The following is a 57,671-nucleotide window of genomic DNA, read 5'->3' on the forward strand; positions in this document are numbered from 1 at the left end:
GAACAGCAGGCCGCCGACCTCGTCGCCCAGCACTGGAACAGCTGACAACCACACACGAGCTCGAACCGCCGGCCGGCACCCGAACGCGGGTGCCGGCCGGCGGCGTCTTCGCATACAAGCCGCGCCACGTGCGGCGGCGTACACACGGGGCGGGGCCCGAGTTGAGGCAGCAACGTCAGCGCCTCCGCTCACAACCCGCGCCGCTCTCGCCATACGTCCGTGGGTGGTGCGCCCTATGTGTTCTGTCCACGGACGTTGGTGACAGGACCTAGATCTTGAAATGGGTGAGGACCTCCGGGTGAGGTGGAGCTTGTCGAAGGTTCTGCACCACCCAGAAGGTCCTCGTGACCCACGCTGATGCATCCTTGACCGAACGCGGAAGACTGCGTCTGGCCCGCTGTGTCGTCGACGGCGGCTGGCCGCTGCGTTGGGCTGCGGTGCGGTTCCAGGTCAGCCCGACGACAGCGAAATGCTGGGCCGATCGCTACCGCGTCGAAGGCGCTGCGGGCATGAAAGACCGCTCCAGCCGGCCGCGACGCAGCCCGAACCGCACCCGCTCCCAAGCAGAACGCCAGGTGCTGCATCTGCGTACCAGCCGGCGTTGGGGACCCGCGCGGATCGGCGGTCGCCTGGATCTGCCCGCCTCCACGTGCCATGCGATCCTGCGCCGGGCTGGCGTTGCCCGCCTGGCCCACTCGTCGTCCTCTCGAAGTTGGACAACGGCAGGCGCGGCACCTCTCGTGCGCGCCTGTCGCATGGTGGCTGTTCAGTCCTTCGGTGCGACCCGGATACGGTTCCCGTCAGGATCGGCTGCGAGGAAGGTCAGCCCGAACCCCGCATCGCGAGGCTGGTGCAGGATCGTGACGCCCTTGGACTGCCACTGCTTGAAGATCGCGTTGATCTCGTCGGGTCCACCACCGCTGACGGCCAGGCACACCTCACTGGTACGCGGGACGTCCGGCGACAGGTCCTCGAACTGGCCGGACCACAGAGCGAGGTCAGCACCTGGTCCGAGGTCGAAGGTGATGTATCCCGGAGTCTCGAGCGAGGGGCTCACGCCGAGGAGGTCGCCGTAGAAACGGGCTGCGGCGGGAGCGTCGTTCACATAGACGATGGACACGACGGATGTGGTCATGGTTGTTCCTTCTCGCAGGTCGTAGGTACGCATCCACCAGCCTGGCCGGAATATGCGCCGCATCGTGTCGCAATTCCTGAAAAACTTGGTGGGTGACCCCGGACCGCTTCTTCGCCCTGATGCTGCTCCTGGAATCGAGGGATGGCGCGACCACACAGGAACTTGCCTCGGCGCTCGGGGTTTCCCTGCGAACCATCACCCGGGACCTGAACTGGCTCCGCGACGCCGGTCTGCCGGTGACCGCACACCGGGGCCGCCTCGGCGGCGTGACCATGCTGCCCGGGGCCGGGCTCGACCTCACGCGGCTCACGGCTGACGAGCGTGATCACCTCTCGCTCATTGGGCTGGATGAAAAGCAACGCGCGGAGCTCGACGCATCGGTCGAAAGCCGGCGCGCGCTCGCCAAGATCGCAGCGAAACAGTCACGTCGAGATCAGGAACTCCTGCCGCTCACCGACGTAGTGCACGTGGACAGCCGTCCCTGGCTCCAGACATCAGCGTCCGGCACGACTCCGGCTTCGCTGATCGGCTCGGTGCGGCGAGGTCGCCGGCTACGGATCGAGTACGACAGCTCACGCGAGTCATGTCCACGCGACCTGGTCGTGGATCCCTACGGGCTGTTCGCCAAGGCCGGCGTCTGGTATCTCATCGCCGACTGTGCCCGGGTGCCACGGATGTACCGACTCGAACGGATCACGACGTGGAAGGAAGTCGATCAGCCACGACGGATCCGCGAGAAGCAGACCCTGCCCACCGTCGCTGCCGCGCTCATTGATCAGTGGGCACACAACCACGCGACAGAGGTCAGCGCCACCATCGACCAGTCCCAGATCGAGCGGGCGGAACGGATTTTCGGCCCACGGCTCGTCCGGGACGACCGGGAAGAATCCGCCACCGGCCACAAGGTAACAATTCGCTTCCTGCATCTGGAGGACGTGCGAGCATTGCTGCCGTTCGGGGATGCCATTACTGTGCACGGCCCCACCGAAGCCCGGGCTCACCTCCGCGCCCTCGCCACCAACCTCGCCCACCACTATGCGCCGTCACCAACGTCCTGACCACCAACACCTAGTACTGCAACGGCACTTGGATTGACGTGACGTGTCGCCGGACGGGGTGCAGCGGCTGCTGCGCTGGGCCGATTGGGACGTCGAGGCGGTCCGCGACGACCTGCGCGACTACGTCATCGAGCATCTCGGCCGCCGGGACGGGGTGCTGATCGTCGACGACACCGGGTTCCACTACCAGGTCCGGGGCTGGCGGGCCTGGTACGCCCACATCGCCCTGTCCATGGCCGCCCACGCCTGGCTCCCGTCGCCCAAAGCCTTGCCGCAAAAGGGGACCCGAGCCCGGCGACGACATGATGATCGGCTACACCGTACCGGAGATCCGCCGGCTGCTGATCGCGTTCCTCCTCCGACACACCCATCGATCAGAGCGGATCTGGGCATGGTCACACTGGCGCCGCAGACGCCAGCACCAAGCCCGCCTCAGCCACTACCGACGACGCGGCCACCCACTCACCTAACTGCCGTTGCTGTACTAGGGCGCGTGTCAAAGTCCCTGGCCGGCCTGCGGCGGGCCCAGACGACGACAAGCGCCGCCTTGCCGGACCGTCGCCTGGACTCCGCCTCGGCTCGACCGAAGACTTTGACACACGCCCTAGTCCCGGTGGTCCTCGTCGGCCGGGATGATCGACTCGCGTTGCTCCAGTACGTCCGCCGGGTTGGCGTCCTCGGGTAGATAGGTGAGCGAATCCTGCTCGCCGGCCGGCGGCGCGCCCTGCTCGGCGACGTCCGCTTCGCTGACCTCCAGCGGCGTCGTGGTGGGGGTGACGTCCTGCTCCGAGTCGTCCACCACCGTCTGCCGCTGCTCCAAGGCGTCCGCCTCCGGTGCTGCGCTCAGCGGGTCCTCCGCGTTGACGGTCATCTGGTACCCCCTCCAGCCGGGCCTTCTTCCTCTTAGTTCCCCGATCCTGGACCGGAAACCCGGGCACCGGGGGTGAAACGGAACCGGCGTCGGGTACGCGCCGGCCATGCCCGAGGGTCATCTGATCCACCGGTACGCGCGGGAGCAGCATGCGGCCCTCGCCGGCACCGTGCCGTCCCTCAGCAGCCCACAGGGCCGGTTCGACCCGGGCCGGTACGTGGGGCGCACGCTCCAGGCGGTCGAGGCGTACGGCAAGCACCTGCTGTACCACTTCGACGACCGCCCGGCCCTGCACGTGCACCTCGGCATGCGTGGACTCTGGCTGCGCTACGACGACCCCGGCGTGCCGCCACGCAAGGGAGTGCGGCTGCGGCTCGCCACCGGCGTGGTCGCGTACGACCTGATCGCGCCGATCCGGTGCGAGCCGCTCCCGGGCGACGGCGAGCGGGCGCTGCGGGCGTCGCTGGGCCCGGATCCGCTGCGGGCCGACGCCGACCCGGACGAGGCCGTACGTCGGCTGGCCGCGGCCGGGGGCCCGGTCGGTGCGGCCGTGCTCGACCAGTCGGTCTGGGCGGGCATCGGCAACGCCTGGCGCGCCGAGCTGCTCTTCCTCGCCGGTCTCGACCCCGACACCCGTCGGATCGGCGCGCCGGCCGTCCGGCGGCTCTGGGAACTCGCGGCGGACTATCTGGCGCTCGGGCGGGACGCCGGTCAGGTGGTCAGTGACCCGACCGCGCCGGACGAGCGGTGGGTCTACAAGCGCGCGGCCTGCCGGCGGTGCGGCTCCCCGGTGCGTCGCTGGGAGCTGGGCGCTCGCACCGCCTACGCCTGCCCGGTCGACCAGCCGGCCGCGCCGCCGGGCTGACCTCGGCGGCCGCACCGGGTTCTCGTCGGCGACGGTCCCGCCTCGCACACCCGCGTCGCGTCGGCCTCAGCGAGCCGGAGCCGGCCGTTCCGCCGCGCCGAACACCTACCCGGCACCGGAAGCTAGCTGGTTGCGCAAGCTAGGTCGCGCCGCTATCGTCCGGCACATGATCTCAGGAGCGGCGTCCGCCGTCGTCCGCACGGCGCGGCGGTAACGGCCGGGATGGACCAGGAGAGACGGGCGCAGTGGTTGCGCGGGGTGCTCGACCTCTGTGTGCTCGCGCTGCTCAACCGGGGGGAGTCCTACGGCTACGAGCTGTCCCAGGCGTTGCGGGCCCACGGGCTCGGCACCGTGCAGGGCGGCACCCTCTACCCGGTGCTGCTGCGGTTGCAGCGGTCCGGCCTGCTCACCGCGCACTGGCGGGAGGGCCGGACCGGCCCTGCCCGCAAGTACTACCGGATCAGCCCGGCCGGCAGCGCTGCCCTGCGCGCGGCCACCACCGACTGGAGCGCCTTCGCCCTGAGCGTCGGCGCGATACTGAGCGAGGAGCCGAAGCGGTGAACCACGACGCCTGGCTCGCCGCCCTCACCGGCGAACTGCGCCGGCACGGGGTGGGGCCCGACCTGACCGGACACGTGGTCGCCGAGGCGGCCACCCACCTGACCGAGAGCGGGGAGCCGCCGCTGCGGGTGTTCGGCTCGCCGGAGGCGTACGCGCGGGCGGTCGCCGACAGCCTCGGCGGGCCCGACCAACGTCCGCCCCGGCGGCGGCCCGGCCCGGTGCGGCTCGCCGCGCGCGGCATCACCAAGCGCTACCGTGGGCGGACCGTCCTCGACCGGGTGGACCTCACCGTACGGGCGGGGGAGATCGCCGCGGTGGTCGGTGCCAACGGCGCCGGTAAGAGCACCTTCCTGCGGATCTGTGCCGGTCTGCTGAGCCCGGACTCGGGCACCGTGCGGATCGACGGGACGCTCGGCTTCTGCCCCCAGGACGGCGGCACCGCTGAATTCCTCGACCCCGACGAGCACTTCGTGCTGGTCGGCGCGGGGCGAGGGCAGAGCCGCCGGGCGGCCCGCCGGGACGGCCGGACGAAAGCCGCCGCCCTGGACTGGACGCCACCGGCGGGTACGCAGGCGCGGCACCTGTCCGGCGGCACCCGGCAGAAACTGAACCTGGTGCTGGCCGGACTGGGCGAGCCGGACGTGCTGCTGCTCGACGAGCCGTACCAGGGCTTCGACCGGGGCGCCTACCTCGACTTCTGGCACGAGGTGTGGCGCTGGCGCGACGCCGGCAAGGCGATAGTGGTCGTCACCCACCTGCTCAACCAGCTCGACCGGGTCGACATCGTGCTCGACCTGACCGCCTCCCGGGAGCGCGTCGCATGACCAGGATTCTGATGGTGGCCGAGTCCGCGTTGCGCGAGCTGCTGCGCCGCCGATCGGTGCTGGTCATCCTGCTGCTGTTGCCGCTGGCCTTCTACCTCAGCCGCCGGGGCGACCACCTCGGCCAGTCCATCCGCTTCGTCTGCCTCGGCCTCGGCTGGGCGCTGAGCACGGCGGCCCTGTTCGCCGGCAGCGCGGCGCGCGGCATCGAACCCCGGTTGCGGCTCTCCGGCTACCGCAGCGCCCACCTGGTGTTCGGGCGGCTGCTCGCGCTCTGGACGGTCGGGGTGCTGCTCTCCATGCCGTACTTCGTGCTCATCCTCGTCGACCAGCACGACGTCCGGTACGACGCGATCGCCTTGATCATGGCGCTGACCGTGGTGGTGGCGGCACCGTTCGGGCTGCTGCTGAGCGCTGTGCTGCCGCGCGAGCTGGAAGGCACGCTGGTGCTGCTCACGGTGGTCGGCCTGCAGATGGTGATGGACCCGGCGGACAGCGCCACCCGGGCGTTGCCGTTCTGGTTCAGCCGGGAGATCGGCACGTACGCCATCGACCACACCGACGGTGGTTACCTGACGCGCGGGCTGACCCAGGGGATCGCGTTCGCGGTCGTCCTCACGCTGCTGGTCACGGTCGCCGCCGCCGTCCGGCTGCGCCGGCGCCGGCACCTGCGCTTCGCGTAGCCGGTGTCACGGCCGGCCGAGTGCCAGCTCGTCGGCCCGGTCGGTGAGCGCCCGCTGCTCCGCCGGCCCCACGCTCATCGCGGCGGCCGCCCGGAAGAGGGCCACCGCCCGTGCTCGATCGCCCTGGCGGGCCGTCAGCTCCGCCTCGACGGCGAGCGCCGGCGGGTAGCCGTCCAGCGCGCCGCCGGCCTGTGCCTCAGACAGCAGGGCCAGGCCGGCCGTCGGCCCGTACGCGTAGCCGTGCGCCACGGCGCGGTTGAGCCGCACGACCGGTGTGGGTTGCCTCTCGGCGAGTCGGTCGTACCATCCGGCGATGGCCGTCCAGTCCGTCTCCGCGCTGCTGCGGACCGTGGCGTGGCAGGCCGCGATGTGCGCCTGGAGGGCGTACGGGCCGTCGTGTCCGGCCCGGGACAGCGCGTCGAGACCCTCGGCGACGGCCGCGTGATCCCAGCGGGAGCGATCCTGCCGGTCGAGGGTGAGCAGGTTGCCCTCGGCGTCGCGGCGGGCCGCGCGGCGGGAGTGCTGGAACAGGAACAGCGCGAGCAGGCCGGAGACCTCCGGCTGGCCGGGCAGCAGCCGCTCGACCAGCCGAGCCAGTCGGATCGCCTCGTCGGCGAACGCGGGCTCGCCGTCGGCGTCGTAGCCCCGGGTGAAGAGCAGGTAGAGCACGGCCAGCACACCGGGCAGCAGCCGCTCGACCAACGCCCGCCCGGCCGGTACCCGGTACGGGATGCCGGCCTGGGAGATCTTCGCCTTGGCCCGGGTCAGCCTGCGGGTCATCGCCGCCTCGGCGACCAGGAAGGCCCGCGCGATGTCGGCGGTGGCCACCCCGCAGACGGTCCGCAGGGTGAGTGCGACCCGCGACTCCATCGCCAGTGCCGGGTGGCAGCAGGTGAAGATGAGCCGCAGCCGGTCGTCCACCACGTCCTCCGCACCGTCGCCCGGCGGCGTGCTTTCCCGCTCGGCTAGCCGCGCCAGTTCGCTCAGCTTGCGGCGTTCGACGTCGGCGCGGCGCAGCACGTCGACGGCCCGGTTCCGGGCGACTGTCATGAGCCAGCCGCCCGGATTCGCGGGCACGCCGTCCCGGGGCCAGCGTTCGACCGCCAGCGCCAGCGCATCCTGTGCGCAGTCCTCGGCGAGCGTCCAGTCGCCGGTGACCCGGATCAGCGCAGCCACGATCCGCCCGAACGACTCCTGGCTCGCCGTGGCGACCGCCCGGGACGTGTCCGGCACGGATCAGGCGTTCGGGTCGAAGAACGGCCGCAGTTCGATCCGGCCCCCGTACGCCATCGGATGGCTACGGGCCACGTCGATCGCCTCGTCCAGGTCGGCGCACTCCAGCAGGTCGAACCCCACGATCACCTCCCTGGTCTCAGCGAACGGACCGTCGGTGAGCAGCAGCTCACCTCCCCGGACTCGGACCGTGGTGGCCGCGGTCGGCGGTGCGAGCCGGTCGCCCATCAGCCGTTGGCCGTTCGCGTCGCGCTCGGCCACCCACTTGTCGACGTCCGGGGCCGCGGTCGGGTCGGCGTCCGGCTCGGTGTCGGTGCAGACGAACATCAGATACTTCATCGTTCACTCCTCGGTGTGGTCTCTGCACCAGAGTGACGAACGGGCCGGCCCGTTCCGGACAACGCCCGGAGGAAATTTTTCCGCGGTCAGTCGTGGGTACGCCCCAGCAGCTCGATGATCTCGGTCGTGGTGCCGGTCTCGCCGAGCCGGGGGAAGATCCGCTCGACGCTGTTGCGGTGCCCCTCGGCGTCGAGGTCGGTCATCGCGTCGGTGGCGAGGGTGACGTGGTAGCCGTGCTCGTGCGCGGCCCGGGCCGTCGACTCCACGCCGATGCTGGTGGCGATGCCGCCGAGCACGATCTGGGTCACGCCCCGCCGGCGCAGCTGCAGGTCGAGGTCGGTGCCGTAGAAGGCGCCCCAGTTCCGCTTGGTCACCACGATGTCGCCCGGGTGGCCGCCGAGCTCGTCGACGAGCACGTCCCAGCCCTCCGGGCGGCTGCCGCCGGCCGGCCCACCATCGGTGCGGCCCGGGGCGGCGTCCGCCCCGTCCGGAGCGGTCGTGACGCGGACCAGCACCACGGGAGCGCCGTGCGCCCGGAAGGCGTCGGCCAGCTGGACGCCGCGGGCGACGACCTCCGCCGCCGGGTAGGGGGCGGTGGGCGCGGCGACGATGCCCCGCTGGAGGTCGATGAGAACGAGCGCCGTACGCGGGTCGAGAGCGGTGAGTGCCATCAGGTGTTCCTTTCGGTTCGGTGACTGAGCCGGCCCGGTGGGCGGGTTCTGCCGGATCCGGGCCGGCGCGGATCAGGCAGGTGCCGTCGAATCGGTAGGCGTGCCGATCCGCCGCAGCGAGCGGTCCACCAGGACCACGAGCAGCAGCAGCACGGCGCTGGCGAGCATCACGAACGCCAACTCGTGCAGCCCGGAGGTGTCGGCGCCGGGCCCGAAGGTCGCCGCGCTGGCGGCGGCGGCCACCATCGCGCCGAGGTAGGTGAAGGTGCGCAGCAGCCCGGCCGAGGATCCGATACGGGCCGGGTCGGCCTGGTGGTAGAGGGCGTTCTGGTTGGCCAGACCGAGCAGCCCCTGCGGTACGCCGGCCAGCACCGCGACGGCGACCAGCAGCCAGGTGTCGCTGCTGGGACTCACCGCGAGCAGCAGCCCGCAGGCGGCGAGCTGCGTCCCGGCGCCGAACAACAGCTTGCCGCGTACCCCACGTCGGCGGCCGGTCAACGCCGAGACCCCGATCGCGGTCAGGAACAGCGGCAGCAGGATGAGGCCCGCCGCCGAGGCGGACAGCCCCCGCCCCTGCTCCAGCCACTGGGTGTAGCCGTAGAGCCAGGCGTACGAGACGGTGAAGGTGAGCAGGTTGCGGGCGTACGTGGCGATCAGCGGCAGGTTGCCGCCCAACACCCGCAGGTCCAGGAACGGGTCGGCGGTGCGCAGTTCCCGTACGACCAGCCCGGCGCCGGCGGCCACGGCCACCGGAAGCAGCCAGAGGTACTCCGCCCGGGGGTTCATCAGGAGCAGCAGCACCGCGGTCAGCAGTCCGGCGAACAGCGTCATGCCCGGCAGGTCCAGCCCGCCGCCCGGGGCGGCGGCGGTGGTCCTCGGCATCCGCAGGGCGCCGAGGATCAGGCAGGCCGCCGACAGCGGGATGTTGACCGCGAAGATGCTGTGCCAGCCGCCGAGCCCGATAAGCAGCCCACCGAGGGTGGGGCCGACCGCGGAGACGGTCTGCGCGGAGATCGCCAGCGCGGTGAGTACGCCACCCGGGTTGTCCTGCCCGGTGCGCCGCGACTCGTGCCGCAGCAGGGACATGGCGGCCGGGTAGCCGGCACAGGTGCCGATCCCGAGCAGCACCCGGGCGGCCACCAGGACCCCCAGCGACGGTGCGACGGTGCCGAGCACTCCGGCGATGCCGGTCAGCGCCGTGCCGATGAGGTAGAGCCGGCGCGGTCCGTACCTGTCGACGAGCCGCCCGACGACGGGCTGCCCGACCGCGGTGGCGAGGTAGAGCGCCGAGACCAGCCAGGCGGTGCGCGACGGAGGCGCGCCGAACGCGGCCCCGATCGGAATCAGCGCCACGGCGATCATCGACGAGTTGATCGGGTTCAGCACCGCGCCGAGGATCATCGGCGCGATGAGGCGGCGGTCGAAGCCGGTGGGGCGGCGGTCGGTGGCCTTCGCCGGCTCCGGTCTGATTGCGCGAGTGGTCACGATTCGGTCAGGCGGTCGAGAAGGGCCAGCGCCTCGACGAGGATGCGGCGCTCGGCGTCGGTGTACCGCTCCTGGAGGGCGCGTGCCAGCCACTCCTCGCGAGCCTCCCGGTCGCCCGCCACGCGGGCCTGACCGGTGGGGGTCAGCGACACGAGTTGCCGCCGGCCGTCGGTGGGGTCGGGCGTACGGTCCACGAGCCCCTGCTCGGTCAGCGGGGCGAGGATCGCCGCCATCGACTGCGGCCGGACGTGCTCGGCGGCGGCCAGGTCGCTCGCGGAGGCCGGTCCGCTCGTCGCGAGCCGACTGAGCACGGAGACCTGGGACGGGGTCAGCCCGTTGCGGTCGGCGACCTCCCGCAGTCGGCGACGGAGCCGGCCGAACAACACTCGGAGCTCGTGCGCGGCGCGCACGGCCTCGGTGGAGATCTCCGGCCTGGTGGTCACCGGTCAACCGTAGAACCATCAGCTCCGACTGAACAGTTCAGGCTGAAGATTGTGAGGCGTGGAACAGCGGAGCCATCACCCTGCGGGGTGGGCGGAGGCTGCGCCCGGCGCCGGCCCGAACGCGGTGAGGAAACGGTCGCGGAAGGCGTCCATCGGCCAGACCGGGGCACCCGGGCCGGGGCGCAGGCCCTCCTGCCAGCCCCAGTCCGCGATCCGGTCGAACACGGCCGGGTCCCGGGCGACGATCGTGATCGGCACGTCCCGGCTCGCGTCCGGCCCGGTCACCACCGGCGCCGGCTGGTGATCACCGAGGAACACCAGCACCAGGTTGTCGTCGCCGTACGTCTCGACGTACGAGACCAGCGTGTCCAGCGAGTACGCGATCGCCCGCCGGTAGCCGGCCCGGGCCGCGTCCGGTGGGCTCTGCACGCGGTTCGCGGGCTGGGCGAAGACCGAGCCGTCGCCGACGTCGTCCCACCCGATGAGCCGGGGCACCGCAGTCCAGGGCGAGTGGCTGGAGATCAGTGGGATCTCCGCCATCACCGGTGGCCGGTCCGCCCCGGCGCGCTCGGCATGCTGGAACTTCGCCAGGGTGTACTGGTCGGGCATGGGGGCGAATGCGAACTTCGTGCCGTGGTAGTCGAGCCCGGCCGAGTCGTAGTAGCGGTCGTAGCCGAAGAAGGCGCCCTCCGGCCAGGGCTCGGTGGTCGCGGGCATCACCCCGACCGTCCGCCAACCGGCCCGCCGGAACGCGCCGTTGAGGGTGAGCCGGTCGCTGGCGAGCAGGGCCCGGTGGCGCTGCTCGTTGTCGGTCCAGAGACCGGACAGCAGCGTGTCGTGCGCCAGCCAGCTGCCGCCACCCGAGGTGGGGGAGGTGAGGAAGCCGCTGCGCGCCGCGTACCCCTGCGCCCGCAGCCGGCCGTACCCGGCGTCGAGCACCGGATCGACCTCCGGCGCGAGCCCCGGATCCTCGATCGCGCTGCGCCCGTAGCTCTCCACGAACGTGAGGACCACGTCCTTGCCCCGCAGCCCGGTGAGCAGCTGGTCGTCGGGGACGTTCCGGAACCGGTCGGCGGTGATCTCCCCGGCGAAGGCGCCCCGGTCGCGCAGCCGCTCGCGTACCTGCGCCGCGTGCGCCCCCACCAGGGTGCTCGTGCCCGCGTCGGCCACCGGCACGCCGAACGCGGCGCACGCCACCCACGCCACGGTCAGCGCCGCGACCGTCCGGGTAGCGGTGCGGTCGTGCCGCACCACCGCGCGGGCCACCCGCCGCACCGCGAACATCATGGACACCAGCAGGGCGGCGGCGAGCAGCGCCACGCCGACCGCGGCGCCGAATGCGCCCGCCCGGCCCGCCGCGTCCCGCACGAACCCGAACGCGTCGTCCAGCAGCGCCCAGTCCAGCACCAGGTCGAACGGCCGGGCCAGCGTCGCGTAGAAGCCGAAATCGGCGACCTTCAGCACGGCCAGCACGCCCAGCGCCGGTCCGGCCACCAGCGCGGCCACCCGCCGCCCGCGCGGCGGCAGGGCGAGCAGCAGGGCGACGCCGAGCAGCCCTTCCAGCGGGATGCGCAGCACCGTGCCGGCGCTGACCCGGTCGGTGGGGTCCGGCGCGACGAGCACCGCGAAGACCAGCAGGCCGGCGAGCGCGGTGAGCGCGCCGGAGGCGACCCGCCGCCCTCGCGGCCGGGTGCCGGCGCCGTCGTGCGGGTCCGCCCCGGCGGGGGTACGTTCCGCGTCCGCCCGCGACGACGTCACAGCGTCCACCCGTCGGCCCGGGACCCCGCCAGCGCCGGCGTTCGGGCCGACGTGTCGTCCGGGTGCGGCTGCGCGGGCAGCGGCGGGCACGGGCCGGGACGCAGCGGGCGGTGCCGCCACAACCAGATCACGTCCCGGCCGAACGACTCGACGAGCAGAGCCAGCGCCACCACGATCAGCAGCGTCGTCGGCCTCCCCGGCAGCACGCCGGCCACGGTCAGCACGACGCCCTGGGTGGCCGCGACCACCTTGCGCCAGGGCCGCGGCGGCAGCGCGCCCCGCAGCCACGGCAGCGCCCAGCCGGCGGCGAGGAACGCGTACCGCATCCCGCCGACGGCGAGCACCCACGGCCCGACGTACGGGGCGACGTGCACGCTGAGCACGAGCAGCAGGAACGAGTCGACCTCCATGTCGAAGCGTGCCCCGAGCACGCTGGCGGTACCGGTGCGGCGGGCCACCCGGCCGTCCACGCCGTCCAGCAGCAGCGCCACCGCGCTGAGGGTCGCCAGCAGCCCGACCCGGGCGGGCCCGCCGATCGTGTCGGCGACGAGCGCGGCCACCGCGCCGACCAGCACCGATCGGGCGAGCGTGACCCGGTCGGCCGGTCCCAGCCGCCCGGTTCCGGCGCGGCGCATCGCCCGGGCGAGCGCGACGCAGCTCAGGACCCCGTACCCGGCGCCGGCCAGCCAGCCGAGGTTGCCCAGTCCGACCGTCTCGGCCAGCATGGTGAGCAGGACGATCTGGGCGATCAGGCCGACCATGGGACCAGTTCGAACCGTTCGCACCGTGCCTCCGTGTTTATGATCGACGCCCCTGCCAGAGGACACGAAATTGGTGGCCGTTCGGTTCGACCGGCCACGCAGTGAGGAGCAGCGGTGACCCGTGAGGCCCACGCTTTCTGGCTCGGTACGCCCGGGCACGGCGAGATCCGCCCGGTGCGGTTGCCCGATCCCGGTGCGGACGAGGTGCTGGTGCGTACCTGTTGCTCCGGGGTGAGCCGGGGCACCGAGACACTGGTCTTCGCCGGTCGGGTGCCGCCCGACCAGTACGCCGTGATGCGTGCCCCGTTCCAGGAGGGCGAGTTCCCGGCGCCGGTGAAGTACGGCTACCTCAACGTCGGCGTCGTCGAGGTGGGCCCGGCCGACCTGCTGGGCCGCACGGTGTTCTGCCTGTACCCGCACCAGACCGCGTACGTGGTGCCGGCCTCGGCGGTGGTCCCGGTGCCCGACGGGGTGCCGCCCGGGCGTGCGGTGCTGGCCGGCACGGTGGAGACCGCGGTGAACGCGCTCTGGGACGCCCCGCCGCTGGTCGGCGACCGGGTCACCGTGGTGGGCGCCGGCATGGTCGGCTGCTGCGTGGCGGCCCTGCTCGCCCGCTTCCCCGGCGTGCGGGTCGAACTCGTCGACACCGATCCCGGCCGGGCGAGCGTCGCCGAGGCGATCGGCGTCGACTTCGTGTCGCCGCAGCGGGCGAGCGGCGGGCGGGACCTCGTGGTCCACGCCAGCGCCACCGCGGCCGGTCTGCAACGCTCGCTGGAGCTGCTCCGGCCCGAAGGTACGGTCGTGGAGCTCAGCTGGTACGGCGACCGTCCCGTGCAGTTGTCGCTCGGCGGGGTCTTTCACAGCGGACGGTTGACCGTTCGGGGCAGTCAGGTGGGCACGGTCGCGCCGGCGCGGCGGACGAGTCGCTCGTACGCCGACCGGCTCGCGCTCGCCCTGGACCTGCTGGCCGACCCCGTGTTCGACGCCCTGATCACCGGCACCTCCCGTTTCGCGGAGCTACCGGACGTGCTGGGCCGCCTGACCTCGGGCGAGCTGCCCGCTCTCTGCCATCTGATCACCTACGACGAGGAGTGATTCCGTGTTCAGTGTGACCGTCCGTGATCACATCATGATCGCCCACAGCTTCCGCGGGGAGGTCTTCGGTCCCGCGCAACGCCTGCACGGCGCGACGTTCGTGGTGGACGCGACGTTCCGCCGCGCCGAGCTGGACGAGGACGGCATCGTGGTGGACATCGGCCTGGCCACCGAGCAGCTCAAGGCGGTCCTCGGCGAGCTCACCTACCGGAACCTGGACGACGAGCCGGCCTTCGCCGGGGTGAACACGACCACCGAGGTGCTCGCCCGGACGATCGCCGACCGGCTCGTCGAGCGGGTGCAGGCCGGCCGGCTCGGTGCGGGCGCGCGCCACCTGGCCGGCATCACCGTCACCCTGCACGAGTCGCACGTGGCATGGGCCAGCTACGAGCGAGATCTGTGAGTGCGGGGAGTGAGCTTGCGAGCCCCGCGGTCGCGAACGTGAGGTCGGCGCGGTGAGGACCTGGCAGGTCACCGCCGGGGGAGGCCGCCACGGCGCCGGCGAGGTGCACGTCGTACTGCCGAACGACATCGACGATCCGGGCTCGCCGAGCGGTGGCAACCACTACGACCGGCGGATCTGCCGGGGCCTGGCCGAGCAGGGCTGGACGGTACGCGAACACGCGGTGGCGGGGCAGTGGCCCAAACCGGACCGGTCCGCCCGGTCGGTGCTCGCCGGGGTACTCGCGGCGCTGCCGGACGGCACGGTCGTCCTGATCGACGGTCTGGTCGCCTCGGCGACGCCCGACGTGCTGGCGCCGCACGCCGACCGGCTGCGTCTCGTCGTCCTGCTGCACATGCCGCTGGACGACGAGACCGAGGCGCGGGCCCTCGCCTCGGCGCGGGCGGTGGTGGCGACCAGCGGCTGGACGCGGGACCGGCTGCTCGACCGGTACGACCTGCCGCCCGGCCGGGTGCACGTGGCCGAGCCCGGCGTGGATCCGGCGCCGCCGGCCACCGGCAGTGGCAGCGGTGGCGCGCTGCTCTGCGTCGCCGCGGTCACCGCCACGAAGGGGCACGACGTGCTGGCCCGGGCACTGGCGCAGGTCGCCGACCTGCCGTGGACGTGCGTCTGCGTGGGTGCGCTCACCCGGGATCCCGGGTTCGTCGCCGACCTGCGGGCGCGGCTGACCGCTACCGGGCTCACCGAGCGGGTCGAGTTGGCCGGCCCGTGGACGGGGACCCGCCTCGACGCCGCGTACGCCGCCGCGGATCTGCTGTTGCTGCCGTCGCGCGCGGAGACGTACGGCATGGTGGTCACCGAGGCGCTCGCCCGCGGTGTCCCGGTGCTGGGCACCGCGGTCGGCGGCCTGCCCGCGACGCTGGGCCGGGCGCCCGGCGGTGAGCTGCCGGGCCTGCTGGTCCCGCCGGACGACCCGGCGGCGCTGGCGGCCGCGCTGCGTCGCTGGCTGAGTGACGCCGATCTGCGTGGCCGGCTCGGACGCGCGGCACGGGACCGGCGGGACACGCTCGCCGGCTGGCCGGTGACGGCGTCGAAGCTCGCGACGGTGCTGACGGAGGTGACCGGGTGACCACCGATGGGCTGCTGCCCTTCCCGGCGTGGCTCGGGCTGCGGGAGGCCGCCGACTCGGTGGCCCGCGCCACCGAGCTGGTCGACGCGGTCAGCGAGCGGATGCCGGCCCGGCCCCTGATGATCCACGACCTGGGCAGCGGCACCGGCTCGATGCTGCGCTGGCTCGCCCCGCGCCTGCGCGGCCCGCAGTACTGGACCCTGTACGACCGCGACCCGGAGCTGCTGGCCCTGGCCGTCGCCGGTGAGGCCGCCGAATCCGTCCCGACCCAGGTCACGGCCGCCGACGGCAGCCCGGTCACCGTGACGACCCGGTGTGCCGACCTGACCCGGCTCACCGCCGCCGACCTCGCGGGAGCCGACCTGGTCACCGCCTCCGCGTTGCTCGACATGCTCACCGCCGACGAGATCGAGCGGGTGGTGGCCGCCTGCGTCGGTCACCCGGTCCTCTTCATGATCTCGGTCGTCGGCCGGGTGCGGCTGACCCCGGCGGACCCGCTCGACGCGGAGATCGCCGAGGCGTTCAACGACCACCAGCGCCGCAGTGTCGGCGACCGGCGGCTGGCCGGGCCGGACGCGGTCACCGCCACCATCGAGGCGTTCGCGCGGCACGGCGTACCCGTCCGGACCCGGCCCAGCCCGTGGCGGCTCGGCGCGGAGCAGGCGCAGCTGACCGCCGAGTGGTTCCGTGGCTGGCTCGCGGCGGCCTGCGAGCAGCGCCCCGACCTGGCGGGCCAGTCGGCCGGGTACGCGCGACGCCGGCACGCCGAGGCTGCCGCCGGCCGGCTCGGCGTGGTGGTCGAGCACGAGGACGTGCTCGCCGGCTGAACCGTTCGGGCCCGGCGCCCGTGCCTGTCAGAGAGGACGATCTTTCGATGGGAGGTCGGCGCGGATGTTCTGGTCACGGGCGCGGGCGCTCGGCGGGATCGGGCTGCTCGGCGTACTGGTGTGGCAGGTGGGCGGCGGCCCGTTCCTCGACGGCCTGGCCCTGATCGACGGCCCGGCGCTGGCACTGGCTCTCGCGATCGGCGCGGTCACCACGGTCTGCGGCGCATGGCGATGGAGCCTGGTCGCCGGCGGGCTGGGCGTACGGCTGCCGCTGCGCACCGCCGTGGCCCACTGCTACCGGGCGGTGTTCCTCAACGCGACGCTGCCCGGCGGGGTGCTCGGCGACGTGCACCGGGCAGTGCGGCACGGACGGGACGCGGGGGACGTCGGCCGCGGCGTACGCGCCGTGGTGTGGGAGCGCACCGCCGGTCAGGCCGTCCAGCTGGTCATCGCGCTGGTGCTGCTCGCCGCCTTCCCGTCGCCGGTGCGGCCGTACCTGCCGGTGGCGGTCGCGCTGCTGGTGGTCGGCGTGCCCGCCGTGGCGCTGGCGGCCCGGGTGGTGCCCCGCGCCGGACGGCCCCGCTGGGCGCGGGCGGTGGGCGCGGTGGCCGGCGACGTACGGGCGGTACTGCTCGCCCGGCGCACCCGGCTCGGCGTGCTGCTCACCTCCGCGGTCATGGTCGCGGGACACCTGGCGACGTTCCTGCTCGCGGCGCGTACCACCGGGGCCACCGCCCCGCTGTCCCGGCTGCTGCCGCTGACGCTGCTCGCGCTGCTGGCGATGGGGTTGCCGTTGAACGTCGCCGGTTTCGGCCCCCGGGAGGGAGTCGCCGCGTGGGCCTTCGGCGCGGCCGGCCTGACCGCCGCCCAGGGAGTGGCGACCGCGACGGTGTACGGGGCCCTGGTGTTGGCCGCGAGCCTGCCGGGCGCCGCGGTGCTGCTGCACCGGCGGATGCGTGAGCCGCTCGCGCTCGGCCGGCGGATCCTGCAACTCTTGGGACGACGGGAAGCTGCGCAGCATGGTTGAGTGTTGGAAGGGTGCGGGTATGCGCGGCCGGGCGGGCCGCGCCGGACGTAAGGAGCCACATGTCGGAAGCACTCCCTGTCGCGACGATCCGCACCCAGGTCACCGTGCCGCTGCGGTTTCCGGACGGGTACGCCACCAGCGCCCGCGTCTTCACCTTCAAGGGGCTGGTCGACGGGCGGGAACACCTGGCGTTCGGGCTGGGCGACTGGGCGGGAGCGCTCGACCGGTACGCCGCCGGTGGGCCGGCGCCGCTGGTGCGCCCGCACAGCGAGTGCCTGACCGGGGACGTGTTCGGCAGCCAGCGCTGTGACTGCGGCCCGCAGTTGCGCGAGTCGGTCGAGCGGATCGCCGAGGCCGGCGGTTTCCTGCTCTACCTGCGTCAGGAGGGCCGGGGAATCGGACTGTACGCGAAGCTCGACGCGTACGCGTTGCAGGACGCCGGGCTGGACACGTACGAGGCGAACGTGGCGCTGGGCCACGGCGAGGACGAGCGTGACTACAGCGTCGCCGCGCAGATGCTCGCCACCCTCGGGGTCCCGGCCATCGTGTTGCTGAGCAGCAACCCGGAGAAGGCCCTCCAACTCGACCGGCTGGGCGTGACGGTGACCGAGCGGGTGCCGACCGGGCTGTACCTCTCCCCGGCCAACGCCGACTACCTCGCGGCGAAGGCCAGCCGCGCGGCACGCACTCCCGACCTCCCGGCCGTCCGGTGACTGCCGGGCCGGTCCGGCCGTACGTGTTGCTGAGCTGCGCGGCCTCCATCGACGGCTACATCGACGACGCCACCGACCAGCGACTGCTGCTCTCCAACGAGGACGACTTCGACCGGATCGACGAGGTACGGGCCGGCTGCGACGCCATCCTCGTCGGCGCGGGCACGATCCGGCGCGACGACCCGCGGCTGCTGGTCCGCTCGGCGACCCGGCGGGACGAACGGGTGGCGACCGGGCGGCCCGCCACGCCGGTCAAGGTGACCATCACGGCCAGTGGGGACCTGGACCCGACCGCCCGCTTCTTCACGGCGGGGGAGACCGAGCGGCTCGTCTTCTGCGCCTCCGGCGCGCTGGAGAAGACCCGGGAACGGATCGGCCGGCTGGCCACCGTGCTCGACGGTGGCGAGCCGCTGGACCTCGCGGCGATGCTCACCGACCTGACCGCCCGGGACGTGCGCCGGTTGATGGTCGAGGGCGGCGGAAGCGTGCACGCGCAGTTCCTCGCGGCCGGGCTCGTGGACGAGCTGCACCTGGTCGTCGCGCCGTTCTTCGTCGGCGACTGCCGGGCGCCGCGGTTCGTGTCCGACGGCCGGTACCCGTGGCACCCGGGTCGTCGTGCCGCGGTGGCGGAGGTTCGCCAGATCGGGGACGTGGTGCTGGTTCGCTACGCCCTCTCCGACCGCTGCCCGTGCTGATCGGGCGCGTTCCGGCCGGCGGGTTGCGATGCGGGGCGCGGACCTCCCGCACGAGCGGACGCAGTAGGGTGTAACCGAGTCCCCGCCTCGTCGGCGGCTGTTGCCAGGGAGGCCACGATGCCGGGTGCCCGGAGTAGCGCGAGCATCGAGAATGTGGACATGAAGATCGAGGCCGTGATCCTGCCGGTCGCCGATGTGGACCGGGCGAAGGAGTTCTACGGCCGCCTCGGGTGGCGGCTCGACCAGACCCCGCCCGGCATCGTCCAGTTGACGCCCCACGGCTCCGGGTGCTCGGTCCAGTTCGGTCCGGACCTCACCCCGGGCGCACCTGGTTCGGCCAAGAACTACCTGGTGGTGTCCGACCTCGAGGCGGCGCATGCCGCGTTGGTCGGCGCCGGGGTGGACGTCGGCGAGATCATGCACGTCACCCCGCAGGGCCTCGCCGGCGGGCTGGATCCCGATCGGCGCAGCTACTTCTCGCGCGCCGAGTTCACCGACCCCGACGGCAACATCTGGCTGGTGCAGGAGGTCACGACCCGGCTTCCGGGGCGGGTCGAGGCCGACGAGACGACGTTCGCCTCCGCGAGCGACCTGGCGAGCGCGCTACGCCGCGCGGCGGCCGCCCACGGCGAGCACGAGAAGCGCACCGGCGAGGCGGACCCGGACTGGCCCGGCTGGTACGCCCAGTACATGGTGAGTGAGCAGGCCGGCACCGAACTGCCCAGCTGAGCCTGGGAGTCGTAGCGTCAGCGGCGGGCGGCCACGGCGTGAGCGACCCGGTACTTGTGGCGCGCAGCCTTTGGAACTGATGTCGTAGGCGATTCGGGCGCAGGGGGACAGGTCCGCGCGCGGGTGGTGCCGCAGCCCAGCGATCGGGTGCGCGCAGTGATCGGGCGCGGCGAGGTGGCGGCGGCGGCGGGCTGTCGGGTGTGCGTGCGGCGGGGGCGGGCTGTCGGGTGTGCCTGCGGTGGCGGCGCGCGTGAGCAGGCGGGTGGATGCGCGTCGGGCGTCGTGATGACGTCGACGGCTCAGTTCTAAAGCGTCGTAGAACCACATGGTCGGCCACTGCCGTGAGCGTCGGATCGTAGGTCGAGCGACGACGGCTCGGCAGAGCCCGGCGCTGCGTCCAGAGTGTCGCGTTGGGTGAGTCGCGGGCGGCGTACGCGAGGTCTCGGCCAGCCTCGGGCTCTACCGAGGTGCGCAGCTCGTACCCGCGGATGTTGCGGTTTGATCAACTCGTTGACAACGCGGCGCTCCGCCCGGGACTATCAGCGACGGTTCGGTGGCCTGCCTCTTGTGGGCGATGGGTCCACATGACAACGATGTCAGGCCGCGACTCCGGAGGAGAGCACATTGCCGAGATCGGCGGGCCGCGCACCAGGGCGGCGAGCATCCTGTCCGGCGGTGCCGTGACGGCTCGACGCCCACTCCGACGGACGGTTCAACCGGCCTGAGCAGGAAGCGACACACCTGCACCCCTGACGGACCGCGGTCGCGGTCCGCTCCACCACCCGTTCGACGTACTCGACGCGGATCGAGTCGAAAGGCCCTACCTGCATGTCGTATCCCTCATTCGCGCGCCCCTCGTCGCGCCGACTGCTCGCCGCGGCAACCGCGGTGCTGCTGCCGGCGGGCGTGGTCCTGGGCGCGCCCCTCGCGAACGCCGCGCCCCCGGCGCCGCCCGGCAACTTCAGCTCCTCGTTCGAGGCGACCGACCCGCAACCCGTGACGAGCACCACCGAGGTCGGCAAGGACGGAAAGCCCGTCCAGGCCAACCTGAGCGGGACGACCGCCACCCTGCCCGGCAGCCTGCTCGACAAGGTCAGTTCGGTGACCGCGAGCGACGAGAACGCCCCGAACGAGATCGCCGCGAAGCTGACGGACGAGGACTCGGCGACGAAGTGGTTGGTGTTCAGCCAGACCGGCTGGGTCACCTACCGGCTGGCCGAGCCGGCCGCGGTGGTGCGCTACGCGCTGACGGCGGCCAACGACGAACCGGGCCGTGACCCGCGGGACTTCGTCATCCAGGGGTCGAACGACGGCAGCACCTGGACCGACCTGGACAAGCGGACCGGTGAGCGGTTCAGCGGGCGGTACGCCACCAAGTACTACAGCCTCACCAACAAGACCGCCTACGGTTACTACCGGCTGAACGTCACCGCGAACTCCGGTAACCCACTCCTGCAACTCGCGGGCTGGAGCATCAGCGACGGTTCGGACACCCGGCCGCCGACCACCCCGATGGTCACCAGCGTGGGTGCCGGCCCGACGGACGGCTACACCACCAAGCCCTTGGCCGGATTCACCGGAATCTCCGCGCTGCGCTACGCGGGTGGCTCCGAGGCCGCCGGGCGTTCGTACGCCACGAACAAGCTGTTCGACGTGCACATCCCGGTCGGACCGAAGACCCGGCTCTCCTACAAGATCTTCCCCGAGTTCACCGACGGGAACGGGCAGTACCCGTCCACGTACACGGCGATGGACCTGCACTTCACCGACGGCAGCTACCTGAGCCGCCTCTCGCCTGTCGACCAGCACGGCTACCCGCTGACCACGGCCGGGCAGGCCGCGTCGAAGGTGCTCTACGCCGACCAGTGGAACGCGGTCCAGTCCGACATCGGCGCGGTCGCCGAGGGCAAGACCATCGACCGGATCCTGCTCGCCTACGACAACCCGGACACCACTGACACGACCCGGTTCCGGGGCTGGCTCGACGACCTCGAGCTGACCGCCGCGCCGGCGGCGATCGACGGCAGGCAGCTGACCAACTACGTCGACACCCGGCGCGGGACCAACTCGACCGGTGGCTTCTCGCGCGGCAACAACCTGCCGATCAGCGCGCTGCCGAACGGCTTCAACTTCTTCACCCCGGTCACCGACGCGGTCTCCGACTCGTGGCAGTACAACTACCACCGGTACAACAACGAGGAGAACCTGCCCGAGCTGCAGGGCCTGGGCATCTCGCACGAGCCCAGCCCGTGGATGGGTGACCGCAACCAGATGTCGGTCATGCCGGTCGCGGGCGACGGTCCGCTCACCGGGGAGCCCGCCGGCCGGGCGGTCGCGTTCCGCCACGAGGACGAGACGGCGCAGCCGGACTACTACCGGGTCGCCCTGCAGAACGGCCTGATCGCGGAGATGTCGCCCACCGACCACGCCGGGGTCATGCGGTTCACCTTCCCGTCCGGGCAGGCCACCGGAAGCCTCGTCTTCTACAACGGCACGTTCGACATCGGCACGGACGGCACGTTCACCGGCTGGGTCGACAACGGAAGCGGCTTCTCGGCCGGTCGCAGCCGGATGTTCGTGGCCGGCGCCTTCGACCGCGCGCCGACGGCGTCCGCCGCGACGTCCGCCACCTTCGACGTCTCCGCGAATCGGCAGATGACGATGCGTATCGCGACGTCGTTCCTCTCGGTCGACCAGGCGCACAAGAACCTCGACCTGGAGGTCACCGGGAAGAGCCTCGACGAGATCCACCACGCCGCGACCGCCGCCTGGCAGGAGCGACTCGGCCGGATCGAGGTGCGGGACGCGACCGAGACGCAACTGGTGACGCTGTACTCGAACCTGTACCGGCTGAACCTGTACCCGAACTCGCAGTCGGAGAACACCGGCACCGCCGCCAAGCCGCGCTGGCAGTACGCGAGCCCGGTGTCGGAGCCGACCGGCGCGTCGACCGCCACGCACACCGGCGCCAAGGTCGTCGACGGGCAGATCTACGTCAACAACGGATTCTGGGACACCTACCGCACCGTGTGGCCCGCGTACGCGCTGCTCTACCCGGACGTCGCGGCCCGCATCGCCGACGGGTTCGTCCAGCAGTACCGTGACGGCGGCTGGATCGCCCGTTGGTCGTCCCCCGGCTACGCCGACCTGATGACCGGCACCAGCGCGAACGTGTCACTGGCCCAGGCCTACCTCAACGGGGTCGAGCTGCCCGACCCGCTCGCCGCCTACGACGCCGCGGTCAAGGACGCCACCGTCGCGTCCGGACGCAACGCGGTCGGCCGCAAGGGCATCGAGAAGTCGCTGTTCCTCGGCTACACGCCGACCTCCACCGGCGAGTCGGTGTCGTGGGCCCTGGAGGGCTTCATCAACGACTACGGCATCGGCAACATGGCCGCGGCCCTGGCGAAGGACCCGGCCACGCCGAAGTCGGAGCGCAAGCGGCTCAAGGACGAGTCGGAGTACTTCCTGGAGCGGGCCCGCAACTACGTCCACCTGTTCGACCCGAAGACGAAGCTCTTCCAGGGCCGCGACGCCTCCGGCAACTTCCTCGTCAGCGACCCGCTGGACTGGGGTGGTGTCTACACCGAGACCAACGGGTGGAACTTCGCGTTCACCGCGCAGCAGGACGGCCGGGGACTGGCCAACCTGCTCGGCGGGCCGAAGGCGCTCGAGCAGAAGCTCGACGAGTTCTTCTCCACCACCGAGAACGCCGACCGCTACGGCGGGTACGGCGGCCTCATCCACGAGATGCTCGAGGCGCGGGCCGTGCGGATGGGTCAGCTCGGCATGAGCAACCAGCCCTCGCACCACATCCCGTACATGTACGACTTCGCCGGTGTGCCGGCCAAGACCCAGGCGATCGTGCGGGAGATCCTCCAGCGTCACTACGTGGGCAGCGAGATCGGCCAGGGCTACGTGGGCGACGAGGACAACGGCGAGATGTCGTCGTGGTACGTCCTCAGCTCGCTGGGCATCTACCCGCTGCAGGCCGGATCGTCCCAGTGGGCCATCGGCTCGCCGCAGTTCACCCGGATGGTCGTGCACCGTGCCAGCGGCGACATCGTCGTCAACGCGCCGAACAACAGCACGAAGAACGTCTACGTGCAGGGCGTGAAGGTCAATGGCAAGAAGCAGCGCGCGGTCTCCGTCGACGCGTCCGCGTTCGCCAAGGGCGGCACCATCGACTTCCAGATGGGTCCCAAGCCGTCGTCCTGGGGCAGCGGCAAGAACGACGCTCCGCCGTCGCTGACCAAGGGGAACGCGACGCCCGAACCGTTGCAGGACACCACCGGCCCGGGCCTCGGCACCGCGACCGCGACCGGCGGCCAGGACGCGTCGAAGCTGTTCGACGACTCGTCGATCACCCAGCTGACCTTCACCTCCGGTACGCCGCAGATCGACTGGGCCTTCCGCGGCGAGAAGCAGAAGCCGGCTTACTACACCCTCACCTCGGGGGCGGCCGAGGGTGACCCGGCGGACTGGCGCCTGCAGGGCTCCAACGACGGCATCACCTGGACCACCGTGGACGCCCGCAAGGGTGAGGTGTTCCGGTGGCGCAACCAGACCCGCCCCTTCAAGATCGACAAGCCGGGACGGTTCGCCCAGTTCCGTCTCGTCGTGACGAAGAGCGTCGGCGCCACGCAGACGAACCTCGCCGAGGTCGAACTGCTCGCCGGCGGTGACCTGGACCTCGGCGGCGGCGACGTCTCGGTGACCGCCGCGGGCAGCGTCGAAGCGCGCGCCGGCGTACCGGTGTCCGTACCGCTGGCCACCGTCACCGGTGGCAACACCGAGGGCTACCAGGCCACCATCGACTGGGGAGACGGCACCCCGGCCACCGAGGGCACCCTCGCGCTCAGCTCGCGTGCCGTCTACAGCGTCAGCGGCTCGCACACCTACGCCACGCCCGGTTACCACCAGGCGAACGTCACCGTCACCGACGGCGCCGGCCAGGGTTCCGCGACCGTCGGCGTCGAGGTGTCCTACGCGCCGAACGACGGCCTCGTCGCGGCCTTCGACACCGTCTGCATCGGTGACGAGGGCGTTCGCGCGGCGAACTGCGACGCCAAGCAGTGGGCGTACTCGCGGTCCGCCCTGACGGCCGCCGGCGTGACGCAGGGCAAGCGGCACGAGGTTCCGGGCACGTCGCTGCACTTCACCCTGCCGGCGATCCCGGCCGCGCAGGCCGACAACGCCACCGGCAACGGACGGACGATCGCGCTCGACCTTCCGGACGACGCCAGGAGCATCTCGTTCATCGGTGCCGGCACTCAGGGCAACCAGAGCACGACCGGCACGGCGACGTTCAGCGACGGCAGCACCGCCGGCATCCCGATCCAGATGAGCGACTGGACGCTGGGTGGCAACGCCAACGGCACGCCGTCCTACGGCAACGTGATCGTCGCCAGGACCGCGTACCGGCTGTACGGCACGAGCCGGGACGGCGCCCAGCCGTTCCTGTTCGCCACCGCGCCGTACCAGATCCCGGCGGGCAAGACGCTGGTCTCGGTGACCCTGCCGACGCAGACCGGCGACCCCGGTTCGAGCGGCCGCATCCACGTGTTCGCCATCGCCGACGACGGCACGTCGGACGAGCTCGCGATCGCCGCTCCGAAGGACCAGACGGCCGACGCCGGCCAGGCCCTCTCGGCGAACCTCGGCTCGGTGAGCGGCGGCGTTCCCGACCCGTCGGGCTACCACGCGCGCGTCCAGTGGGGTGACGGCACGGTTCCGGCCGACGTCACGATCGACTCGTCCGGTGCGATGAGCGGGCAGCACACCTACGCGCGGGAGGGCACCTACACGGTGCACGTCACCGCGTGGGACACGCAGTCCAGCAGCACCGGGACCTTCACCGTGACCGTGGGACGTGGCCAGCTCCCGCCGAAGATCGCCATGTCGGCGTCGGCCACCGTCACCACCGGCGACGCGATCACCGTCACCGGCAGCGGGTTCGCCGCCGGCGAGCAGGTCACCGTGACGCTCGGCACCAGTCCGGTGCGGACCATGAAGGTCACCGCCTCCGCGGAGGGAGCGGTGAAGGCCTCGATCGCCACGTCCGGCGACGCGCAGCCCGGCCGCTACTCGGTCACCGCGACCGGCGCGTCCTCCCACACGCCGGCGACGGCCACCGTCCAGGTGACCGAGCCGGCACAGGTCCGGACGTACCAGCCGCGGGCGGCGCTGTTGACCAGGTCGGGAACGCGCGGCACCCCGGTCATGATCGACGGCTTCGGGTTCGCACCGAACGAGGCGATCACGATCCGCTTCGGTGACGGTCTCGCCACCAGCACCGTGCAGGCGAACGCCGACGGCGTCATCTCCGGCGCCACCATCAGCGTTCCCGGCACGGCGAAGGCCGGCTCGACCAGCCTCACGCTGACCGGCGCCGACTCGGACAAGCGGATCACGCTGCCGTTCCGGGTCACCGGCTGAGCCGGAGGTAGTTCAACCGCCGTGGGCGGGCCGTGTCACACGGCCCGCCCACGGTCGTCGGTGGGTCAGCGCAGCAGCACCGGGCCGGCGTCGATCGGGGTCCGGAACAGCGCGTACGGCTTGCGTCGCCGGTCCTGTCCGCCCTGATAGGCGGCCTGCCGGTGCAACTGGTTGGCGGTTACGTAGAGGTGCCCGTCGGTGGCGACCGACATGGTGTCCGGCCAGAGCAGGCGCGGATCGTGCAGCAGCGTCTCGAACTGCCCGTCGGGCAGCCGCCGGAACACCGCGTTGTGCTCGTACGAGGTGAAGTAGATCCGCCCCGCGTCGTCGCTCTCCAGCCCGTCCGAACCGGTGCCCTTGTCGCCCTCGTCGACGACCGTGTCGGCCACCTCATCGTCGGGCAGCGACGCGTCGGCGAGGGCGTCGGTGGAGACGCTGTACCAGTGCCGTGAGGCCAGCGGGCAGTAGTAGAGTCGCGACCCGTCGGCGTTCACGGCGATCCCGTCGGAGCCCATCGACAGCGGTGTCGGGGGTCCGTCCGGCGGCCGTTGCAGCAGCGGCCGCCCCTCGACCATCGGACGGTAGCCGTGCAGCGACTCGGCGTTCGTCGACGGGTGGTCGTGCAGCCGCCGCCACGAGCGGCCGGTGGCGAGGTCGACGACCACGATGCCGTTCGGGCCGTTGCTCGCGGAGTCGGTGAGGAAGGCCAGCCCGGCCGGCCCACGTCGCAGGTCGAAGCGGACGTCGTTGAGGTAGGTGCTGGGCAGCACCACGTCGGGCGGGAATGTGATCACCTGGGCGACCTGCCCGCTGTCCAGGTCGACGCGGACCAGCTTCGGGCCGCCCGGTTTCGTCGGCCGGAACATCGGGCTGCCGGTGTCCACCACCCAGAGCCGATCGGCCGGATCGACCACCACGGACTGCACCGACACGAACGCCTGCGCGTCGTCGTCCCCGTTGGGGGAGTTCCACCGCTCGTCCGGGAACGGCACCTCCCGGCCGTCGCGCAGCTCGGCCACGGTGGCCGGCGGGTCGTCACCCCACTGCGGGTAGTTGACGAAGATCCGCCCGGTGTGCGAGACGGTCACCCCCGTCGGCATCGGCCCGGTGAAGGTGTGCACCAGCTCCAGCTCACCGACCGGCTCGTCGCCCACCGGCCCGTTCACGCCGGGTCACCGCAGAAGTCACCGTGCCGGACAGCGAGCCTGGCCAGGCTCCCCATGGACGTACCCCCTAGATGGTGGCGACGCGGGCCGGTCCCGCGCAGGACCTCCCCTCGTGCTTCCCACAGACGCGCGCACGAAACCGGAGCTAGCGACGCTCCGGTCTCGTGGGCGTCGGATCTTGAACTTGTGCGGCGCAGACGGTCACGAGCCGGCCGCAGGTATGGTCACGGCCGCTCGGGCGTGGCACGGCTGCGGCGAACCGTTCGCCACCGGACCCACCTGATCGCCCCGACCACGGCGCTGATCAGGAACAGGATCCCGGTGACCGCCAGCCATCGGCCCAGGAACGGGACCCGCTCCTGAGCGGTCGCGGCCCGGTAGGTGTCCGCGCCCCAGCCGAGCACGCTCGGCAGGTAGACCAGGAAGAGCAGCGCGCTGCCGAGCGCCGGCACCCGCACGTGGTTGAGCAGCGCGAGCCGCACCGGAAACCGCCGCGCGCGGCCCGGCCGGGGGTCCGGCGCGGCCGGCCGGGCGGGTACGCCGACCGCCGCCCGCAGCACCCGGTCGACCAGCGCGTACACGGGGAAGAGAACCAGATCGTGGAGGATCACGGCACCGATGAACCAGAGCAGCATCCGCCCCGCCGTGGCCTCCTCGGCCACCCGCAGGGCCACCCAGCCGGTGACCACGAAGCAGAGCAACAGGACGAGCAGGTGCCGCGGCCCGGCGCCGTAGGCGGCCCGGAGCCGGGCGAGCAGCTCACCCATTGGCGCGGAAGTCGATGTTGGCCACCCACTTCGTGCAGTGCACGCCGGGCAGCGCCGGAACGATGATCCTGGCCGGGAAACCATGATCGGGGGCGAGGTCGGCCCCGTTGACCCTTAGCGCCAGCAGCGAGTCCGGGTCGAGCACCTGGTTCGCCTGGAGCGTGGCCTGCCGGAACAGCCCGTTGCGCTCCAGCGACTCGACGTGCGCCGCTGCCGGGTCGGGCACCCCGGCGAGGGCGGCGAGGTCACGCAGCCGTACGCCGGTCCAGGTCTGCGTGGTCGACCAGCCTTCGACGCAGGCGATCGGCAGGCGCGCGGTGTGCTGCGCCATGGCGAGCAGCCCGGCACGGTCGAGGGTCATGGTGCGTCCGCCGCCGCGCAGCGTCAGCCGCCAACCGGAGCCAGTGTCTGCGGGCCGGATGCCCGCCGCCGCGGCGCTGCGGTTGATCTGGAATCCGTTCGGTCCGCCGCCGGGGTCCTGACCGCGCGGCAGGAGCCAGGCCGCGCGACGCAGCGGTCCGTCGAGGCTCTGCCCGACGGTCAGCGCGGCCAGCAGCAGCGATCCGCCGCCGACCAGGCCGATCGCGCCGCGCCGGCTCACCGTCGGCGGACCCGGCCGGGCAGGCACCAGCCTGTCCGGGTCGGGCGGCTCCGGCCGGGTGTCGGCGCGGGGCGTACGCAGCTCGGTGCCGGCCGGGCGGGACCGCAGGGCCGTCACCATCCGGGGCAGCTTCAGCACCACGTGCGCCACGAGCGCGGCGGTGAAGACCCAGGCCCCGAAGTAGTGCGCCGTGTAGAAGTCGAAACCGAAGACGTACGCGTACTGCGAGTTCAGCAGGCCGGTCGCGATCTGGAAGAGGATCCCGCCGACGAGCAGCAGCAGAGAGAGTCGTTCGAGCACCTGCGCCACCGAGCGGGCCGGCGGCCAGGCGAAGAGCTTCGGGATAACCGACCAGAGCTTTGCCAGCACCACCGGCACGATCACGATCCCGAGCCCCACGTGCAGCCCCTGGGTGAGGCGGAACAGCCACGCCGGCCGGGTCGGCCAGTCGAAGTGCGGCAGCCGCAGCCAGCCCACGTCGAACGGGAACGCCTGCCCGAACTGCGGGCTGTACGCGGCGTAGTCCAGCAGCCCGGTGACGATGACCAGCGGCAACGTGACGAGCAGCGCCAAGCCGTACACCGAGGTGAGCCATGGGCCTCGCAACGGGCTGCGCCAGCTCGTCGTGATCGCGTCGGCGCCGGGCGGCCGATGTCGGTCGAGGGTCCGCCAGAACCGCCGCGGTGCGCCGTAGCCCCCGGTCGGATCGGCGTGTTCCCCGGTTGCCGGGTCGCTCGCGGGCACTGCCCCTCCTCGGTCGAGTGGTCGATCTCCTGGCAATCGTGTCCGACCGCCGGGCCAGGTGACCGGTTTTGCCGCATTACCAGAGGCTTACCGACCAGCCGGCCGGGTGCGACCTGTTGCGAACTCCTTACAGACCCGCCGTACCTGCTCATCACGCCGGTCGGTTGACCTACCGTCACCGGACATGCGGGTACTGGTCACCGGCGCGGCCGGGTTCATCGGATCGCAGGTCGCCGACCTGCTCGCCGACGAGGGGCACGAGGTGGTGGCGCTGGACGCGCTGCTGCCCCAGGCGCACGGCACGCAGCCGCCGCCGTGGGCGCAGCGGCACGAGCTGGTGCGCGGGGACGTGCGCGACGGTCGGCTGCTGGATCGGCTGCTGACCGGCGTGGACGCGGTCTGCCACCAGGCGGCGATGGTGGGGCACGGCCTCGACCCGGACGACGCGCCGGAGTACGCCGGCCACAACGACCTGGGCACCGCGGTGCTGCTGGCCGCGATGTATCGGGCCGGTGTGTCCCGGCTGGTGCTGGCCAGCTCGATGGTGGTCTACGGGGAAGGGCGCTACCGGTGTGCCGCCCACGGGGTGGTGCGACCGGCCCCGCGCCGGGCCGCGGACCTGGCCGCCGGTCGGTACGACCACACCTGCGCCCGCTGCGGTGACCCGCTGACACCGGCACTGGTGCCCGAGGACGCGCCGCTGGAGCCGCGCAGCACGTACGCGGCCAGCAAGCTCGCCCAGGAGCACTTCGCCGCGGCGTGGGCCCGGCAGACCGGCGGGGGAGTGTGGGCCCTGCGGTACCACAACGTCTACGGCCCACGGATGCCCCGCGACACCCCGTACGCCGGCGTCGCCTCGATCTTCCGTTCCGCGCTCGCGGCGGGCCGGCCGCCCCGGGTACTCGAGGACGGCCGGCAGCGACGCGACTTCGTGCACGTCACCGACGTCGCCCGGGCGAACCTGTTGGCGCTGGCCGCGCCACCGCCCATCGCGGAGCTGGTGCCGGTGAACGTCTGCTCCGGCGAGCCGCACACCGTCGGCGAGCTCGCGCAGACCCTGGCCGGCGCGATGGGCGGGCCGGACCCGCTGGTCGTCGGCGGTGCCCGGGCGGCCGACGTACGGCACGTCGTCGCCGACCCGGGCCGCGCCGCCGAGCTGCTCGGCTACACAGCCCGGGTCAGCTTCGCCGAGGGCGTCGCAAGTTTCGCCACCGACCCGCTGCGTGAACCGGCGGCGGTCCCCGCCTGACCGGCCCCGGAGTTCGCGCGCCCTCGCCGCTCAGGAGACGGTCCAGAGCAGGTGGTTGACGGCGAGCGCGGTGACCGCATGCACCGCCAGCCACCAGCGGCGCGTGCCGGCGGGCAGCAGCGCGGCGGCCGCCAGCAGCCAGACCCCGAACGGCAGCCAGATCCGCTCCACCTCGGCCTTGCTCAGCCCCGACATGTCGGCGCCGAGCACCGCCACGGCGGCGGCCAGTGGCAGCACGACGGCCGGACCGGCGTCCCGCACCGCCGTGGCCAGTGCCGCCCGCCGCCAGCCCGCACGCGCCCGTCCCGTGGCCGCCACCAGCGCCCGGTACAGCGCCGGCCCGACCGCCGGGCCGGCGCAGAGCAGCAGCGCCGCCAGGTTCGCCCACACCCAGTAGGCGTACGGGCGTTCGGCGGCCCAGCCCTGGTAGTAGCGCTCGACGACCAGCCGGTACCCCTCCCACCAGTGGAAACCGGCGAGGCTGAACACCACCGCGACGGCGACGACCCCGGCTCCGCCGGCGAGCAGTGCCCGCAGCCGTGCCGTCGGGCGCAGCACCAGCACGGCCAGCGCGAGCATCCCGACCAGCACGAAGCCGTACGACATGTAGAGCGCGTAGCCGAGCAGCACCCCGCCGAGCGCGGCGGCGGCCGGGCCGCGTACCGCCAACAGAGCGAGACCGGCGGCGACCACCCCGGCGAACACCGCGTCGGCCGACGCGCCCATCCAGACCGCGCCCGGTAGCAGCACCAGGAACGGCAGCACCGCGCGGGCCGCGTCGGGGGCGCCGAGCGCCCGCAGGGTGACCGGCACCGACACGGCGACCGTCGCCCCGACCAGCACGCAGGCCAGGCCTGCGACGGTGCCGCCACCCAGCCCCACCCGGTCCAACCCGACGAAGAACAGCAGCGCGCCCGGCGGATGTCCGGAGGTGTGGGTGGACCACGAGTCGGGCCGGAAGTCGAGGATGCGGTCGGTGAAACCGGCAAGCATCGCCGGGACGTCGGTGACCCCCGGCACCTCGGTCAGGTACTCCGCCTGCACCGTCAGCCGCTTCGTCAGCCCCGCCGACCAGCCGTCCACCAACGCCAACGACAGCGTCCAGGCCACCGACGCCAGCCAGCCGGCGGTGAGCAGGGCGCCCCAACGGGCGGTCCGCGCCCAGCGCACACCCCACCAGAGCACCGTGACCGCGACCAGCAGCGCGGCCGGCGTGCCCCAGCCCACGTGCGGGTGCCACGTGGCGTAGAGCGGGGCGGCGTCGGCGTGCAGGCCCACCCCGCGTGCGTTGAGCATGAACCCCAGGCCGACCGCGGCCGTGAGCAGCGCGATCTCCACCGCGAGCACCGCCAGGTCGGCGCGGTGCCGAGGTTTCGGGGTCCGTCGGGACGTGGTGGTGAGCGTGGTTGCGGAGGCCATGACCCTGGAACCGTACGGCGGTGCGACGCCTTGCGGGGGCCGAACGGGCGCGCCGTCACCGTCCGGTAAGAATCGGCCGCGCGGTAAGCGTTCGGTAAGGACGTTCCGCCCCCGGACGCGCTGGTCGCGACCTAGCGTCGGCCTCATGTCCACCCAGATTGACCCCGTTCCGATCGACGTCGTGCTGCCCTGTCTGGATGAGGCGGCCGCGCTGCCGCAGGTGCTCACCGCCCTGCCGCCCGGCTACCGGGCCATCGTGGTCGACAACGGCTCCCGGGACGGCTCGCCGCAGGTCGCGGCCCGGTACGGCGCCCGGGTGGTGCGCGAGCCGCGAAGAGGCTACGGCGCCGCCGTGCACACCGGACTGGAAGCCGCCCGCACCGAACTGGTCTGCGTGCTCGACGCCGACGGCTCGTTCGACCCCGGTGAACTGCCGTCGCTGGTCGCCCCGGTGGCGGCGGGCGCGGCGGACCTGGCCGTCGGTCGCCGCAGACCGGTGGGTGTGGGCGCCTGGCCGTGGCACGCCCGGGTCGGCAATGCCCTGGTCGCGGCGCTGCTGCGCCGCCGGGGTATCCCGCTGCGCGACCTCAGCCCGATCCGGGTCGCCCGCCGTGAGTCGCTGCTCGCGCTCGGCGTCACCGACCGGGCCTTCGGCTACCCCCTCGAACTGCTGATCCGGGCGGCCGCCGCCGGCTGGCGGATCCACGAACTCGACGTGCGGTACGCGCCCCGCGCCGCCGGCACCCGCTCGAAGGTCTCCGGCTCGGTGCGCGGCACGCTCCGGGCGACCCGCGACTTCGCCGGGGTGCTGCGTACCGTGAACGGTTCCCGGTGACCGTGCTCCTGGTGGTGGCGAAGGCACCGGTGCCCGGTGCCGTCAAGACCCGGCTCTGCCCACCGGTCAGCCCCTTGCAGGCGGCCCGGATCGCCGCCGCCGCCTTACGAGACACCCTGGACGCCGTACGGGCCACCCCCGGGGTCACCCCGGTTCTTGCCTGCGCCGGTCGGCTGACCGACGCGGAGGACGCCGCCGGACTCGTCACCTCCCTGCGCGGCTGGACCGTGCTGCCGCAGCGGGGCAGCGGGCTCGGTGACCGGCTCGCCAACGCGTACACCGAGGTGGCCGAGGCCTTTCCGAACCGCCCGGTGCTCCAGGTCGGCATGGACACCCCGCAGCTGACCCCGGCCGGGGTCACCGCGGCGGTACTGCGGCTGGCGAGCGCCGACGCGGTGCTCGGCGCGGCGGTCGACGGCGGCTGGTGGGCGTTGGGGCTGCGCGAGCCGCGTGAGGCGGCGCTGCTGCGTACGGTGCCGATGTCGACCCGGAGCACCGGCTGGCTCACCTGGTCGGCGCTGGCGGAGCGGGGCCTGCGCGTCGCGCCGCTGCCACTGCTGCGCGACGTCGACGAGTGGCCCGACGCGCTGGCGGTCGCCGCCGAGGCCCCGTCCGGCAGGTTCGCCCGGCAGATCGGCATGGTCCGCCGGGCCCTGGTGTCCGGAGGCCACCGATGAGCGTCGACGGCTTCGCCATGGCGCTGCGCGACCGTGCGCACGACGGCCACTGGCTTGTGCACGGCGACGGCGTACGGAACCGGCTGCCGGTGCGCCGCTGGCACGGTCCGGCCGAGCCGGCCACCGCCGAGGTGGTGGCCCGCTGCGCCGGCCCTACGCTCGACCTCGGGTGCGGTCCCGGTCGGCTCACGGTGGCGCTGGCCCGGGCCGGGGTCACCGCCGTAGGAGTGGACATCTCCGCGTACGCGGTGGCCGCCGCCCGGGCGAGCGGCGCCGTGGCGCTGCACGGCGACCTGTTCGAGCCGCTGCCCGCCGAGGGCCGCTGGGCGCACGCCGTCCTGCTCGACGGCAACATCGGCATCGGCGGCGACCCGGTCGCGCTGCTGGCCCGCTGCCGTTCCCTGCTCGACGCGGCCGGCACGGCGCTGGTCGAGCTGGAAGCGCCCGGGCCCGGGCTGTGGCAGGGCCAGGTCCGGGTGGCCTCGCCACGCCGGGCGGGGCCGACCGCGCTGGGACCGGCGTTCCGCTGGGCCCGGCTGGACATCCGGGCGGTGCACCAGGTGGCGACCCGCGCCCGGCTCAGGGTGCGCGACGTGTTCCGGCACGGCAGGCGGTGGTTCGGCGAGCTGACCGTCGCGGACGGGTGACGGTCCCGCCGAGCGACCCGGTCAGATCACGGCGGGGAGTCGGACCACGAACCGGCACCCGTCGGCCGTGTTCCGAACGGTGACCCGACCGCCGTGCGCCTCGACCAGCCCCCGCACGATGGCCAGGCCCAGCCCGCCGGAGCCCTCCCCGTTGCCACCCGGGCGGGGGGTACGCGCCGGCTCACCCCGGAACGCCACATCGAACAGGCGCGGCAGATCCTCCTCCGGGATGCCGCCGCAGGTGTCCGCCACCGCGAGCCATGCCTCGTCGTCGTCCCGGCCCCCGTCGACGTGCACGGTGCCGTCGTCAGGGGTGTAGCGCACCGCGTTGAGCAGCAGGTTGCCCACCACCCGGGCCAGCTCGGGCTCGCTGGCGAGCACGGTGGGCCAGCCCGACTCGGCGGCGACGAGTTTGATTCCTCGGGCGGCGGCGAGCGGCGCGGCACCGGCGAGGGCGTCGGAGACCACCTCGCCGAGGGGCACCGAGGCCAGAGAGAGCCGCAGCGCGCCCGCGTTGATCCGGGAGAGTTCGAACAGGTCGTCCACCAACCGGGTCATCCGGTCGGTCTGCACACGGATGCGCCGGTGGTACTCGGCGACCGTCGCCGGGTCGTCCACCACGCGGTCCTCGAGCGCCTCGGCCATCGCGCGCAGGCCGGCGAGCGGCGTACGAAGGTCGTGGGACACCCAGGCGACCAGGTCACGACGACCCTTCTCGATCCGGCGTTCCCGCTCGCGCGCCTGGTCGGCCCAGACCGCGGCGGTGGCGAGCCGCCGGCCGAAGTACCAGCCGATGGCGAGGCTCACCGCCGCGGCGGCGGCCACGGTGAGCAGCACGACCTGAAGGTCGTGGCGGGACAGGAACATCGCCCGGGCGACCACCGTCACACCGGCCACCACGGCGGCCACGGTCACCGCGAGCAGCACGCAGACGTGCACGGTGATCGACCGGTGTCGCAGCAACCGCAGCGCGAGCGCGCCGGCCAGCCCGACGCCGAGCGCCGCCACCAGCGCCATGGCGAAGATCAGAGTGAGGTCACGCATCGGCGGGTTGGTATCGGTAACCGACACCCCACACCGTGACGATGCGTCGTGGCGCGGCCGGGTCGTCCTCGATCTTCTCCCGCAGCCGGCGTACGTGCACGGTCACCGTGGACTCGTCGCCGAACGTCCAGCCCCAGACCCGCTCCAGCAGTTCGGCGCGACGGAACGCCCGCGCCGGGTGTCGCAGCAGGTGAGCCAGCAGGTCGAACTCACGCAGGGTGAGGGTCAGCTCCCGGTCGTGCAGCCGGGCCACCCGGGGACCGGTCGCCACCTCGAGGCCGGCGTCGACGAGGACCTCCGCCTCCCTCGGCGCGGGTTCCCCGGCTCGGCGCAGCACCGAGCCGACTCGCAGCACCAGCTCCCGGGGAGAGAACGGTTTGCCCAGGTAGTCGTCGGCGCCCAGTTGCAGGCCGAGCACCCGGTCGGCCTCGTCGCCGCGCGCGGTGAGCATGATGATCGGTACGCCTTCCGACCCCTGCCGCAGCCGCCGGCACACCTGCAACCCGTCCAGCCCGGGCAGCATCAGATCGAGCACCACCAGGTGCGGGCGGCGTTCCCGCACCGTGTCGAGGGCCGCCAGGCCGTCCCCGACGTGCTCGACCTCGTAGCCGGCGTGTTCCAGGTAGCGGCAGACCACGTCGCTGACCGTCCGGTCGTCGTCCACCACCAGCACCCGATGCCTCACGTGCACCTCCCCGCGCCAACCCTAGCCAGGGTCTCCGGGGGCAGTCGGGGGCCAGATGTTGCGGGTTCCTTACCGGGCGACGTGGCTGACCGGCCGGTGAGGACGCCGCCGATCCGCCCGCCCGGCCATCCGAGGCGGCCGGGCGGGGCGGGACCGGGGTCAGTCCCGGTCGAGGACGACGAGGTCGGCGTCGTGGGTCGGCGTCCACTGGACGGGAAGGCCGACCGCGCTGAGGTGGCTGCCCGAGTAGCTCTGATCGCCCTGCCGGTACCGCGCGTCCGGGGCGAGGCCGCGCAGCGGCAGCCGCACCGGGCGGGACGGCAGCAGTCCCGGGCCGTCCGACCGGCCGGTGTGCCAGGCCAGCACGACCACGCGCCGCCCGTCGGGGGAGGTGTACTGCACCGCGCAGCGGGCCTGGTCCGGCCCGCCGATCAGGTGCACCTCGCCGTGCGTGACGACCTCCCGGATCTCCTTGTACCGGGAGATCCACCCGGCCGCCTCGGCGCGCTGCTGTGGCGTCCAGTGCCGGATGTCCGCGCCGATGCCGAGCACCCCGGCCATGGCGAGGACGAACCGGAACGCCAGCGACCGGGGCCGCGGATCGAAGATCCCGGGCGCGTCGGTCACCCACGAGCTCAGCAGGTGCGGCGCGTTGGCGTGCAGGAAACCGTGCTGGATCGCCAGCCGGTCCATGGGGGCGGTGTTGTCGCTGGGCCAGAAGATGTCGGCCCGACCGGCCATGGCGAGGTCGGTGCGGGCGCCACCGCCGGCGCAGGACTCGATCAGCACGTCCGGGTGGTCCCGGCGGAGCTGGTCGTAGATCCGGTGCAGGGCGGTCACGTGCGCGCCGTCGAGGTCCAGCGGTCCGTCCGCGCCGGCGCGGCCCGGTTCGGTCCGCGGCCGGTTGAAGTCCCACTTCAGGTACGCGATGTCGTACCGGCGCAGCAGGCCGTCCAGCGTGGAGTGGACGAAGTCGGCGACCTCCGGCCGTCCCAGGTCCAGCAGGTACTGGTTGCGGATCGGGGTGAGCGGCCGCCCGTCGATCTGGTAGACCCAGTCGGGGTGTTCGGCGTACAGCCGGGAACGCGGATTCACACACTCGGGCTCCACCCAGAGTCCGAAGCGCAGTCCCAGCCCGCGGACCTCGGCGATGAACGCCTCGAAGCCGTCCGGGAAGCCGGCCGGGTCGGGCGTCCAGTCGCCCAACCCGGCGGTGTCGTCGTTGCGGCCGACGAACCAACCGTCGTCGACCACGAACGTCTCGACCCCGAGCTCGGCGGCGATCCGGGCCAGTTCGAGCTGGCTCTTCGCGTCGACCGCGAAGTAGGTCGCCTCCCACGAGTTGTAGAGCACCGGCCGGGGGACGAGCCGATCCCCGGCGAGTATGCGCTGGTAGCGGTGCCAGACCTGGGCCAGCCCGTCGAGCCCGTCGGTGCTGTACGCCCCGGCGACCTCCGGCAGGGTCAACGTGCCCCCCGCCGGCAGTTCCAGCGGGCCGTCCGGCAGCCGGCGGCCGGCCCGGATCCGGGTGAGCCCGCCGGTGTCCCGCTCCGCGGTGATCTCCCACGAACCGGTCCAGGCCACCGCCACCCCCCAGGCCGGTCCGTCCGGCTCGGCCCGGTCCCGTACGGCCAGCCACGGCACGTGCAGATGCCCGGGTACGCCCTGGCTGCTGCCGATGCTGAAGGCGCCGTGCTTCAGCTCGACGTGCTCGAGCTGGAACTCCTGCGCCCACTGCCCCCACTGGTGGCTGAGCAGCGCGCCGTGCGGGGTGGGTACGCAGAACCCGCCCGTGCCGACGCGGGCCAGGCGCAGCGGTTCGCCGCCGGCGTTGGTCAGCTCCACGCGGCGGCGGACCACGTCGGCGCCGGCCGGTACGGCGTAGCGCAGCACCGCCCGCAGCCCGGTGACCGGGTCGGCGAAGGTGACCGCCAGCGTGCCGGCGGCCGGATCGTGCGCCGCCTCGGTGAAACCGAACGCCACCCGCCGGTGCCCGGTCATTGTCTCCACCACCAGATCGGCGCCCGTGAACGGGCGGTCCGCGTCGGTGGCGTACTCGATCGGGGCGGCGTCCCCGGCGGTGAGGAACGGCACCGGCCCGTCGTACGCGACGGGGGAGGGGCCGTCGCCGACCCCGTGCGGCCCCCACGCGACGAGTTCCAGCCAACGCCCGTGCGCCGGCACCGTCACCACGTACTCGGTGTGCGCGCCGCGCAGCGTCCACCGCTCACTCCTCGCGCTCACTGGTTCTCCTTCGTTCGCGACTGCGGGGCTCGCAGGAGCGGCTCACTCCTCGCGCTCACTTGACCGCGCCGATCGCGAGGCCGCCGATGAAGTGTCGCTGGAAGCGCAGGAAGACCGCGACCGTCGGCACCGCCGCGATCACCGTGCCGGCGGCGATGACGCTCCACGAGGAGACGAACTGGCCCTGGAGCGCGAGCAGCGCCGGGGTGACCGGCATCCGGTCGTCGGTACGCAGCACGGTGATCGCCCAGAGCAGGTCGTTGAAGATCCAGGTGAAGGAGAGCGCGCCGAGCGCGGCCAGGGCCGGCCGGGTCAGCGGCAGCATCACCCGGGCGAAGATCTGCGCCGGACCGGCGCCGTCGATCGTCGCCGCCTCCTGGATCTCGCCGGGCAGGTCACGCATGAAGCCGTGCAGCACGAACGTGTAGAAGCCGAGCCCGAAGCCGACCTGCACCGCGATCAACGCCCAGAGCGTGTCGTACAGGCCGGTCAGCTCACTGAACTTCTGTACCGGGATGAGCAGGATCTGCGGCGGCAGCAGGTTGCCGGCGAGCATCAGCAGCAGGATGGTCCGCCGGCAGGGGATCCGGTAGCGGCTCAGCGCGAACGCCGCGACGGCGGCCAGCGCGAGGCTCAGCAGCACCGAGGGCACGGTCACCAGCAGGCTGTTGACCAGCGCCTGCAACTCCCCGCCGTCGACCCACGCCTGCCGGTAGGTGTCGAGGCTGAACGAGTGCGGCAGGCTGCCCACCCCGTTGGCGGCGATGTCGTCGAAGGTGCGGGTGGACATCACCACCACCCAGATGACCGGCCCGAGCCAGAGCAGCGAGAGCAGGACCATCCCGGTGTGGAAGGTCCCGGTGCGGAGCTTGCGGATCACGCTTCCTCCCGGAACGCACGGACGAGATAGCCGAGGATGACGGCGAGTGCGAGCACGAAGATCACCACGGCGATGGCCGAGGCGTACCCGAGCCGCAGGCTCTGGAAGGCGGCCGAGTACATGTACGTGCTGAGCAGCTCGGACGAGTGGTACGGCCCGCCCTTGGTCAGCGACCAGACGATGTCGAACGAGCGCAGCGAGTCGATCACGATGACCGACAGCACGACCGCGTTGACGCCCTTGAGCTGCGGCACCGTGACGTACCACAGCCGCTGCCAGCCGTTCGCCCCGTCCACCCGCGCGGCTTCGTGCAGCGCCGGGTCGATCGCCTTGAGACCGGCGAGGAAGAGCACCATCACGTAGCCGATCTGCCGCCACAGGGCCGGCAGGATCACCGCGTAGAGCGCCGTCTCCGGATCGGCGAGCCACGGCCGGATGAGATCTTCCAGCCCGACGGTGCGCAGGATCTGGTCGGCCAGCCCGTCCGGCTGGTAGAACACCCGCCAGACCAGCGCGGTTACCACGAGGGAGAAGACCACCGGGGTGAAGAGCGCCGCCCGGTAGAAGCCGACCCCCCGCCGTTCCCGCTGCAGCAGCAGCGCCATCCCGAAGCCGCCCACGACGGAGAGCCCGCCGAAGAGGACCAACCAGATGACCGTGTTGAGCAGGGCGCCGCGGAACGTGGCGTCCCCGACGAGCTCGACGTAGTTGTCGACGCCGATGAACTCCGGCGGGGTCTGACCGTCCCAGCGGGTCAGCGAGAACCAGAAGCCCTGCAACGCCGGCCAGAAAACCCAGATGCTCTCGACCGCGAAGGGGACCAGCACGAACGCCACCAGTAGCGGCGACAGTCGAGCCGACCGTCGCCGCCGCCGGGGGTTGCCGGTCACCGTGGACGTCGCCGCCCCCGGCCTATCGGCGATTGTGGACACGTTTGCCACGTCAGCCCTTGAAGACCTTCTCGGCGGATGCCTGCCACTCGCGGAGGATCGCGTCGATCTGGTCGGGCTTGTCCATGAACTTGGTCAGCGCCGTGTCCGCGGTCGGCTGGAGCGCGTCGCTGGAGTCGCGGTTGAAGAACTGGGTCAGCTCGGCGGCGCTCTCCAGCATCGCCTTGCCCTTGGCCACCAGCGGCGAGTCGGCCGCCTTGGCCTTCGGGTGGACCGGCAGCACGATGCCGGAGCTGGACTTGACGTACTCCTCCTGTGCCTCGACGGAGGCGAAGTACTTCAGCAGCTCCTTGGTGCCGGCCGGGTTGGCGCTCTTGGCGCTGGCGAAGAAGCCGTCGGTCGGCGCCTCTTCGGCGACCGGCACCGCCGGGTCGATGATCGGGAAGCGGAAGAAGTCCAGGTCGCCCAGGGCGTCCTTCGGCGCGGCGTCGGCGAAGAAGGTGCCGATCAGGAACATGCCGGTCTTGCCGGCGAGCAGCGCGGTGGTCGCCTCCTGGAACGGGTACGCCTTGCCCTTCGGGTCGAAGTACGGCAGGACCTCGCGCCAGCGGGTGAGGACGGCCTTGACCTTCGGGTCGTCGAAGCGCTGCTTGCCGGCGAGCAGCTCACGGTGGAACGGGGCGCCGTTGATCCGGATGTTGAGGTAGTCGAACCAGGCCGAGGCGACCCAGGGGGTGTCGCCGAGACCGATGCCGATCGGCGGAACGCCCTTGCCCTTGAGGGTCTCGCAGAGGGCGAGGAAGTCGGCCCAGGTCTTCGGCTCCTGCACGCCCCACTTGGCGAAGTTGCTCTTGCGGTAGAAGAAGCCCCACCAGTAGTTGGTCATCGGCACGAAGACCTGCTTGCCGCTGGCGTCGGTGGAGAGCGTCTTCACCGACTGCGGGTATTCGCCGAGCCCCTGCCACACGTCGGAGACGTCGAGCAGCAGGCCCTTGCTGGCGTAGTCGTTGGCCACCGAGCCCGCGTACCACGTGTAGAGGTCCGGCGGGTTGGCCGACGTCAGGTAGGTCGGCAGCTGGGTGCGGAACGTCTCCGAGGCGATCGTGTTGACCGACGCGGTGCCCTTGCCCAGCTTGTTGAAGTTCTCGACGAGCTTCTCGATCGCCGTCTTGGCCTGCGGCGAGGAGAGGTTGGACTGGATGGTCACCGCGCCGGAGCCGCCGCTCTTCACGGGCCCGCTGGCGGAGCTGGCGCAGGCGCTCAGCAACGAGCCGGCGCCGAGCGCGCCCAGGCCCGCGAGCCCGAGGTGGCCGAGGAATCGGCGGCGACCGGGATCGAAGTCCGTCACAGGTGGTCCCTTCCTCATCGACACGCTGCGACGCGCGCTCGGTGTCGGTCTTGTTAACGGTGTGACCAGAAGGTTGCATCCGGGGTACTCTCACTGTCAAGATGTATTCGTAATTAATGGTTAAACGGTGCCTGGGGTGGTCGATGGATCCGGTCGTACGCCGGTTGGACGGCAGGACAGCGGTGGTCACCGGCGCCTACGGCGGGATCGGTGCGGCCACCGCCCGTCGCCTCGCCGCGGAGGGAGCCCGGGTCGCCCTGCTCGATGTCCGTGATCCCGCCCCGGTGGCCGAGGAGCTGACCGCCGCCGGAGCGCAGGCGCTGTCCGTCGTGGCCGACGTCTCCGATGAGGCGTCCTGGGCCGCCGCGATCGGCCGGGTGCGCGCCGAGCTCGGCCCGGTCGACATCCTGGTCAGCAACGCGTCGGCAGTCGAGATCGCGCCCGCTCACCGGACCAGCCGGGCATCCTGGGACAGCCAGCTCGGCGTCAACCTCACCGCCGCCTTCCTCGGCGTCCGGGCCTGCCTGGACGACCTGCTCGACCGCGCCGGCGCGGTCGTGCTGATCTCCTCCGTGCACGCCCTGATCGGGTTGCCCGGCCGGCCCGCCTACGCGGCCGCCAAGGGCGCCCTGGTCGCGCTCGGCCGTCAACTGGCCGTGGAGTACGGACCACGCGTACGGGTCAACAGCGTGTTGCCCGGCCCGATCCTGACCGGTGCCTGGGACGGTATCGGAGAGGAGGACCGCCGACGCAGCGTCGCGGAGACGGTCGCCAAGCGGTTCGGCACGCCGGACGAGGTCGCCGCCGTGGTGGCCTTCCTCGCCTCGCCGGACGCCGCCTTCATCACCGGCACGAGCCTGGTGGTGGACGGTGGATGGACCGCGGTGAAAGCCTCGGCCTGACAGGTCGAGACCGACGAGCGAAGAAGGCGCGAAGAGCATTGGCACAGTACGCAGGCCGTGGCGTCCACGGACAGACCGTCGAGGTGATCGCCCGGCGGATCCTCACCGGGGAGATCGCCGAAGGCGCCACCCTGAACCTCGGCGCGCTCCAGGAGGAGCTGGACGTCAGCCTCACCGCCCTCCGCGAGGCGCTCAAGGTTCTCACCGCGAAGGGCATCGTGGACGCCCGGCAGAAGCGCGGCACCTTCGTCCGGCCCCGCGCCGACTGGAACCTGCTCGACGGTGACGTGATCCGCTGGCAGTTCGCCGACGGGGCGGACCCGCTGCTCATCGACCAGTTGCAGGAGGTCCGGGCGATCATCGAGCCGGCGGCGGCCCGGCTGGCGGCGTCTCGGGCCAGCGTGGAGGACGTGGCGGCGCTCGACGCGGCCCTGGCGGCGATGGCCGAGGCGAAGGGCCGCCCCTCGGCGGCCGTGGCCGCCGACCTCGCGTTCCACCGGGCCCTGCTCGCCGCCACCCACAACGAGTTGCTGGTCCGGATGGAAGTGGTGATGAAGACCGGGCTCGCCGAGCGCGACCGGCTGGTGCACGGCCGTGACAGCGACGACGATCCCGTCCCCAGCCACCGCGCAGTGGTCGACGCGATCCGCGCCGGCGACGAGCGCGCCGCGGAGACGGCGATGCGCGAGCTGCTCGCCAAGGCCGTCCGGGACGTGGAGAAGCTGCGCTCAGAAGAGGGTGACCGGTGAGCGCGAGGAGTGAGCTTGCGAGCCCCGCAGTCGCGAACGAAAGGCTGGCTCGGTGAGCGCGAGGAGTGAGCTTGCGAGCCCCGCAGTCGCGAACGAAAGGCTGGCTCGGTGAGCGCGAGGAGTGAGCTTGCGAGCCCGGCAGTCGCGAGCGAAGGGTCGGCTCGGTGAAGATCGAACGTATCGAGACCTTCCTGGTCCCGCCGCGGTGGCTGTTCTGCCGGGTGGAGACCGACACCGGTGTGGTCGGCTGGGGTGAGCCGGTGGTGGAGGGGAGGGCCGAGGTGGTCCGCGCCGCGGTCGAGGTGCTCGCCGAGTACCTCGTCGGGGAGGATCCGCTCCGCGTGGAGCAGCACTGGCAGGTGCTGACCAAGGGCGGCTTCTACCGTGGTGGCCCGGTCCTGTCCAGTGCTGTCGCCGGGCTGGACCAGGCGCTGTGGGACATCGCCGGGCAGGCGTACGGCGTTCCGGTGCACGCTCTGCTCGGCGGGCCGGTCCGCGACCGGGTTCGCATCTACTCCTGGATCGGCGGGGACGAGCCCGGCGAGATCGCCGACGCCGCCGCCGCGCAGGTCGCCGCCGGGCTCACCGGCCTGAAGATGAACGCCTGCGGCCAGCTCTCGCCGATCCCCACTCCGGCCGAGATCGACGACATCGTCGAGCGGGTCGCCGCGGCCAGGGCGGTGCTCGGCGACGAGCGCGACATCGCGCTGGACTTCCACGGCCGGGCCGGGCTCGCCGCGGTGCGCCGCATCCTGCCCGAGCTGGCGCCGCTGCGCCCGTTCTTCGTCGAGGAGCCACTGCTCCCGGACCAGGCCCACCACCTGCGGGACGTGGTCACCAGTTCCCCGGTGCCGGTCGCCACCGGCGAGCGCCTCTACTCACGGTCGGAGTTCCTCGCGCCGTTGCAGGCCGGGGTTTCGGTGGTGCAGCCCGACCTGTCCCACGCCGGGGGCATCTCGGAGGTGCGGCGCATCGCCGCGCTCGCCGAGACGTACGGCGCCCTGCTGGCCCCGCACTGCCCGCTCGGCCCGATCGCGCTCGCGGCCAGCCTCCAGGTGGCTTTCGCGACGCCGAACTTCCTCATTCAGGAGCAGAGCATCGGCATCCACTACAACGCCGGCTCGGAGCTGCTGGACTACCTGCTCGACCCGGAGCCGTTCCGGTTCACCGACGGGCACATCCTGCGGTTCGACGGGCCTGGCCTCGGCATCACCATCGACGAGTCGGCTGTGCGGCGGGCCGCGAAGAGCCCGCACGCCTGGCGTAACCCGGTCTGGCGCCACCCCGACGGGTCGTTCGCCGAATGGTGACGTCGACCTGGGCGCGACCGGACGAACCGGCCGGTCCGGGTCCGCACGCGATGTCTGCCGCGGTCACCGGTCCCGAGCCACAGTGGCCGGTGGCGCTGCGCGCCGATGTCAACCTCGCGCTCGGCGGACGCTGGACCAGCCTGCGCGGCGGTGGGCGGGAATGGCTCTGGCAGGGGCCCGAGCCGGGCCGGGAAACGGTTTCGCCGGGGGCGGCCTTCGTGGACGCCGGCGGGCTGGAGGAGTGCCTGCCCACCGTGCGGGGCAACCCGGATCATGGTGACGTCTGGTCCCGCCCCTGGCGGGAGGCCGGTCCCGGTGCCGCGGTCGTCGACTGCCCGCAGTTCACCCTGACCCGCCGGATCGCCGAGCGGTCCGGTGCGATCGTCGCCGACTACCGGCTCGCCGCCGATCCCGGCTACCGTTTCCTCTGGGCCGCGCACGCCCTGCTCGACCTGTCGCCGGCGGCCCGGCTGGAGGCCCCTTCCGGCACCCCGACCCGGCTGCACCCGGAGGCCGCCGCGCGGCTGCCGCCGGGCAGTTGGCCGGCCGGACGGCCCTGGCTCACGGGCGACTGGCCAGCGCCGGCCGGTTTGGCCCTGGACGCCCTCGGCCCGGACGACGGCACCGCAGTCGGCGCCGTGCTGGTGGACTGCCGCCGGGTCCGGGTCGTGGACGCACCCGACGTGCTCACCTTCGAGCTGGAGTGCGACGGCCAACCCGTCGGCGTCGGTTTCTGGCGCAACCTGCGGGGCTGGCCCGAGACGAACCCCTACCGCAGTCTCGGCGTGGAGCCGATGCTCGGCGCCGCGTTCGACCTGGCCGAGGCCGGGCCCGTGGACGCTGCGGTCGTCCCACCGGCCGGGGAGGTCGCCTGGCGGCTGACCGTCTCCGCCGATCGACAGAAAGGCCACCGGTGAACCTGACCGACGCCCTGCGTACGCACCGGCTCCTCGCCATCGTGCGTGGCCCGGACCCGGACGCGGCGCTCGCCGCCGTCCTGACCCTCGCCGACAGCGGCGTGGCGCTGATCGAGGTGTCGCTGACCAGCGCGGACGCCCTCGGCACGCTGCGCCGTGCCCGGGCCGCGCTCGGCCCCGAGTTCGGTCTCGGCGCCGGTACCGTGCTCAGCGTCGGCGACGCCCGCGCCGCCGCCGACGCGGGCGCGACCTTCCTCGTCACCCCGGCGTTGGCCGAGAGCCTCGACGAGGGGCCCCGGCTCGGGCTGCCGGTGCTCGCCGGCGCGCTGACCCCGACCGAGGTGCTCGGCGCGTTGGCGGCCGGCGCCGCCGCGGTCAAGCTCTTCCCGGCCTCGATCGGCGGGCCCGGCTATCTCGGGGCGCTGCGCGATCCGTTGCCCGACGTCCCGTTCGTACCGGTCGGCGGGGTGGACGCCGAGCGCGCCCGCCAGTACCTTGCCCGGGGCGCGGTGGCCGTCGGAGTCGGTTCCCCGCTGCTCGGTGACGCGGTGCGCGGCGGAGATCTCGACGCGCTGCGCGCCCGGGCGGCCGCCTTCCGCGCGGCGGTGGCCGACGTGTCCGCCGGATCGTCCCCGCGCTGATCGAGGCCCGGAACCGGACCCCCGCTGTGGTGACGGAAGTAGCGCCGATCGAGGAGGAGAGATGGAGTTGACCGAGCCCACCGTGTGGAGCGCCGACCGGCTGGAGCTGGGCGAGGGCGCCCGTTGGGTGGACGACCGCCTCGTGCTGGTGGACCTGCTCGCCGGGCGGCTGCTCACCACCGACGGCGACGGGCCCGCGCCGCTGGTCGAGCTGCGCCGGCTGGACGTCCCGCTCGGTGCGGTCGCCCCGGTCGACGAGCATCCGGGGGAGTGGCTCGCCGTCGCCGGCACCGGCGTCGCGCGGCTCACCGCCGACGGTGGGCGGCGCGCTGTCGCGGACCTGGAGGGCGGGAACCCCGAGCCGGCCCGCATGAACGACGCCGTGGCCGATCCGCACGGCCGGTTCTGGGCCGGCAGCATGACGTACGCCGGGACACCCGGCGGCGGCTCGCTCTACCGGATCGATCCGGGAGCCGCGCCGGCGCCGGTCGTGACCGGGTTGACCATCGCCAACGGGCCGGCCTTCGACGGTGCCGGTACCACGATGTACCTGGCCGACACCCCGCGCGGGCACGTGGACCGGTTCACTGTGGACGCCGGCGGCGGTGCCCTCGGTGACCGGACGCCGTTCCTGCGGCTCGACCCCGCCGAGGGCGCGCCGGACGGCATGACCGTCGACGCGGAAGACCACCTCTGGGTGGCGCTCTGGGGTGGCTCGGCGGTCCGCCGCTACCGGCCCGACGGCACGCTGGACCGGGAGATTCGGTTGCCGGCGGTACAGCCGACCAGTGTCTGCCTCGGTGGCCCCGGCCTGCGCCGCCTCTTCGTGACCACCGCATCGCACGGCTTGCGCGACCCCGGTCCGTTCGACGGCGCTTTGCTCGCCGTCGACGTGCCGGTCGCCGGTCGACCCGCCGCGCCGGTCGCGGCCGGGTGGGCCGCCGACGTCTAGCGCGTACCCGGCAGGTGTGACGGGCGCCCGGCGAGTTCGCCGGGCGCTCCTTCGTGTAGGCCGAGCGGGCGAACGGTTGCCATTACGTGATCTTGACGGGGTCGACAGCCGTCAAATGATCCACAAGCATTACCGTCCGGGCGGGTTCTCGCATTGGCAGTGCGAAAACCCCACCCCGATCCTATTCGGACACGACGTGTCACCGACTCCTGTGACCCAACCGGTGACACGCCCTGTCGCCATGCAAAGGAGCACGCATGCGACGTCGCCGTTCATCCCCTTACGGCGCGCTTGCCCTCGTCACCGTCGCCGGGCTGCTGATCGCGGCCGGCCCGGCCGATGCCGCCACCACACCCCCCATGCCGGCCACCACCTCGACCGCCGGAACGGCCCCGGCCGAACCGGCCGGGCAACCGGCCCGCACCCTGACCCTGATCACCGGCGACCGGATCGAATCCTCGGCCGGCCGGATCGCGATCGTCCCGCGCCACGGCGTCCAGTTCCTCCGCTACCGGCACGGCGACGACGAGTACGTCGTGCCCTCCGATGCCCTCGGGCTGCTGCGCGAGGACCGGCTCGACGAGCGGCTGTTCAACGTGACGCAACTCCTCGCCGACGGCTTCGACCAGCGTGACGGGCTGCCGCTGATCGCCTCCGACCTGACCGGTATGCGCGGTCTGACCGCGCAGCGGCGCCTCGCCTCGGTCGACGGCTTCGCCGCCGAGATCCCGGTCACCGACCTGGCGCGCAACTGGCCGACGCTGCGAGACTCGCTGCGCGCGGGAAAGCTGTGGCTGGACGGGATCCGCAAGCCGGCCCTCGACGTCAGCGTGCCCGCCAGTGGCGCCCCGGCCGTCTGGGCCGCCGGCTACGACGGCTCGGGTGTCAAGGTGGCGGTGCTCGACAGCGGGATCGACGACACCCACCCCGACTTCGCCGGACGGGTCGCCGCCGAACGGAACTTCGTCACCGACTACGAGACCACCGACGACGACCTCGCCGGACACGGCACCCACGTCGCCTCCACCCTGGCCGGCAGCGGGGCGGCTTCCGGTGGCCGCTACCGGGGCATGGCGCCCGGTGCGGACCTGCTCATCGGCAAGGTCTGCTTCAGCTACTACGGCCTGGGCGCGGCCTGCCCCGACTCGGCGATCCTCGAGGGGCTGCGCTGGGCGGCCGAATCCGGCGCCCGGGTGGTCAACCTCAGCCTCGGCGCCGACGATCAGCCCGGCGTCGACCCGATCGAGGAAGCCGTCAACGAGCTGACCGCCAAGTACGGCACCCTCTTCGTCGCCGCCGCGGGCAACAGCGGCTGGGCACCGCAGACGGTCGGCTCGCCGGCCTCGGCCGACGCCGCCCTCGCGGTGGGCAACGTCGACAAGACCGGTGTGCGCAGCTGGGACTCCGGCCAGGGCCCGCGGCTGGGGGACTACGCGGTCAAGCCGGAGATCACCGCCCCCGGTACGGCGATCACCGCGGCCCGCTCCTCCACCGCCGACGTCGCCCCGCCCGGTGAGCAGTACGTCTCGTTCAGCGGCACGTCGATGGCGAGCCCGCACGTCGCCGGCGCGGCGGCGCTGCTCGCCCAGGCGCACCCCGACTGGCGTGCCGGGCAGCTCAAGTCGGCGCTGATGGGTGCGGCGCGGCCCAGCGCGACGATCGACCTGTTCGGCCAGGGCGCCGGCCAGCTCGACGTGGCCAAGGCACTCACCCAGCCGGTCGCCACCGACCCGCCGGCGGTCAACTTCGGCTTCCGGTCCTATCCGCACGACGCGCAGGACGTGGTCACCCGCCCCGTGACGTACCGCAACGACGCCGACGCGCCGATCACCCTGCGGCTCGCCGTGACCGGTGACGTACCGGCTGGCGTGATCACGTTGGCCGGCAGCTCCGTGACGGTGCCCGCCCACGGGCAGGCCACGGTCCAGCTCACCGCCGACACCCGCGCCGGCGGCGACTCCTACGGCACCTTCGGCGGCCGGCTCGTCGCCACCGCCGACGGGGTGAGTGTCCAGACGCCGTTCAGTGTCTTCCGGGAACAGCCGTCCGCCGACGTCCACCTGAAGGTCACCGCCCGGACCGACGCCCCGCAGGAGGTGGTCACCCAGCTCGGCAACCTCGCCACCGGCGAGTTCGTCGTCAGCTACGACAGCGCGGACACCGTCCGGGTGCCGATGGGCGACTACGTGGTGCTCAGCATGGGCATCAGCGCCGACGGCACGGGCACCGTCCTGGCCAACGGGCGGATGACCATCGACCGGACGACGACGCTGGAGCTCGACGGCCGTCAGGCCCGGCGGGTCGACATCCGGCTTCCGGACCGGGACGCCGCCCCGGTCCTCGGTGAGGTCGAGGTCCAGCACACCGGCGGCCCGCAGCTGTTCGCCATGAGCCTCGCCGGCGATCCCGGCTCCATCTACACCGCCGACCTCGGATCGGAGAACGTCGACGGTCTGATCACGTCGGTGACGGCGCTGTTCGCCCGCCCCGACCGGGGCGGTGACTTCACGGCCAGCCCGTACACCTACCAGACCGGCTGGTACCAGACCGGCTCGTTCGTCACCGGCTTCACCCGTGAGCTCAGCGAGCGTGACGTGGCCAAGGTCCGGGTCGGCTACGCGTCCGCGGCGGCCGACGGGGTGGGGACCCGGGCCAACTACCCGGTGATTCCCGGGGTCGACTACCCCGATGGCTTCGTCCTGCCGCGCACTCCATTGCCGGCGCAGCGGACCGAGTACTACGCCGGCAACCTCGGCTGGGAGTCGACCTTCGAGGAGGGCGTCGGCGCGGGCGCGGACTACCGGCGGGTGGCGGAGCTCGCCGCGCAACGGTCGGACTACCAGGCGGGGAAGGACTACACCGAGCAGTGGAACCAGGGTGTGTTCAGCACGCCGATGACGCCGGCCTTCCCTGAGTACCCGATTGTCGAGCGGCGGGGCAACGAGTTCCTCCTCCGGCTCGACGGCTACGCCGACGCCGCCGGTCACCGGGGCTACTCGGAGGCGGCCGGGTCGACCGGGAAGCTGGCGCTGTACCGCGGTGACATGCTGGTCGAGGAGCGGGCCGGGGCGTACGCCGGGATCGACGTCGGCGAGGCGGGACGCTCTCGGTACCAGCTGTCGTACGGCTTCACCCAGCCGGCGCCGGCGCGGCTCTCCACCCGGGTCGAGACCGTGTGGGAGTTCGACTCGGCGTACACGGAGACCGGTACGGCCCTGCCGCTGACCGCGGTCGGGTTCGCCCCCGGGCTGGACGACCACAACACGGCGAAGAAGCACGGCATGCTGGCGGTGCCGCTGACCTTCACGCGTCAGGCCGGCGCCGGCAAGGTCGCCGAGGTCGAGGTCGAGGCGTCGTTCGACGACGGTGCCCACTGGACCAAGACGCAGGTGCTGTCGCTGCCGGGCGGCCACACGGCCAAGGTCAAGCACCCGGGCCGGGCCGGATTCGTGTCGCTTCGCGCCCGCGTCACCGACTCGGCCGGTGCGGTCGTGACCACGACCGTGATCCGGGCGTACGAGATCCGGTAACACCTGTCGAACGTTGGTGGGGCCGTCCTGGTCGGGACGGCCCCACCACCGTCTCCGGTCACCGACCCCCGCACCGGGCCGCGTCGCGGCCCGGCCCATGCGCCCGTCCGGCGAACCCGCGGCCGGCCGGCGCGGGAGGTGACGAAGATTATTGCGGCTCGGCCCGTGGGCCGCCGCGGTCCCGCCGGTCCGTACGATGCGCGGGTGATTCTTCGCGGCAAGATCCGGTCCGACGCGCCGCTGCTGGTGCTGGCTCTCGAGGAGGAGGCCGCGCATCTCGACGGCGACCTTCCGGTGCTGGTGACCGGGATGGGCAAGGTCAACGCGGCGGCCGCCGTGGCGGCGGTCCTGGCCGCCGATGTGAAGCCGAGTCTGGTGCTCAACCTTGGCACCGCCGGTGCGTTGCGACCCGGCTGGGACGGTCTGCACGAGATCGGCAGCGTGTTCCAGCACGACCTCGACACCGAGCTGCTGCACAACCTGACCGGGCACATCTGCGGCGCGCCGCTGACGCTCGGTACGCAGACGGCGGTGCTCGCCACCGGCGACACCTTCGTCTCCGACGAGGCGACTCGGGCTCGGCTCGCGCAGCGGGCGGACCTGGTCGACATGGAGGGGTACGCCGTGGCCTCGGCCGCAGCCCGGGCCGGGGTGGCGTGCCGGCTGGTCAAGCGGGTCAGCGACGAGGCGGGCGACGGCGCGGTGCGGAGCTGGCAGGAGTCAGTGGACGCCTGCGCCCAGGACCTCGCCGCCTGGATCCGCAAGGAATTCTCCTAACCCGCGACCCCCGGCGTTCTTCCACGTCGATCATGAGGTTGGCGGCCGACCCGTCGGCGTGTCGCACCCGCAGACCTCATGATCGACCACTGTGGGGCGGGAGTGGCGTTAATCTACCGAAGTGAGGCGAGAGGGCTGCCGTCTTCAGGCGGCAGGTGAATCGCTGCACCAACCCCATACTGTTAGATGTACGTCGTGCGTGGCTGAACACCAGACGAACCGCGGGGCGGCGTACAGCCTCGGATACCACAGCGTGTGGTGCCCGAAGTACCGCCGCGGCGCACTCGTCGGCCCGGTCGCCGAACGGCTCCGAGAACTGATCGAACAGAGATCCGCCGAGTATGGATGGTCAACTGTGGCACTGGAAGTCACGCCCGACCATGTGCACCTGTTCGTTCGCGCTGACCCGGCCGCGTCACCGTCGTACATCGCGAACCAGTTCAAGGCTTTACGTCGAGGGTTCTCCGCGACGAGTTCCCTCACCTGCGGCGACGTTTGCCCACCCTGTGGTCCCGGTCGTACTTTGTGTCGTCGGTTGGCGACGTGTCCGCTGCGACGATTCAGAAGTACATCGAAACGCAATGGGAACGTCCGTGACGCAAAGGGACGACATCGTGAAGGTCAACCACGGTTACGTCCGGCGGCTGTCCCTCACCCCTGGGCAGGTCGCAGCCCTCGACAGTCAGGGGCATGCTGCTCGTGCCATGTGGAACCTGCTGCACGCATGGTGGACGTGGGGCGGGAAGAACCGCCGCCCGAGCCTGAAGCAGGCCGACGAGGCGATCCGGCAAGCCCGCAACGACATCCCGTGGCTCGCTGATCTTCCGGCGCAGGCCGCGCAGCAGGTACTCAAGACGTACATGCGGGCGTGGAAAAACTGCTGGGAGGGTCGCGCGTCGGCCCCCGAATTCAAGTCCCGAATCCGGTCGAGGATGGCCGTCGACGTGCCCCAAGGCCGTGACCTAGGCGTGGTTCGGCTGTCCCGCCACGTCGGACAGGTCCGCGTACCCAAGGTCGGTGTGGTCAAGTTCCGCTGGTCCGGCCCTATTCCTGGAGTCGGCCGCGAGTCTGGCCGTGTCACCGGCGCCCGGCTCGTGAAGGACGCGTTGGGCTGGCACGTCGTGTTCCGCACCGAGGTCGACAAGCCCACTTCCGCGCAGCATCCGGGGCCGGCTGTCGGTGTGGACCGGGGCGTCAACGTCGCCCTCGCGTTGTCGGACGGCAACGACCGGTCTCATGGGGACTGGATCCGTCCGAAGGAAGCCGAACGGCTCCTCAGGCTGGAACGCAAGGCTGCACGACAGAAGCAGACACGTAAGCGTGGTGAGCCGTGCTCGAACCGGCTGCGCCGCACGTACGACCAGATCGCCAAGGTGCGCGCGAAAGTCAAGCGCCGTCGGAGCGACTGGCAGCACAAAACCACCACGTCCATCGCGGAGCGATACGGGATCGTGGTGGTGGAAGACCTGCAGATCCGCAACATGACCCGCAGCGCCAAGGGCACCGTCGATGCGCCCGGCGTGAACGTTCGGCAGAAGTCTGGGCTGAACCGTTCGATGTTGAACGAGGCGCACGGCCGGACTGTTGATCTGCTGGCGTACAAGCTGGTGGAACGAGGCGGTCAGTTGTTGAAGGTTCCCGCTGCGGGTACGTCTCAGACGTGTTCGGCCTGCGGGTATCGTGACCCGGCTTCCCGCAGGGGTGTCGTGTTCGTCTGCACGTCGTGCGGTTGGACGGGTCATGCCGACAGCAACGCCGCCGTGAACATCCTGAACGCGGCAGGGCTTGCCGTGTATGGACGTGGAGCCGAGACCGTCGGGTCCCGCTGTGAAGCGTCAACCTCCCGGCGTGCAGCATGAGCGCCGCCGGGAATCTGCCTCCTTCAGGGGGGCAGCGGAAGTCAATGCGGACCGTCGGTGGAGCAGGGGGTGCGGCCGTGAAGGTGCGTACGTGCGGCCGTCGGGCGACCGCCCCGGCCCGTGGTCCGGCAGGGTGAGCGGCGGGCGGCTGCTCGCGGTCAGCGACCTGCACGTCCGGTACGCCGAGAACCGCGCGATCGTCGACGGGCTGCGCCCCGGTTCCGAGCACGACTGGCTGATCGTGGCCGGCGACGTGGCCGAGTACTTCGCGGACGTCCGCGCGACGCTGGCCCTCCTGCGCGACCGGTTCGCCACCGTGATCTGGGCTCCCGGCAACCACGAGCTGTGGACGCTGCGCGACGATCCGGTCCAGCTGCGCGGTGAGGCGCGCTACCGGGAACTGGTCGCGATGTGCCGCGAGTTGGGCGTGTTCACTCCGGAGGACGCGTACCCGGTCTGGCCCGGCCCGGACGGCCCGGTCACCGTGGCGCCGCTGTTCACGCTCTACGACTATTCGTTCCACGCCCCCGGCGCCACCGACAAGGAGGAGTCGCTGCGCCGGGCGTACGACGCTGGGGTGGTGTGCACCGACGAGATGCTGCTGCATCCCGACCCGTACCCGGGACGCGACGCCTGGTGCGCGGTCCGGGTGGCGTACACCGAGCGGCGGCTGGCGGCCGTCGACCCCGCCCGGCCGACGGTGCTGGTGAACCACTTCCCGCTGGTTCGGGAGCCGACCCGGGTGCTGCGCCACCCGGAGTTCGCGCAGTGGTGCGGCACCACGCGGACAGCGGACTGGCACCTGCGCTTCCGCGCGGCCGCAGTGGTCTACGGCCACCTGCACATCCCACGCACCACCTGGTACGACGGGGTTCGCTTCGAGGAGGTGTCGCTGGGCTATCCGAGGGAGTGGCGTCCCCGTGGCGAGCCGGTCCTGCCCCGCGTGGTGCTGCCCGCCCCGCCGTCCTGACTCGCGGCGGGTGCGATGTCGCGCGGGATCCGGCGGCCCGTGCCAGGTAGCCGTGACCGGTCGGATCGCGGTGGAGGTCGCCCGCCACTGCCGTCACCGTTCGTCGGTCGGCTGCCGGTCCGCGGCGACTACCGGCCGGTCGAGGAAGAGCAGCTGGGCCCGCTTCTCCGGCTTGTCGACGATCGGCCCGAGGTGGAAGCCGCTGCGCAGCAGCCGCGCGATCGCCTTGTCGTTGCGCGCGTCCGGCTCGGCCAACAGCCGTCGCCGGTTCGGGTCGGCCCAGACGAAGTCGAGCAGCGCGCCGAGCAGCTCTCCGGTGAATCCCGGCTCGGCCACGGCCGCCGGGCCGACGAGCAGGTGCAGGCCGAAGTCCCCGGGCTGGACGGGGTAGCACTCGCCGACCGGGTCGGCCTCCGGCTGGTACGTCTGGAACAGCGCCACCGGCAGCCCGTCCCGGCGCACCAGGTAGGCGTGGTGTGTGGTCAGCGAATTCAGGTAGGTGTAGATCTCCCGCACCCGCTCGCGGTCGGCGTCCAGCATGCCCCAGAACCGGGCCCGCTCCTGCGTCACCCAGCCGTGCAGCAGGTCGACGTCGCCGTCCGGGTCGACCGGGCGGACGGTGAGCCGGCCGAACCCGGCCACGTCGCGGTCGTGGTGGTGCGGGTCGGTTCCGGTGGTGTCCTGCTCAGTGGTCATCTCGCTCCTCGGTGAGCTGCTCCCAGTCCGTGGTCACGGGCAGCAGGTCGCCGGCCAGCCAGGCCGGCGTCTGGTCGTGGTGGTGCGCGTCGCCGGGCACCCCGCAGGCGCCGAACGGCACGACCCAACGGCTGCGGTCGCGGTCGCCGAGATCCCAGACGTAACGCGCCGCCGGCCCGCGCAGGCAGTCGTGGGTGACTCCCGGCACGCTGGAGGTGCAGAGCACGCAGTCGTGGTCGCCGGCGAGCCCTGGCACCACGTCCGCGTCCGCCTCCGGCAGCGCTCGCCACGGCGTGAGCCGGTGCAGCTCGCCCCAGCGGGGCAGCTCCCGTTCCGCCACGTCCTCGACGGCGGCGCGCACCAGCGCCTCCGGGTCGCCGTCGGGCAACAGCCCGCTGCCCAGCACCGCCTCGATCGCGTGCGCCACCCGCGGCGTGAGCGCCAGCCAGGGCTGGAACAGCTGCGGGTACGCCGGTGGGTCGGCGAGCGGGGCGAGCGCCTCGTGGGCGGTGAGCCGGCGCACGAGCGCCGCCCGCACCAGCGCGTACGCGGCGGCGTCGCGGCTGTCGGCGGCCATCCGGCGGTCCCAGCCCAGCAGCCGGTCACGCAGGGCGGTGGCGGCGGGACCGAGCCCGGTGAGCCGGGCCAGCCGGGCGATCAGGGGGCCCGCCGAGGCCAGGTGCGCGTCGGTGTGGATCGTCGCCATCGCCTCGGCCGTCCAGTCGCCGCCCGCGTCGAGCAGTTCACGGATCCGGTCGGCCCGGTACGGCGGGGCGAACTCGACGCCGAGCGGCGCGGCGAGCTCGCACGCGTTCGCCATCACCGCGCACTCGTCCACCTCGGCGAGTGGCATCGGCGCGTACCAGCCCTGCCAGGCGTGCTCGGCCGACCAGGCGGGGACCACCCGGAGCCGGTTCGCCGGATGCCGCACCGGCACCGCGCCGGCGACGCGGTGCAGCAGCCCGCCGGAGTTGTCGGCGGCCTGGAGCACATTGACCGGCTCGACCCACTGGTCGACGGCCGCGTCCACGTCGGCGACGGTCCGGGCCCGCAGCAGCGCCGGCAGCGTGGCGAAGCCCAGCTCCGCGAGCACCCGGGGCGGATGGCGGAGGCTGATGGCCGTGTCGTCGTCCGGGCCGCCGATCACCACCGGCCCGCGGGCGGTCTCGATCACCTCGACCTCCACCGGGTTCCCGCCGGCGACCTCGACGGTCTCCGTGTGCGTCGCCGCGGGCTCCCAGCCGTCCGGTCCGTACGCCTCGACGGCGGTGCCGCGGCGGCGCAGCCGCTCCGCGTACAGGTCCTGGTAGTCGGCCATCGCGTTGGTGATGGCCCAGGCGACCCCGCCGGTCTGTCCGAAGTGTGCGATTCCTGGCACGCCGGGCACTGCGAATCCGACGACGTCGTACTCCGGGCAGGCCAGCCGGATCTGCTGGTACACGCCGGGGTCCTCGATGAAGCGGTGCGGGTCCCCGGCGAGCAGCGCCGCCCCGGCGGCGGTGCGGTCACCGGCCAGCAGCCAGCCGTTGCTGCCGGCGGTGGCCGGTGCGTCGGCTGCGAAGAGCGTCATCCACTGTTCGCCGAGCCGGCGGGCCACGTGCTCGCGCCACAGCTTCGTCGGCACGTTGGCGAACAGCACGTGGTGGGACAGCCACACGGCCAGCGGGGTCCACGGCTCCCAACGGCCGGGTTGCAGCCCGACGGCGGCGAACTGCGGCGACCGGGACGCCCCGGCGGCCAGGCCGGCGTTGACCCCGTCGACGTAGGCGCCCACCCACTCGGCGGTGGCCGGATCCAGCGCGGTGTGGCAGCGGCGGGCGGTGTCCGCCAGCCGCGCGCGGCGGGCGAACCGATCCCAGTCCAGCTCGCCGACGCCGAGGAAGGCCGCACTGGTGCCCTGGGCCCGGTGCCGCTCCACCTCCAACTGCCAGGCCCGGTCGTACGCGGTCACCCGGCCCTGCGCCGCGACGAGCGCCGGCTCCGCGTCGGCCCGCAGGTGCGGGACGCCCCAGGCGTCGCGGAACACCTGGGGGGTCACGCCGGCTCCGGGGCGGGTCGTGCGACCGGGCGGCGGGCGGCCGGAACGACCAGCGGGGTGCCGCTCTCCGGGTCCTCGATCACCCGGCAGGGCAGCCCGAACACCTCCGCGACCAGCTCCGCGGTGACCACCTCGCCGGGCGGCCCGGCGGCGACGACCCGGCCGTCGCGCATCGCGATCAGATGGGTGGCGTACCGGGCGGCGTGGTTCAGGTCGTGCAGCACCGCGACCAGGGTGCGGCCCTGCTCCTCGTGCAGCCGGGCGCACAGGTCGAGGATCTCGATCTGGTGGGCGATGTCCAGGTAGGTGGTGGGCTCGTCGAGCAGCAGCAGCGGCGTCTGCTGGGCCAGCGCCATGGCGATCCACACCCGCTGGCGCTGCCCACCGGAGAGTTCGTCCATCACCCGGTCGGCGAGGTCGGCGACGCCGGTGGCCGTCATCGACTCCTCGACCACCCGCTCGTCCTCGCGTGACCACTGCCGCAGCAGGCCCTGATGCGGGTACCGGCCGCGGGCCACCAGCTCGGCCACCGTGATGCCGTCCGGCGCGATCGACGACTGCGGCAGCAGACCGAGCGTGCGGGCGACCTGGCGGGCCGGCCGGCGGTGGATGTCCGCCCCGTCGAGCAGCACCGATCCGCTCGTCGGCTTGAGCATCCGCGACAGCGCCCGCAGCACTGTCGACTTGCCGCACGCGTTGGGCCCGATCACCACCGTGAAGGAGTGGTCCGGCACGGCGACGGTCAGTTCTTCGGCGATGGTGCGCCGGTCGTACGCGAGGGTCATCCCGGTACCGAGGAGCCTGGAGGTGCCGGCCTGCATGAGTGGTGCTCCGTTCTCGTCGCGGGTGTTCCCGGCGGCTCCGCCGCCCCTCGCGAACCGGCTCACAGCCGGCCCGCCCGTCGTTGCATCGCCAGCAGCCAGACCAGGTACGCCCCGCCGATCGCGCCGGTGATCGCGCCGGCCGGAAGCTGGTGACCGGTGAACGCCCGTTGCGCCAGCAGATCGGCGGCCACGAGCAGTGCCGCGCCCACACACATCGCGGCAAGCAGGTTCGGCCCGGGCGAGCGGGTGAGACGTCGGGTCAGGTGCGGAGCGGTCAGCGCCACGAACGACACCGGTCCGGCGGCCGCCGCCGCGAACGACACCAGCAGTACCGCCGCGGCGAGCAGCACCATCCGCAGCCGTCGCACCGGAACACCGAGCGCCGCGGCGGTGTCGTCGCCCATCTCCAGCATCCGCAGCGCCGGTCCGCAGCCGACCAGCACCAGCGGGCCGAGCACCCCCAGCACGATCAGCAGCGGTAGCGCCTCGGACCAGCCCCGCCCGTCCAGGCTCCCGGTGAGCCAGAGCACCGCCCGGGCGGCGTCCATCAGCGGTGCCCGGGTCAACAGG

The 57,671-nt window shown here is 72.7% G+C and carries 49 protein-coding genes and 5 pseudogenes (1 of these 54 running past the window's edge); 31 read left to right on the top strand and 23 right to left on the bottom strand.

The annotated features are described in order from the left end of the window. Nucleotides 1-344: 344 nt before the first annotated feature. Nucleotides 345-689, top strand: a pseudogene (locus ABZS42_RS10420) (leucine zipper domain-containing protein); the annotation flags it as partial. 77 nt (nt 690-766) lie between these two features. Here ABZS42_RS10420 and ABZS42_RS10425 read toward each other — a convergent pair. Next, complete coding sequence (locus ABZS42_RS10425) at nt 767-1,135, bottom strand: VOC family protein (protein ID WP_355143766.1); 369 nt, start codon at nt 1,133-1,135, stop codon at nt 767-769. A 92-nt stretch (nt 1,136-1,227) separates the two neighbouring features. On the opposite strand from ABZS42_RS10425, the gene ABZS42_RS10430 reads away from it, so the two are divergent. Then, nucleotides 1,228-2,193 (top strand): WYL domain-containing protein, encoded by a 966-nt coding sequence (locus ABZS42_RS10430; RefSeq protein WP_355143768.1) that lies wholly within the window; start codon nt 1,228-1,230, stop codon nt 2,191-2,193. Nucleotides 2,194-2,233: 40 nt separating this feature from the next. Further along, a pseudogene (locus ABZS42_RS10435) lies at nt 2,234-2,374 on the top strand (IS701 family transposase); the annotation flags it as partial. A gap of 423 nt (nt 2,375-2,797) precedes the next feature. Here ABZS42_RS10435 and ABZS42_RS10440 read toward each other — a convergent pair. Then, the gene (locus tag ABZS42_RS10440; protein ID WP_355143770.1) at nt 2,798-3,064 is read right to left on the bottom strand and encodes a hypothetical protein; all 267 of its coding nucleotides are present in this window, start codon (nt 3,062-3,064) and stop codon (nt 2,798-2,800) included. Nucleotides 3,065-3,170: 106 nt separating this feature from the next. Between ABZS42_RS10440 and ABZS42_RS10445 the strand changes: the two genes are divergently transcribed. The 4 genes from ABZS42_RS10445 (at nt 3,171) to ABZS42_RS10460 (ending at nt 5,994) form a co-directional block, all read left to right on the top strand. After that, nucleotides 3,171-3,929: a DNA-formamidopyrimidine glycosylase family protein gene (locus tag ABZS42_RS10445; protein WP_355143772.1), complete on the top strand. Its 759-nt coding sequence runs from the start codon at nt 3,171-3,173 to the stop codon at nt 3,927-3,929. Nucleotides 3,930-4,151: 222 nt separating this feature from the next. After that, the gene (locus tag ABZS42_RS10450; protein WP_355143774.1) at nt 4,152-4,490 is read left to right on the top strand and encodes a PadR family transcriptional regulator; all 339 of its coding nucleotides are present in this window, start codon (nt 4,152-4,154) and stop codon (nt 4,488-4,490) included. Next, entirely contained in the window at nt 4,487-5,314 is an 828-nt protein-coding gene (locus ABZS42_RS10455; RefSeq protein WP_355143776.1) for an ATP-binding cassette domain-containing protein, read from the top strand. The genes ABZS42_RS10450 and ABZS42_RS10455 overlap by 4 nt, the downstream gene beginning before the upstream one ends. Further along, on the top strand, nt 5,311-5,994 hold the full coding sequence (locus ABZS42_RS10460) for a hypothetical protein (protein WP_355143778.1): 684 nt from the start codon (nt 5,311-5,313) through the stop codon (nt 5,992-5,994). Before ABZS42_RS10455 ends, ABZS42_RS10460 begins: the two co-directional genes overlap by 4 nt. 6 nt (nt 5,995-6,000) lie before the next feature. On the opposite strand, the gene ABZS42_RS10465 is transcribed toward ABZS42_RS10460, so the two are convergent. The 7 genes and pseudogenes from ABZS42_RS10465 to ABZS42_RS10495 form a co-directional block, all read right to left on the bottom strand. Further along, nucleotides 6,001-7,227, bottom strand: a complete 1,227-nt coding sequence (locus ABZS42_RS10465; protein WP_355143780.1) for a DUF6596 domain-containing protein — start codon at nt 7,225-7,227, stop codon at nt 6,001-6,003. Nucleotides 7,228-7,230: 3 nt separating this feature from the next. Next, nucleotides 7,231-7,566 (bottom strand): YciI family protein, encoded by a 336-nt coding sequence (locus ABZS42_RS10470; RefSeq protein ID WP_355143781.1) that lies wholly within the window; start codon nt 7,564-7,566, stop codon nt 7,231-7,233. A gap of 86 nt (nt 7,567-7,652) precedes the next feature. Next, nucleotides 7,653-8,237, bottom strand: coding sequence for a hydrolase (locus tag ABZS42_RS10475; RefSeq protein WP_355143783.1), 585 nt, complete (start codon nt 8,235-8,237; stop codon nt 7,653-7,655). Nucleotides 8,238-8,309: 72 nt separating this feature from the next. Then, nucleotides 8,310-9,722, bottom strand: a complete 1,413-nt coding sequence (locus tag ABZS42_RS10480) for an MFS transporter (RefSeq protein ID WP_355143785.1) — start codon at nt 9,720-9,722, stop codon at nt 8,310-8,312. After that, nucleotides 9,719-10,165, bottom strand: a complete 447-nt coding sequence (locus tag ABZS42_RS10485) for a MarR family transcriptional regulator (protein ID WP_355143787.1) — start codon at nt 10,163-10,165, stop codon at nt 9,719-9,721. The genes ABZS42_RS10480 and ABZS42_RS10485 overlap by 4 nt, the downstream gene beginning before the upstream one ends. A 75-nt stretch (nt 10,166-10,240) precedes the next feature. Further along, a pseudogene (locus ABZS42_RS10490) lies at nt 10,241-11,863 on the bottom strand (sulfatase-like hydrolase/transferase); the annotation flags it as partial. Between the two features lie 155 nt (nt 11,864-12,018). After that, nucleotides 12,019-12,684 (bottom strand): annotated as a pseudogene (locus ABZS42_RS10495) (CDP-alcohol phosphatidyltransferase family protein); the annotation flags it as partial. 114 nt (nt 12,685-12,798) lie between these two features. Between ABZS42_RS10495 and ABZS42_RS10500 the strand changes: the two are divergent. From ABZS42_RS10500 to ABZS42_RS10540, 9 genes are all read left to right on the top strand, one after another. Next, a complete protein-coding gene (locus ABZS42_RS10500; RefSeq protein ID WP_355143789.1) occupies nt 12,799-13,779 on the top strand; it encodes a zinc-binding alcohol dehydrogenase in 981 nt (326 codons plus the stop codon). 4 nt (nt 13,780-13,783) lie between these two features. Beyond that, the gene (locus ABZS42_RS10505; protein WP_355143791.1) at nt 13,784-14,182 is read left to right on the top strand and encodes a 6-carboxytetrahydropterin synthase; all 399 of its coding nucleotides are present in this window, start codon (nt 13,784-13,786) and stop codon (nt 14,180-14,182) included. A gap of 52 nt (nt 14,183-14,234) precedes the next feature. After that, complete coding sequence (locus ABZS42_RS10510) at nt 14,235-15,311, top strand: glycosyltransferase family 4 protein (RefSeq protein ID WP_355143793.1); 1,077 nt, start codon at nt 14,235-14,237, stop codon at nt 15,309-15,311. Continuing rightward, a complete protein-coding gene (locus ABZS42_RS10515) occupies nt 15,308-16,138 on the top strand; it encodes a class I SAM-dependent methyltransferase (RefSeq protein WP_355143795.1) in 831 nt (276 codons plus the stop codon). The genes ABZS42_RS10510 and ABZS42_RS10515 overlap by 4 nt, the downstream gene beginning before the upstream one ends. 64 nt (nt 16,139-16,202) lie before the next feature. Beyond that, nucleotides 16,203-17,165 (top strand): lysylphosphatidylglycerol synthase transmembrane domain-containing protein, encoded by a 963-nt coding sequence (locus ABZS42_RS10520; protein ID WP_355143797.1) that lies wholly within the window; start codon nt 16,203-16,205, stop codon nt 17,163-17,165. 59 nt (nt 17,166-17,224) lie between these two features. Then, nucleotides 17,225-17,878, top strand: a complete 654-nt coding sequence (gene ribA / locus ABZS42_RS10525; RefSeq protein ID WP_355143799.1) for a GTP cyclohydrolase II — start codon at nt 17,225-17,227, stop codon at nt 17,876-17,878. Then, nucleotides 17,875-18,573 (top strand): dihydrofolate reductase family protein, encoded by a 699-nt coding sequence (locus ABZS42_RS10530; protein WP_355143801.1) that lies wholly within the window; start codon nt 17,875-17,877, stop codon nt 18,571-18,573. The genes ribA and ABZS42_RS10530 overlap by 4 nt, the downstream gene beginning before the upstream one ends. Before the next feature lie 159 nt (nt 18,574-18,732). Then, complete coding sequence (locus tag ABZS42_RS10535) at nt 18,733-19,302, top strand: VOC family protein (RefSeq protein WP_355143803.1); 570 nt, start codon at nt 18,733-18,735, stop codon at nt 19,300-19,302. Nucleotides 19,303-20,130: 828 nt separating this feature from the next. After that, the gene (locus ABZS42_RS10540) at nt 20,131-25,740 is read left to right on the top strand and encodes a GH92 family glycosyl hydrolase (RefSeq protein WP_355143805.1); all 5,610 of its coding nucleotides are present in this window, start codon (nt 20,131-20,133) and stop codon (nt 25,738-25,740) included. A 65-nt stretch (nt 25,741-25,805) separates the two neighbouring features. Here the strand turns inward: ABZS42_RS10540 and ABZS42_RS10545 are convergent, their stop codons facing one another. The 3 genes from ABZS42_RS10545 to ABZS42_RS10555 all read right to left on the bottom strand — a co-directional run bounded on the left by ABZS42_RS10545 (nt 25,806) and on the right by ABZS42_RS10555 (nt 29,018). Further along, nucleotides 25,806-26,906, bottom strand: a complete 1,101-nt coding sequence (locus tag ABZS42_RS10545; RefSeq protein WP_355143807.1) for an L-dopachrome tautomerase-related protein — start codon at nt 26,904-26,906, stop codon at nt 25,806-25,808. A gap of 224 nt (nt 26,907-27,130) precedes the next feature. Beyond that, nucleotides 27,131-27,673, bottom strand: coding sequence for a hypothetical protein (locus ABZS42_RS10550; RefSeq protein ID WP_355143809.1), 543 nt, complete (start codon nt 27,671-27,673; stop codon nt 27,131-27,133). After that, nucleotides 27,666-29,018, bottom strand: a complete 1,353-nt coding sequence (locus ABZS42_RS10555; protein ID WP_355143811.1) for a molybdopterin-dependent oxidoreductase — start codon at nt 29,016-29,018, stop codon at nt 27,666-27,668. Before ABZS42_RS10555 ends, ABZS42_RS10550 begins: the two co-directional genes overlap by 8 nt. Nucleotides 29,019-29,202: 184 nt before the next feature. Here ABZS42_RS10555 and ABZS42_RS10560 point away from each other — a divergent pair, with 184 nt between their 5' ends. After that, nucleotides 29,203-30,267 (top strand): NAD-dependent epimerase/dehydratase family protein, encoded by a 1,065-nt coding sequence (locus ABZS42_RS10560; protein ID WP_355143813.1) that lies wholly within the window; start codon nt 29,203-29,205, stop codon nt 30,265-30,267. Between the two features lie 30 nt (nt 30,268-30,297). Here the strand turns inward: ABZS42_RS10560 and ABZS42_RS10565 are convergent, their stop codons facing one another. After that, nucleotides 30,298-31,686, bottom strand: coding sequence for a hypothetical protein (locus tag ABZS42_RS10565; RefSeq protein ID WP_355143815.1), 1,389 nt, complete (start codon nt 31,684-31,686; stop codon nt 30,298-30,300). A gap of 145 nt (nt 31,687-31,831) precedes the next feature. On the opposite strand from ABZS42_RS10565, the gene ABZS42_RS10570 reads away from it, so the two are divergent. The 3 genes from ABZS42_RS10570 to ABZS42_RS10580 are packed head-to-tail and all read left to right on the top strand — an operon-like array spanning nt 31,832 to nt 33,845. Beyond that, a complete protein-coding gene (locus tag ABZS42_RS10570) occupies nt 31,832-32,521 on the top strand; it encodes a glycosyltransferase family 2 protein (protein WP_355143817.1) in 690 nt (229 codons plus the stop codon). After that, nucleotides 32,518-33,198, top strand: a complete 681-nt coding sequence (locus ABZS42_RS10575; RefSeq protein WP_355143819.1) for a DUF2064 domain-containing protein — start codon at nt 32,518-32,520, stop codon at nt 33,196-33,198. Before ABZS42_RS10570 ends, ABZS42_RS10575 begins: the two co-directional genes overlap by 4 nt. Beyond that, the gene (locus ABZS42_RS10580; RefSeq protein WP_355143821.1) at nt 33,195-33,845 is read left to right on the top strand and encodes a class I SAM-dependent methyltransferase; all 651 of its coding nucleotides are present in this window, start codon (nt 33,195-33,197) and stop codon (nt 33,843-33,845) included. Before ABZS42_RS10575 ends, ABZS42_RS10580 begins: the two co-directional genes overlap by 4 nt. A 21-nt stretch (nt 33,846-33,866) precedes the next feature. Here the strand turns inward: ABZS42_RS10580 and ABZS42_RS10585 are convergent, their stop codons facing one another. From ABZS42_RS10585 to ABZS42_RS10610, 6 genes are all read right to left on the bottom strand, one after another. Then, the gene (locus ABZS42_RS10585; protein WP_355143823.1) at nt 33,867-34,889 is read right to left on the bottom strand and encodes a HAMP domain-containing sensor histidine kinase; all 1,023 of its coding nucleotides are present in this window, start codon (nt 34,887-34,889) and stop codon (nt 33,867-33,869) included. Then, nucleotides 34,882-35,574, bottom strand: a complete 693-nt coding sequence (locus tag ABZS42_RS10590) for a response regulator transcription factor (protein ID WP_355143825.1) — start codon at nt 35,572-35,574, stop codon at nt 34,882-34,884. Before ABZS42_RS10590 ends, ABZS42_RS10585 begins: the two co-directional genes overlap by 8 nt. A 159-nt stretch (nt 35,575-35,733) precedes the next feature. Continuing rightward, complete coding sequence (locus tag ABZS42_RS10595; protein WP_355143827.1) at nt 35,734-37,818, bottom strand: alpha-galactosidase; 2,085 nt, start codon at nt 37,816-37,818, stop codon at nt 35,734-35,736. Nucleotides 37,819-37,873: 55 nt separating this feature from the next. Next, nucleotides 37,874-38,698, bottom strand: a complete 825-nt coding sequence (locus ABZS42_RS10600) for a carbohydrate ABC transporter permease (protein ID WP_355143829.1) — start codon at nt 38,696-38,698, stop codon at nt 37,874-37,876. Beyond that, nucleotides 38,695-39,630, bottom strand: coding sequence for a sugar ABC transporter permease (locus tag ABZS42_RS10605; protein ID WP_355143831.1), 936 nt, complete (start codon nt 39,628-39,630; stop codon nt 38,695-38,697). The genes ABZS42_RS10600 and ABZS42_RS10605 overlap by 4 nt, the downstream gene beginning before the upstream one ends. A 10-nt stretch (nt 39,631-39,640) precedes the next feature. Further along, complete coding sequence (locus tag ABZS42_RS10610) at nt 39,641-40,936, bottom strand: extracellular solute-binding protein (RefSeq protein WP_355143833.1); 1,296 nt, start codon at nt 40,934-40,936, stop codon at nt 39,641-39,643. Between the two features lie 143 nt (nt 40,937-41,079). Between ABZS42_RS10610 and ABZS42_RS10615 the strand changes: the two genes are divergently transcribed. The 11 genes and pseudogenes from ABZS42_RS10615 (at nt 41,080) to ABZS42_RS10665 (ending at nt 53,543) form a co-directional block, all read left to right on the top strand. After that, the gene (locus ABZS42_RS10615; protein ID WP_355143834.1) at nt 41,080-41,838 is read left to right on the top strand and encodes an SDR family NAD(P)-dependent oxidoreductase; all 759 of its coding nucleotides are present in this window, start codon (nt 41,080-41,082) and stop codon (nt 41,836-41,838) included. Between the two features lie 38 nt (nt 41,839-41,876). Next, the gene (locus tag ABZS42_RS10620; RefSeq protein ID WP_355143836.1) at nt 41,877-42,587 is read left to right on the top strand and encodes an FCD domain-containing protein; all 711 of its coding nucleotides are present in this window, start codon (nt 41,877-41,879) and stop codon (nt 42,585-42,587) included. Between the two features lie 164 nt (nt 42,588-42,751). Next, nucleotides 42,752-43,897 (top strand): galactonate dehydratase, encoded by a 1,146-nt coding sequence (gene dgoD, locus ABZS42_RS10625; RefSeq protein ID WP_355143838.1) that lies wholly within the window; start codon nt 42,752-42,754, stop codon nt 43,895-43,897. A 50-nt stretch (nt 43,898-43,947) separates the two neighbouring features. Further along, nucleotides 43,948-44,814 (top strand): hypothetical protein, encoded by an 867-nt coding sequence (locus ABZS42_RS10630; protein ID WP_355143840.1) that lies wholly within the window; start codon nt 43,948-43,950, stop codon nt 44,812-44,814. After that, the gene (locus ABZS42_RS10635) at nt 44,811-45,455 is read left to right on the top strand and encodes a bifunctional 4-hydroxy-2-oxoglutarate aldolase/2-dehydro-3-deoxy-phosphogluconate aldolase (protein WP_355143842.1); all 645 of its coding nucleotides are present in this window, start codon (nt 44,811-44,813) and stop codon (nt 45,453-45,455) included. The genes ABZS42_RS10630 and ABZS42_RS10635 overlap by 4 nt, the downstream gene beginning before the upstream one ends. Nucleotides 45,456-45,516: 61 nt before the next feature. After that, complete coding sequence (locus ABZS42_RS10640) at nt 45,517-46,407, top strand: SMP-30/gluconolactonase/LRE family protein (protein WP_355143844.1); 891 nt, start codon at nt 45,517-45,519, stop codon at nt 46,405-46,407. 257 nt (nt 46,408-46,664) lie between these two features. After that, nucleotides 46,665-49,937, top strand: a complete 3,273-nt coding sequence (locus ABZS42_RS10645; RefSeq protein ID WP_355143846.1) for a S8 family serine peptidase — start codon at nt 46,665-46,667, stop codon at nt 49,935-49,937. 204 nt (nt 49,938-50,141) lie between these two features. After that, nucleotides 50,142-50,714: a nucleosidase gene (locus ABZS42_RS10650; protein ID WP_355143848.1), complete on the top strand. Its 573-nt coding sequence runs from the start codon at nt 50,142-50,144 to the stop codon at nt 50,712-50,714. A gap of 199 nt (nt 50,715-50,913) precedes the next feature. Continuing rightward, a pseudogene (gene tnpA / locus ABZS42_RS10655) lies at nt 50,914-51,311 on the top strand (IS200/IS605 family transposase). Nucleotides 51,312-51,328: 17 nt separating this feature from the next. Next, complete coding sequence (locus ABZS42_RS10660) at nt 51,329-52,573, top strand: transposase (RefSeq protein WP_355143850.1); 1,245 nt, start codon at nt 51,329-51,331, stop codon at nt 52,571-52,573. A 91-nt stretch (nt 52,574-52,664) separates the two neighbouring features. Next, nucleotides 52,665-53,543: a metallophosphoesterase gene (locus ABZS42_RS10665; RefSeq protein ID WP_355143852.1), complete on the top strand. Its 879-nt coding sequence runs from the start codon at nt 52,665-52,667 to the stop codon at nt 53,541-53,543. Nucleotides 53,544-53,636: 93 nt separating this feature from the next. Here ABZS42_RS10665 and ABZS42_RS10670 read toward each other — a convergent pair whose 3' ends face one another. The 4 genes from ABZS42_RS10670 to ABZS42_RS10685 all read right to left on the bottom strand — a co-directional run. Further along, the gene (locus ABZS42_RS10670; protein ID WP_355143854.1) at nt 53,637-54,239 is read right to left on the bottom strand and encodes a GNAT family N-acetyltransferase; all 603 of its coding nucleotides are present in this window, start codon (nt 54,237-54,239) and stop codon (nt 53,637-53,639) included. After that, complete coding sequence (locus tag ABZS42_RS10675) at nt 54,229-56,277, bottom strand: penicillin acylase family protein (RefSeq protein WP_355143856.1); 2,049 nt, start codon at nt 56,275-56,277, stop codon at nt 54,229-54,231. The genes ABZS42_RS10670 and ABZS42_RS10675 overlap by 11 nt, the downstream gene beginning before the upstream one ends. Then, nucleotides 56,274-57,062, bottom strand: coding sequence for an ABC transporter ATP-binding protein (locus tag ABZS42_RS10680; protein WP_355143996.1), 789 nt, complete (start codon nt 57,060-57,062; stop codon nt 56,274-56,276). Before ABZS42_RS10680 ends, ABZS42_RS10675 begins: the two co-directional genes overlap by 4 nt. A gap of 98 nt (nt 57,063-57,160) precedes the next feature. Continuing rightward, nucleotides 57,161-57,671 carry the 3' end of an iron chelate uptake ABC transporter family permease subunit gene (locus ABZS42_RS10685; RefSeq protein ID WP_355143858.1) on the bottom strand. It continues 518 nt past the right edge of the window, so only the last 511 of its 1,029 coding nucleotides appear in the window; its start codon lies off the right edge, out of view — the gene reads right to left on this strand; the stop codon is at nt 57,161-57,163.

Source organism: Micromonospora sp. NPDC005367, assembly GCF_040606825.1.
Taxonomy (GTDB): domain Bacteria; phylum Actinomycetota; class Actinomycetes; order Mycobacteriales; family Micromonosporaceae; genus Micromonospora.

Coding starts and splice junctions, on each gene's coding strand:
- ABZS42_RS10560 (WP_355143813.1), top strand. CDS start 29,203: ATGCGGGTACTGGTCACCGGCGCGGCCGGGTTCATCGGATCGCAGGTC.
- ABZS42_RS10630 (WP_355143840.1), top strand. CDS start 43,948: ATGTCTGCCGCGGTCACCGGTCCCGAGCCACAGTGGCCGGTGGCGCTG.
- ABZS42_RS10680 (WP_355143996.1), bottom strand. CDS start 57,062: ATGACCCTCGCGTACGACCGGCGCACCATCGCCGAAGAACTGACCGTC.
- ABZS42_RS10645 (WP_355143846.1), top strand. CDS start 46,665: ATGCGACGTCGCCGTTCATCCCCTTACGGCGCGCTTGCCCTCGTCACC.
- ABZS42_RS10570 (WP_355143817.1), top strand. CDS start 31,832: ATGTCCACCCAGATTGACCCCGTTCCGATCGACGTCGTGCTGCCCTGT.
- ABZS42_RS10550 (WP_355143809.1), bottom strand. CDS start 27,673: ATGGGTGAGCTGCTCGCCCGGCTCCGGGCCGCCTACGGCGCCGGGCCG.
- ABZS42_RS10460 (WP_355143778.1), top strand. CDS start 5,311: ATGACCAGGATTCTGATGGTGGCCGAGTCCGCGTTGCGCGAGCTGCTG.
- ribA (WP_355143799.1), top strand. CDS start 17,225: ATGTCGGAAGCACTCCCTGTCGCGACGATCCGCACCCAGGTCACCGTG.
- ABZS42_RS10520 (WP_355143797.1), top strand. CDS start 16,203: ATGTTCTGGTCACGGGCGCGGGCGCTCGGCGGGATCGGGCTGCTCGGC.
- ABZS42_RS10425 (WP_355143766.1), bottom strand. CDS start 1,135: ATGACCACATCCGTCGTGTCCATCGTCTATGTGAACGACGCTCCCGCC.
- ABZS42_RS10470 (WP_355143781.1), bottom strand. CDS start 7,566: ATGAAGTATCTGATGTTCGTCTGCACCGACACCGAGCCGGACGCCGAC.
- ABZS42_RS10450 (WP_355143774.1), top strand. CDS start 4,152: ATGGACCAGGAGAGACGGGCGCAGTGGTTGCGCGGGGTGCTCGACCTC.
- ABZS42_RS10475 (WP_355143783.1), bottom strand. CDS start 8,237: ATGGCACTCACCGCTCTCGACCCGCGTACGGCGCTCGTTCTCATCGAC.
- ABZS42_RS10535 (WP_355143803.1), top strand. CDS start 18,733: ATGAAGATCGAGGCCGTGATCCTGCCGGTCGCCGATGTGGACCGGGCG.
- ABZS42_RS10670 (WP_355143854.1), bottom strand. CDS start 54,239: ATGACCACTGAGCAGGACACCACCGGAACCGACCCGCACCACCACGAC.
- ABZS42_RS10540 (WP_355143805.1), top strand. CDS start 20,131: ATGTCGTATCCCTCATTCGCGCGCCCCTCGTCGCGCCGACTGCTCGCC.
- ABZS42_RS10640 (WP_355143844.1), top strand. CDS start 45,517: ATGGAGTTGACCGAGCCCACCGTGTGGAGCGCCGACCGGCTGGAGCTG.
- ABZS42_RS10565 (WP_355143815.1), bottom strand. CDS start 31,686: ATGGCCTCCGCAACCACGCTCACCACCACGTCCCGACGGACCCCGAAA.
- ABZS42_RS10445 (WP_355143772.1), top strand. CDS start 3,171: ATGCCCGAGGGTCATCTGATCCACCGGTACGCGCGGGAGCAGCATGCG.
- ABZS42_RS10615 (WP_355143834.1), top strand. CDS start 41,080: ATGGATCCGGTCGTACGCCGGTTGGACGGCAGGACAGCGGTGGTCACC.
- ABZS42_RS10440 (WP_355143770.1), bottom strand. CDS start 3,064: ATGACCGTCAACGCGGAGGACCCGCTGAGCGCAGCACCGGAGGCGGAC.
- ABZS42_RS10585 (WP_355143823.1), bottom strand. CDS start 34,889: ATGCGTGACCTCACTCTGATCTTCGCCATGGCGCTGGTGGCGGCGCTC.
- ABZS42_RS10580 (WP_355143821.1), top strand. CDS start 33,195: ATGAGCGTCGACGGCTTCGCCATGGCGCTGCGCGACCGTGCGCACGAC.